This window comes from uncultured Tissierella sp. (assembly GCF_902479755.1).
In the GTDB taxonomy this organism is placed as follows: Bacteria; Bacillota; Clostridia; order Tissierellales; family Tissierellaceae; genus Tissierella; species Tissierella carlieri.
The window spans coordinates 1-57,671 of the sequence record NZ_CABSQO010000017.1; the positions used below are offsets into that span (position 1 = coordinate 1).

Consider the following 57,671-nt stretch of genomic DNA (forward strand, 5'->3'; position numbering starts at 1 on the left):
TAGAGCAATTCTATGAAGATATTGTACTATTTTTTCATATTTAGTTTACAGAGCCTTGTTTATATTTAATTGCCATGTATATACAATGCAATTAATATGCCATAACTATAACCTTGATTTTTAGATATCTTTGAACCTACATTTCCTATTTCTAGGAAACAAGTTTGTATTTTTACAATAATTCGACATTTTTCTCATGTTATAAGTGTTTTTAATTTATATTTAAATAAAATTTTATCAGTACGATAAACAGAACTATAATCCGAAAATATGGAATTTTAAATCTTTAGATGACTCTTTCTATTATAACAAAATCCTTTAAATTTGTAACAAATAAAAAAGCTTCTTAAATTTAAGAAGCTTTTTTGAAAATTATTAAGAAAGCTATAACTAAAAGGCTAAGATTTCTATGGTTTTTAAAAAATTGTGCCTATATCTGTTATGGTTTTTGCCAAATCCTCTTTATAATCCATATCACTAGAATTTAGGCTATTAATATTAACGCCATTCAAACTTGAGCTTGAATGTATATATCTGTCATTTCCTATATACATTGCTACGTGACCTGGAAAAAATAAAAGATCTCCAGGTTTTATTTCATCTAAAGTTATTTTTCTCATATATTCATCTTTTCTTTCAGCATCCCTATATATTATGATTCCATTTAACATATAAGATATAGAGCATAATCCCGAGCAATCTAACCCCAGAGGACTTTTGCCACCCCATCTATATTGTGTACCTAAGTATAGCATAGCTGTTTTGACTAATTTATCTCTTAACTGATTTTCATCATCTTTATTATAAGAAATTATTCTATCTCCTACGAAACTTGTCCTAACCCATCCAGTCCTATGATCGGCTAATTTAATCTCTGTCCAGCCATCTTTTTCATTTCCAGTAACTATAACTATGGCACCTCTAGTTAAAAATTCTTTTACATAACCCTTATAGCTTGCCTCAGGCATTACATCAACTACTGAATGAGTGATTATACTTTTCGCCTCATTCATCCATTCTTTTGACCGAATATCATCTATAATTATATTTGATTGGTGAACATAGCCACAATAATTATAGTGAGTTTCAATATAATACCAACCCTCTCCCATATCTTCTAAAACTTTTATAACCATTCCATATAAACCTTCATCAGCCATTTCACTATCAAATTTCGGATGTAGATTAATAGGGACTACGGTTTTGTTTAAAATCCCTAACCTTTGCAAATTTATCACCTCATAATATATTTTTTTACTTAACCTTTGATAAGTTATCATATACCAATTTAGAGATTTTTCCTATAGTCCTTTTTCCCACTAAATCATCTTTTCCATCTGTTGTAAAAATCCCTATTAGATAATGTATATTTTCTAAATAAAATATTCCTATATCGTGATTTAATCCACTTAATTCCCCAGTCTTATGAGCTATAACTACCTCATCTAAAATATATCTTGGCAGCATATTTCTATGTTTTTGTCTGCTTAAAATATGTATCATAAGTTCACACATTTCAGGACTAATAATAGATTTATTATATATCTTTTCCATAAGTATTGCTATGTCCATAGGACTAGTCATATTTTCTCTACCCTCTTTTGCTGCTTCAAAGTCCATCATCTTTCTTCTTAGAATTGTATCATTACAACCTATTTTTTTTGCCATTTCATTGATTCTTTCATATCCTAATAATTCTATTAAAATATTAGTAGCTGTATTGTCACTAAGGATTATCATCAAAGTAATTAAATCTATTAATGGATATTCTTCTAATTTTAATTCAGATACGAGGCTATATTCAACTCTATCACATTCTCTAACCTTTATTTTTTGTTCTAGGTCAAATTCTCCTTTCTCAACACGCTCTAGTGCTTCTGCCATTATAAGAATTTTTATTATACTAGCAGATGGAAAAGTTCTATTTTCATCATATTTTAATATCCATTGATCATTAGTTAAGTCTTTTATTATAATTGAAACCTTTTCTTCTGCTAACTTTAGCTCTTCCATAACAATTTCTTTTATCATTTTCGTCACCTCTTGTTTATAATAACGGGGGAAAAGCCTCTAAGTCTATTACTTAAAAGCAATTCAACTTTTGAGGCTTTGATGATTTTTTCAATTTAATTCCGGACTTAAAATATATACTATTTTATTCCATGCCTTCTCAAATCCTGATACTTTGTATTCCCTGCGTACGGTATCTACCTCTGGGGCTGCTGGATCATTTACGATAACGTATTCTTCTCCATCTTTTACCGTAAATCCCCTTACTACTAATAAGTGTCCACTTGGATAAGTTTGAGGAGCCCCAATTAATGTATTTTCTGATTTTGTTTTTATAGAAGCTATAACGGGAATACCTTTTGATATTTTCTCTTTTATATCATTAATTGATGTAAAACGAGCTACATATGAGTATTTACACTTTGTTCCTCCGTAGGCAGCATTAAAGGACCAATTCCCATAGATATTTTCTTTTTTATCTAAAACATTTTCTGCTACTTCTTCAGCGTCTATATCGTATCCATAGTATTCCAATACCATAGATACAGATGTAGGGCTGCATATTACATTGCCTATTTCTGGAACTACCATTTGAGATCTTTCTGGCACATTTAATTCTATTAAATAATCCTTATCTAAAGCAGAGACTTTTTCTACTTCATCCCTAGGCTTTAAAGCTAAAAATATATTTCTTATTTTTGGACTAGGCACGCTAGAATCCTTACGTGTTAATTCTACGCTATATCTAATAGCATCTGCATCTTTGCCCCAAAGTATCTCTAATGTATCGATTGACATCTTTGCCGTTTTATCAATTTGATCTTCAATACTTCCCCTAGTTCCTTCTTGAGACCATTTCCCATAGGAAAACCACATGGTCCACTGATCTTCTATCTTTGCTTTAACAAATAGTTCTATTTCAGTTTCTTCTGGTGTATCTACATTCCAAGAAGCTACTAATTCATTAAATTTTTCTGTGGCCATTATAGGTGAAATATATTTTCCTTGAAGAGATGAATCTTCTAAAATGATTTCACCTTCGTCATTTATTTTAGTATTTTCGTTTTCTCCTTCTCTAAAATCGTCTACTCTATTGACAATCAAGTTTCCATCATAAGATATTTCTTTTGTTTTAGTCGAATCGCTGCATCCACACATTAGTAATATAACCCCCATCAATACAAAAATTTTTTTCCTAAACATATGGATTCCCCCTGTAATAAAATCATCTGCTTTAATTAAAGCTTTAAGATTCTATTTATTTAATGCTTTCATGTATTCTTCTATCTCTCTTTCATTTCCCAGAACAAAATGTTCAGGTTCTATCTCAACCCACTTTGGAGGCATATTTTCATAATCATGACAACTAGGGTCATAAATTTCTAATACTTTTGATCTTTGTCGTCTTGGATCAGGCAATGGAATTGCTGAAAATAAAGATCTAGTATAAGGGTGAAGAGGATTTTTATAAAGTTTTTCAGTTTCAGCCATTTCTACTATTTGCCCTTTATAAATTACAGCTACTCTATCTGTTATAAATCTTACTACAGACAAATCATGGGCAATGAATAGATACGTTAATCCTTTACTCCTTTGTAATTCTGACATTAAATTTAATACTTGAGCACGAATAGAAACATCCAAGGCAGATATAGGCTCATCTGCAATTATTAGCTCTGGCTCAATTACTACAGCCCTTGCAACCCCTATTCTCTGTCTTTGTCCCCCTGAAAACTCGTGAGGGAACCGGCTTAAAAACTCAGGTAATAATCCAACATCAAGAAGTGCCTTTTCTACTTTTTCTTTTCTTTCTTCCTCATTTTTATAATTTTTTAAATTATATAGACCCTCTGATACTATATAATCTACTTTGGCTCTCTCGTTTAGTGATGCCATTGGATCTTGAAATATCATTTGAATTTTTTTAGTTATTTCTCTATCTAGTTCTTTATCTATTTTTCCATTGATCTTTTTTCCCTTAAATATAATTTCTCCACCTGCTGTTTCATTCAGGCGAATAATAGCTCTCCCTATTGTAGTTTTTCCTGAACCAGACTCTCCAACTAATCCAAAGGTCTCTCCCCTATAGATATTGAAGTTTACATCCTTTACAGCTACAAATTTATTCTTCTTTCTCCTTCCAAATTCTACCCTTAAGTTTTTTACTTCTAGTAAGACTTCCTTTTGGTTATTAGGCATTGTTCATGACCCCCCATTGTTGTCTTAGTATTTTTATGGACTCAGGCGGATTAACTTCTGGTGCACGAGGATCTAGCAGCCATGTCTTTGCCTTATGTGTAGGACTTACATCAAAATACGGTGGCTTTTCAACGAAATCTATCTTCAGTGCTCTAGGATTCCTAGGTGCAAAAGCATCACCTTTTATCTCATAGAATAAGTTTGGCGGAGTTCCTTTTATGGAGAATAAATCCTCTCCTTTTACTCCAAGTTGTGGAAGTGAAGATAATAGCGCCCATGTATATGGATGCTGCCCATTGTAGAACACTTCTTCACATTGACCTATCTCAACTATATCACCAGCATACATAACTGCTACTCTATCTGCAACATCAGCTACAACCCCCAAATCATGGGTAATATATATTGTAGTTAATTGATATTTTTCTTTAAGGTTTTTTAACAGATTTAAAATTTGAGCTTGTATTGTTACATCTAGGGCTGTAGTTGGTTCATCACATATTAAAACCTTTGGATTACAAGCTATAGCTATGGCTATAACTACTCTCTGTCTCATACCTCCTGAAAACTCATGGGGGTATTGTTTATATCTTTTTTCAGGTTCAGTAATGCCAACATCAGATAATAATTCAATTACTTTCTTTCTTGCTTCTTCTTTTTTTAAACCTTGATGTAATTCAACAGCCTCCTGCACTTGTTTGCCAACAGTTTTTAAAGGATTTAAGGAAGTCATAGGATCTTGAAAGACCATAGCAATTTTTTTCCCTCTAATTTTAATCCAATCATTTTCTGTTTTATAATTTGATATTTCCTCTCCTTCAAAGGTTATGCTTCCAGAATCTATCCAACCATTACCATCTAGTAATCCCATAAAACTCTTAGTGAAAACTGATTTTCCCGATCCCGATTCCCCTACTATGGCTAAACTTTCTCCTTCATACAAGTCTAAAGAGGCTTCTCTTATAGCTGTTAATACGTCTCCCCTTAGTCTAAATTTAATTACTAAATCTTTTACAGATAATATGACTTTTTTATTTTCCATAGTACACCTCCTATACGTGGTTTTTAGGGTCTGCTGCATCAGAAAAAACATTTCCCATCATGTAAAATGAGATGGTTATTATAGAAATAACTATTGAAGGAAATATTAATTGATACCTTTGTGATGCATTCATTATAAGAAGTCTTCCCTCATTAATAAGATTACCTAGTGATGGAATACTAACAGGTAATCCTAGCCCTATATAAGTCAAAAATACTTCATAGCCTATAGTCTGTGGGATAGACAATGCGACCGTCAGCATAATTACTGAAACTAAGTAAGGAAGTAAATTTCTAGCTATTATTCTTCTTGTAGGAGTCCCTAAACATTTTGATGCTAGATTATACTCCCTGTCTCTAATAATAACTGTCAGATTCCTTACAAATCTTGCCATATCTATCCATGATGTCAGCCCCATGGCAATAATCATAGTATATAGACTAGGTTTCATTATATAAGTCATTAGAACCAGTATTATAGTTTTAGGAATATTGTTGATCACATTATATATCTCAGTCATTGGTCTATCTAGCCATCTTATATAACCCCACATTGCACCTATGGTAATTCCTATAACGGCCTCCCAAAGCCCAACTATTATACCTATAAGCAATGAGGTTCTTGAACCACTCCATATACGTGACCAAAGATCCTGACCAATTGAATTAGTTCCAAACCAAAATTCTGAATCAGGAGGATTGTTTTTAAGCGGAAGCTTTGTTTCAGGATTTATATGAATTTCGGTAGGTGATTTCTGATTAGGCAAATAAGGCTGAATTAATGTAAATGCTAATAATACAGACATCAAAATTAATAGAAAGACCGCTGTTTTATTCTTTATGAAAACCTGCCAAGTAGAGCGCCAATATGAATAGTTTGAATATCCTCCGCGTTTAGCATCTTCTTCATTATATTCCACAAATTGAAATAAATCTTCATTTATAGCATTTGTTAATTTATCTACTGTACCTTTACTCATTATCTAGCGCCCCCTTTTCTCTGTAAATTTATACGAGGATCAAATAAGGCCATGAGTAAATCTCCTAAAAATAGCCCTACTATACCTATTGATGAATATATGATTACAAGAGCCTGAACTAAGGTGTTATCTTGCCTTTTAATGACCTCTACCAAAAGTCCTCCCATTCCTGGAATTGAATATAAAGATTCTATATAGATTGAGCCTGCTATTGTAAACAATATGGAAGCCGGTAAATATTGTGCCATGGGAACAAAGGCGTTGCGAAATATGTGTTTTACCATTATGGGCTTGCTTTTTAATCCTTTAGCTCTAGCTAATTTGACATAATCTTTGTTAAGCTCATCTACCATATATCTTCTCATCCACATTGCATAACTGGCTATTCCTCCTAGGGACATAGATATAGCAGGTAATATCCATGTTTTAGGTTTATCTACATCAAATAACATTGGGATCTTAAAAACTCCCGTTACATATAATTGTAAGAAAAGAAAATATACAGCAGCAGGCACTGCTCTTATAAATACTACATAGCCTGTTCCTAACTTATCCCAAAATTTATTTTTGTTTCTGGCCATAGCTATTCCCAGCGTGACTCCAACAAGCAAAGATATTCCTATAGCTGCCAATCCAAAGTATAAGGAATACGGCACCTTATCCTTTATTATGTCTGCAACGGGTACCTTAGGTCTAAAGGTAATAGATTGCCCTAGATTACCAGTTAATATATTCTTATAAAAATTAATTAATTGTTTATGTATAGGGTCCCTAAGTCCCATACTGGTTAATATAGCTTCTCTTTGTTGTTCATCTAGCTTTTCATAGGAAGTTCCGAAATATCCTTCCTCAGGCAATAACCGCATAAGAAGAAATACTATGGTAACTATGATAAATAGGGTAAGCAAAGATTGTAATAGCCTCTTAATAGAATACTTTAGCATTTTTTTCCCTCTCTTCTCTGTAAGTCAACTATATTAAATCTCAAGAAAAGTCAATTAATCTCTTACTTTTCATTAAGCTATAGTATATTAATTTTCAGACCTAAGGATTATCAGTTAATAACCCTTAGGTCTTTGAATTCTTATTTACTGTTCTTTAATGCCTCGGCACGTTCTTTCTCCCAAGTTTCAAGTGCTGCCTTATATTCTTCTGTATTCATAGGTTTCTCCATGATATGCTGTCCCTTATATCTGTTTGATGATACTCCAAATGGTGAATACTGAGATTCGAACGGATTTAATCTACCAGCTGCATATCCTCCCCCACCAAGTGCATAAGGAATAACAAAGGCTTCTTTGATTAAAAATGCTTCTGCTTCAGCAAATAATTCATAGCGCTTTTTAATGTCCATAACCTCTGCCTTGGCTTTATTTGTTAAGTTAGTATAGGTCTTCTCTCCATTGTCATCATTATAACCTTCAACAAATTCTGGGAAGTTATAATTTGCACCAGGAGTAAATGGATCTGTGTATGTTTCAGGATCTGCATAGTCAGGTCCCCAGTTACACTCTAAAAATGCATATTTTCCTGAACGTCTTACTTCTGATAAGAAGTTTGTAGGTGGTTTTGGATCTATTTGGATATCAATATAATCCTTTCCTAGTAGATTCTCCATTTGCTGTTCTATAACCTGTACTCTATTTGCCAATTCAGTTCCCCCTGAGTTATATGGCATATATACTATTATTGGAAATTTTGCTTTTCCCTTTAATTCTTCCATAGCTTTATCTCTATATTGCTTTGCCAATTCTTCATTGAATGAATCAGTATTTGCAAACTCTTTTAGACCTTCTAGCTCAGTATAATCTACTCCATCTAAGTCAACAAAACTCTTTGGCGTAATAGTATTTGATAACCTTTGCTCTGGATTATAAGGTTCTGATGTTATCATGGCAGATTTCCTATCTAATCCATGGAATAATGATTTACGGAAGTTTACATTGTTTACAGCAATTTTCCAGTTATCTGGTTCATACTCTGCATCGAATTTAGGATCAAAATTTAACGCATAAAAATAAGTATAGAATCCTGTTCTATTTGGTCTAACTGAATCTTTTTTAGCTGGATCTTTCATCCATTCTTCTACCAAAGAAGCAGGTATATCAGCATAATCAACTTCTCCACGTAAAAATAGCTCTGGTGCTAATGTTGCAGATTCTTGGTTATAGGTCTCCTTTATTTTATCTATGAATATGTTGTCCTTATCCCAGTATTGCTGATTTTTTACAAGAATTCTTCTAGTCTGCGGCTCAAAGGTTTCCATTACATAGGCCCCATTATATAGAATATTAGTATTATCTGTTCCAAATCTATCTCCTACCTCTGCTAGGAAATCTCCATTAACAGGCAAGAAACAAATATAGTTAAGCATCGATAAGAAATATGGTGTATTTTGTTTAAGAGTATATTCTAATGTGTAATCATCTACTGCTTTTACTCCTACTTGTTCAAAATCATCTATTTCACCATTGTAATACTCTTCTGCATTTTTAATTACACTATAGAATATATTTGCTGTTAGAGATTCATTATTTGGGTCTAGTAGGTACTTTGCAGCATCTACAAAGTCCTTAGCTTTAACTTCTGCATACTCCTTCCCCTCATGAGTAACCCATTTCACTCCTTGGCGAATCTTTAGAGTCCAAATTATTCCATCTTCTGAACTCTCCCATTCAGTTGCTAGACCAGGTATTGGAACCCCATATCTGTCATAGTCAATTAAGTTATCTACAAAATTAGCCGCTAAAGCGAATTCATTCTGATTTGCGGTCACTAAGTAATTTAATGTAGTGATTTCTCCTGAATAAACCGTTGAGTATTCTTGAGGCTTTGCTGCTTTATCAGGTGTTTTGGACGGATCATCTGACGAAGTATCCTTTGTATTTGGTTTTGAACATCCTGCCAAAATCATCATTATTGCCAACATTAAAGCTATTAACCTTTTCATCTTACTCCCCCTCTAATTTTTAAAAATTTATGTAGCCTTTAGTAAAACTTTCCTCCTTCCTATTAAGCTATGAAATTATCGATTAAGTAATAGTTTTTACATTGAGATAAATCAATTTCTTACTAACTACATATTAAGATAATGCAAATATTATACCACTTAAATTAGCAGATATCTGAAAGCAAGCAAACTGAGATATTAGTATATTCGCAAGATTTAGATAAGATTTTCTTATATGAATTATCAGATTATTTTAGCTACAATTCATTTGCTTTTCCGCATTTACGTAATATCAGTTAAAAGGGCAGAATTATACGTAATAGTAAATTAGTCTCACTAAGGTCAATTAGTTGCAATTACGACTTCGACTGCCACCTTTTCCCGAAATATGAATTTTTTCCGTTTTTAAGGACTTCTTAAAACCAAAATCTAAAAGCTTAAGTTTCCAATATTTTTAAAACCTAATCCCCACTCATCATTTAATGTAATTTTATAATCTTGGAATTGAGGTCCTCCATCAACTGGATCTTCTTTACATAATCCTGGTCCATCTAAATCAATTTTAGTAATTATACTTTTAGATGCTGCCAAATGGACTGCCGCACTAACACTTAGCTTGCTTTCCAGCATACATCCTATCATACATTCAACACCATATATCTCTGCAACAGAGCATATCTTTAATGCATTATGAATACCACCAGTTTTCATCAATTTAATATTTATTAAATCCGCTGCTCTATTTTGAATTATCTTTACTGCATCAAATGGAGAAAATACAGATTCATCGGCTAATATAGGTGTGTTCACATTTTGAGTAACATATTTTAATCCTTCTAAATCATTAGCAGAAACAGGTTGTTCAACAAGTTCTATATTAAATCCCTTATCTTCCATTTTTCTAAGAAGCATAACTGCTTCTTTTGGTTTCCATCCTTGATTTGCATCTAATCTCAAATCTACGTTATATCCAACAGCATCTCTTATGGCTTGTATCCTTTTTATATCCATTTGTGAATCAAGTCCGACCTTTATCTTTAATGTCTTATATCCTCTCCTTACAGCTTCAATACTATCTTGTGCCATTTCCTCCGGATCATTTACACTTATTGTCAAATCCGAAATTATTTCTTTCTTATATCCCCCTAAAAGCTTATATAGAGGTGATTTATGAAGTTGACCAAAAAGATCATATATAGCTATATCGACAGCAGCTTTGGCAGATGTATTCTTAATTAGAGACCTATCTATCCTGTTCATTATCTCTTCTATATTCTCAATTTCTAATCCTATTATTTGTGGTGCTATATAATCTTCTATAGCACATTTTATAGATCCTTTTGTATCACCTGTAATTACTGCTGTAGGTGCAGCCTCTCCGTATCCGATATGACCTGTATCAGTAATTATCTTAACTACAACATCTTCAATTTTATCAACTGTTCTAAGGGCTGTTTTAAAAGGCTTTTTAAGGGGTACTGATATTTGACCTACTTGTATCTCTTTTATTTTCATTTAAAAACCTCCTTTATAGCTTTTATAATGTAAATATCTCTAGAGGGATATCTAAATAAGGAGTGGGTTCTTCTACTCCATCGACGAAATGCCACCATTCATTCTCATATGTTCTAAATCCAACACTTGACATAACTTCATGGAGATAATTTACATTTTTTCGTGCTTCTTCCGTCATATTGTTTGAAGCAACCTTAGCGTTTTCTGTAAAATCATCGAAATCACTAGGCATTTCAAGCTCTTTTCCATTTCCATCTACTAAGGTTATATCTACTGCCATTCCATTATTGTGTCGTGGCCTAAATCCAGATGTAATTGGACTTTCAGGCGGTTTAGCCACATAAGGAGAATCTGGACAGGCTTCATAAAATTCTCTTTGCACATGCATCGGTCTATAAGCATCCCATACCTTAATGGTATATCCCCTTTCTTTGAATATCTTATTGGCTTTTACAAGCTTTTCCCCAGTTTCTATTCTTATGGCACATACTGGAACTGGATACATCACTTTCTTTAGAAAGTTATCTTTTGTAGCATATTTTAATTCAATAATAAAACTATTGTCTAAATCTTTTAATAAAACTAGCCCTTCAATTTGTTTTATATTATTTTGTGCTATATCTTTCTTTGTCATATTAACTCCTTCCATATGGCAAATTTATTCTATATTATATTTCTTTATTTTTTCATAGAAAGTAGTTTTACTTATTTTTAAGGCTTCCATGGCCCTTTTTTTATCTCCTCTATAAAATGATAATGTTCTCTCAATAATTGATTTCTCATATTCTTCTAGGTACTCTTTCAATGGAACTATATCAACGCTTTTATTCTCTTTTTTATTTAACTTTAAGGCTATATGTTTTGAAAGTATGTTATTTCCTTCAGCTAAATTGACAGCTCTTTCTAAAATATTTTCTAACTCCCTTACATTTCCAGGCCAATCATAGTTTAATATCAGATTAATAGCTTCAGAAGAAATTCTTTTAGATTTACAGCCTATCTCATTGCAGATTTTTGGAAGCACTAGTTCAATCAATGCATTCATGTCTTGCTTTCTTTCCCTCAATGGCGGTATCCAAATAGGGAATACATTTATTCTATAATATAGATCCTCCCTAAAACTTCCCTTTATCATTTCATCTTCTAGGTTTTTATTAGTAGCAGCAATGATACGTATATTTACCGTAATTTTTTCTGTACCACCAACTCTGTAGAAAGATTTTTCTTGAATAACTTGCAGTAATTTTACTTGTAAATTTGTAGATATGTCTCCGATTTCGTCTAAAAATATGGTTCCTCCATTCGCTATTTCAAAAAAACCTTTTTTTCCTTCAGATCGTGCACCTGTGAATGCTCCTTTTTCATATCCAAAAAGCTCAGATTCCAACAATGTTTCAGGTATTGCACCACAATTCACATGAATAAAAGGCTTGTCTTTAAGCTTGCTATTCTGATGAATAGCCTGTGCAAGAATTGTTTTTCCCGTTCCGCTTTCTCCTAATATCAATACATTCGAATTAGTCTTAGAAGCCTTTAGTGCCATTCTCTTTACGTATTCAATTTGCTCACTATCTCCCACAAAATTAGGAAATGCTTTGTTTAGAGCTTTCTCCTCTTTTAGTTGAGATTCAGCCTTTTCTAGTTGATTAATTGCATTATCTCTTTCCATTATAATCTTTTTTATTTCTGAAATATCTTCTACCTTTAATGCTGCTCCTATCCTCTGCTTTTTGTCCTCCACAGGTAAAAGTGTACACATAGTAGGATATCCGTTGATTTCTTCAAATTTATCTATATAACTAATATCTTCTCCTTTAGCTACATTAAAAAATTGTTGGATTATAGAATCTGATTTGTGTATTTCAAAAATATTTTTTCCGATTACATCTAATGTTTCAGTATTCTTTCCTTTTGCCCTGTATTCTCTTCCTTTTAATATGTCATTGATACTTTCTCCCCTGGCAGTATATCCATGGGATTGGTAGAATTTCATCTGTTTCGTGACTCCATCTAAAACCACCATATGTCCTATTGCATTGATGTAGTTCAAGGTGAATTCTTCATCTCTAACCTTAATAGATATTATCTTATTTACAAAATCTATTTCAACTTCTATATCTACTTCTAAATAACTTGTTTTTAATTTTAAAACATCTTCCTTATGACCATTTTTTAAGGTCTTAAATACTGGATTAGCCATTCCATCTTTGCCAAATACTCCAATGGCAATAATCGAATCTCCCATATCTATGTTATTATCCTTTACCCCCAAGGACTTTAATGAATCTGAATCCATTTTTCCATCATCCTGTCCTATGGAGTTATCTCCAATAATAACTATATCTCCAATATTAATTTTCCCTTTATCATGGTTAATTTGTCCATCATAACTTATTCCAAATATTTCCTTAGCCTTATTATTATAGATTTGTATTTTGCCCTCATTATCTATTACTATAAAACCTTCAGACATCATATCCGTAAACATTTTAACATAAGATTCTGAATTTAAAGACATTTGATCACCCTTTAGATATATATTGTTACTTAATTATATCATCATAGGCTGATTTCTTGTAGCATTGTTATATTTAAAATTATAATATAAACATTCTAGCTGTCATCAGTTCTTGAATATCCTTTGCTATATATTCCACTGTATGGTCGTCTATAAGTCTAGCTCCTGGATAATATCTTGCTTTATTAGCATCTTGATGCTCTGTAAATCTTATTTCCAACTTCAGCTCTTTTGGAGATTCTATTTTACATTCTTTAACATTTTTAATTCCTTCCTTTACTCCACTTTTTATAGATTCACATGCACAATTTGGATGCATGTTGAAGGTAGCACCACCTTCTCCACTTTTCACAGCCACAGTCTCTATATTTGGAACTAATTTTTTTGAGTTTTCACATAGTCTTTTATCTCCTGATAAAAATACTACTGGAACTCCATAATACGCAGATATCAATGAATTCATCGTAAATTCTGACGCTAATTCTCCATTGATTTTTACATATGTAGCCTTCTTAGAATTCATTGTATGAGCCAATGGGTTTCCGTTTTCTCCAGCAGCTGAATGATACCCGATAAAAATTGTAGCATCAAAACTTTCATTTATACCTGCCATCATTGATTCAGGCGAAGAAGTCCATCCTCTTATTACTCTTGCCTCTTTAGGAAGCTTAGATATGTCTATATTTCTTCCAGAGTCGTGAGCATCCTTTACCACTATTTCTTTTGCACCCATTTCTATTGCCGCTTCACATGCCGCTATAGTTTCTTTAGTCATCTGACCAACTGCCCATGCATATTCTCCATGACCTAATTCAGTTTCATTCCAATTAGTCACTCCAGTTATACCTTCAATATCTACGCTAATATAAATCTTCATCCTCCCACTCCTTTATTGTATATTTTCAATGCTAATCATATTTATAACCTTTAGACAGATTTTAATCTATCTATTAAGATACTTCTTTTTTCTGGTAATACATAAAAAATAATCTAAAATAAATTTAACAGATATAATATACATAGGTCATTTAATTATATATGAATATATGCAAACTATATGCCATTAGATAAATATGTTAATTTTCAACATTTTATAAACATCGGATTTACTTTAGGGCGAATTTCCCCCCCATTGCAAAACCCATTACCCCATAAGTTTAGATTCATTGTCTCTAGTAATATATGGTCTTTCTATTTAATATTACTTATTTAAAACATATCCAACAGTTCAAGCAAGGCCTTGGTTTGTAAAAGGACACCTATTCTAATACACTTTTCATCTGCCATAAAACATTCACTATGAATCGATGCTGTCCAGCCTTTATCCTTATTTCCACATCCCAAATTATAATATGCCCCTTTAGTGTCTTGTAAAAAGAAGGAAAAATCATCTGCACCCATACTTGGAAACTCTTTAAATTTCACTTTATCCTTGCTCAATATACTTTCTGCCGTTTGCCTCAAAACATCAACTACTTCATCATTATTTATAAGAGCTGGATAGCCCTCTTCAAATTCTACTATTGCTGCTGCTCCATATGCTTTTGCTGTATTCTCTGTTATTTCTCTAATCCTATTTTTTGCAAATACTCTTGTATCTGGATCAATTGTCCTAAGAGTACCTGACATAATGACTTCTCCAGGTATTATATTATTTTTTATACCGCCATTAATTTGGCCCAATGTTAAAACAACAGAATTTAAAGGCGATATGTTCCTGCTTACTAAGGATTGTAAGGCTGTAATTATATATCCAGCTGTTACTATAGGATCTACGGATTGATCAGGATAAGCTGCATGGCTTGATTTACCAGTTATTTTTATAGAGAATTCGTTAGTAGCTGCATTCACTTTCCCATATTTAAATTCAACTTCTCCTGCATCTAAATAAGGCATTACATGTAATGATAACATATACTCAACATCTGGATTCTTTAAATACCCTTCCTCAATCATCTTTTTTGCTCCGCCTATGGTCTCTTCTGCTGGTTGAAAAAATATTTTTACATTTCCACAGATTTCATCCTCTATTTCTTTCAATATCTTTGCCACTCCCAGATGTATGGCTGTATGAATATCATGTCCACAGGCATGCATAACTCCCTCATTCACTGATTTAAATGGAATATCAGTTAGTTCTGTTATTGGTAATGCATCAATGTCTGCTCTAGCACCTACAGTCTTACCATCTTTCTTTCCTCTTATTATTGCTACAACACCTGTTTCAGCAACTCCCTTTACATGCTCGATCCCCCACTCATTTAGATACTCGCAAATTCTATCACAGGTTCTATACTCCTGCTCACTTAACTCAGGGTGCATATGAAAGTCTCTTCTTATGTCTATTAATTGGGAAAAAATATCATCAACCCTTTTTTCTATATCCATATTACTCTCCTTATTATATATAATTAATTATATTTACTATTTTTTCATCCTTAATATAGACCCGTGGTACTCGCATACCAATTCTACTCATTATCTCATTTTTATTTGTACTTCCTAGTAAAGAAGCATTGTGGATATCAAGAGTATTATTTATTCCGTCACCATATATAATGGCCTCATCGCCTTCACATACTTCTTCTATATCAGTTAAATCAACCATACATTGATCCATGCAGATTATTCCAATTATTGGTGCTTTTTGATTACGAATTGTAACAAAGCCCTTGCCTGTTAAATTCCGAGGATATCCATCAGCATATCCAAAGGGAACAGTCCCAATAATACTATCCCTTTCTGCTTTCCATACATAACTGTAGCTTACACCTTCACCTTTAGAAACTTTTCTGACATTATATACTTTTGTTTTTAATGTTAGTGCTTGTTTTAAATCTAAAGTTCCATAGTGAAATCCCTTTATACCATATATAATTGCCCCAGGCCTTATCATATTCATCCTGAACTCTGGATAATCAACTGCTGATATACTATCTTCAATATGATTATATTTAAATTTTACACCTCTTTCTTGGAGGTTCTCTATGACCTTTAGGAGCTTTCTATATTGTTTCTCATCTTCTTCTTTATTTGCTAGGGCCAAATGAGAAAATATTCCTTCTACATTTAGGTTTGGCAATTTAGAAATTTTTTCGATTTCATCTATGTTTTCTTTTGAATCTCTAAATCCCAGTCTATTAAATCCTGTATCATATTTTATATGAACAACAGGTATTTTATTATATCTATTGCCATAATCATTTAAAATTTCAGCTTGCCTATATGAAAATATGGTTTGAGTTATATCATTTTTAACTACATGTTCCAAATATTTATCTGGAGTAAATCCCATAATAAATATCTTGTAATCTGAAAAATGTCGTCTAAGGTCTAATGCCTCCGTAAGAGTTGCTACAGCTAAATAATCCGCTCCATTTTCCATCAATTCTTGGGCCACTCCAACTGCACCATGACCATAGCCATTAGCTTTAACTACTGCCGCTATAGCTACTTCTTCTCCAACCATTTCCTTTATATTTTTCATATTATATATTATATTATCTAGATTAACCTCAAGAAAGGTATCACGTAGCAGAAGTTCCATAGTTTATTCCTCCAAATATATTCAATATATAATAACAATTATATATCATTTCTCAATATGTCATCATAGTTTTCTCTTTTAACTATTAACCTGTCTTTTCCTTCACTTAACATGACTACAGCAGGTCTTGGGATTCTATTATAGTTACTCGACATAGAATAATTATATGCTCCTGTTGATAGAACTGCTAGCATATCTCCTGTTTCTACTTTAGGTACTTTCAAATCCCAAATCAAAATATCCCCAGATTCACAACACTTTCCTGCTACAGTCACTACATCTGTTAATTCCTCTCCCGCCTTATTTATGACGATAGCCTCGTATTTAGCTTCATACAAGCTGGGTCTTGGATTATCGGGCATACCACCATCAATTGAAACATAAGTCCGTATTCCCGGAATTTCCTTAATAGCTCCTACTGTATAGATTGTAATCCCTGCTTCTCCTACTACCCATCTACCTGGTTCTATTATTACTAAAGGTCTTTCTAGCTCATATTCTTTACATCTATCTTCAATCTCTTCTATTATAGAATCTGTAAAATAGGCTAAAGGTTTTCTTTCCTCACCTTCAGAATAATGAATACCATATCCTCCCCCAGTGTTTAACTCCTTGACGATAAATCCATATTCATCTTTTACTTTTTTCATTAACTGCATCATTATCTGAATAGCTTTAATATGATTTCCATTATCTGAAATCTGTGACCCAATATGAAAATGGAATCCAAGCAATTCAGTGAATTCCAATTTCAAAACCTTTTCCATTGCTGCCTTTATGGTTTTTTCATCTAGAGGTATTCCAAATTTAGAATCCACTTGCCCAGTTTGAATATACTTATGGGTATGGCTGTCGATACCCGGACTTATTCTAAATAGTATATGAACCTTTTTATTATATTTCTTTGCTATCTCTTCAATAATATCCATTTCTTCTAAGTGATCTACAACTATTCTTCCTACATTATTTTCTATTGCCAATTCTAGTTCATCTATAGTTTTATTATTTCCATGGAATATTATTTTTTCCATAGGAAACTCAACTTGAATTGCAGTGTAAAGCTCACCACCAGACACTACATCCATTCCTATAGCTGATTTTTTAATAATCCTGGCCATTTCCTTAGTTAGAAATGCTTTACTAGCATATACCGCCATTGTCTTGGGATGCTTATCCAGAAAATCTTCTCTAATCTCCCTCAGTCTATCTTTAATATAATCCTCAGACATTACATAAAGAGGTGTTTTATATTTTTCAGCTAATTTAACTGTATCACATCCAGCAAATATATAATTATTCATTTAATAACAACTCCTCCGCAAAATAGTTTCCAATATTAATTACAAGCAAAAAATATGCCAAGTAAATAAATAGCCTATTGCTAATATTTAACCTGGCATATTTGAAATTTTAGTAATATTTCTTCCTATTTCTCGTTTTTTTTCCGTCTTTTCGGAACTGTTCTTCGGAAAACTTCTTATTATTCTTTTCTATAGTTTTTCCGCAAAATTCTTTCCAAATTCTATACACCTTGATATAGCTCCTGCATCTGGATTCCAAAGTTCTTTTATTCCTTCTTGCACTATCTCAAGTTTTGCATCCTTTAGCTTCTGCTCTATTACGGCTACGGACTCACCAGACCAACCATAGGAACCAAAAGCTGCTGACTTTTTATTCTTAAATCCTATTCCTTTTATCATCTCAAGAATCCCTGCTGTTGCATGCATTATACTCTTATTAACTGTAGAAGAACCAAATAATATTGCTTTAGATTTAAATAATTCAGTTATTACATCATTTTTATCTGAATTTGCTGCATTATATAGTTTTACAGTTACATCTTTATTCACTGATTTTATACCCTCTGAAATTGACTCTGCCATTCTTTTTGTGCCATTCCACATAGTATCATATACTATTGTAATTTGATTTTCTTGATATGCATCTGCCCACTCTAAATATTTTTCAACTATTTGTGCCGGATTATCTCTCCAGATAATTCCATGAGATGTAGCTATCATATTAAGTGGCAGGTTAAACCCTAAAACCTCTTTAATTTTATTAGTGACTAATACACTAAATGGGGTTAATATATTTGCGTAGTATTTAACAGCCTCTTGATATAATTCTCCCTGATCTACTAAATCATTATACATTAAATCCGATGCATAATGTTGTCCAAAGGCATCATTACTAAATAATATATTTTCTCCACTCATATAAGTCATCATACTATCTGGCCAATGAAGCATTCTTGCTTCTACGAATGTTAGAGTTGATTCTCCTATATCTAATGTATCTCCTGTCTTTACTTCTACAAAGTTCCAATCTTCATGGAAATGGCCTTTTAATATTTTTGCCCCGTTTGATGTACAATAGATTGGAGTATTTGGTATCTCCTTCATTAACAATGGTAAAGCTCCGCTATGGTCTATCTCTGAATGTTGCGCTATTATATAGTCTATTTCATTTAGGTCTATTTCCTTCTTTAATTTCTCAACATACTCTTCAGCAAATGGTTCCCAAACTGTATCAATAAGTACTGTCTTCTTGTCTCTAATTAAGTATGAATTATAGGAAGACCCCCTATGTGTCGAGTATTCATCTCCATGGAAAGTTCTTAATTCCCAATCTATCTTCCCTACCCATGTTACCTTATCAGTCATCTTAAAGCTCATTGCACTACCCCCTTATAATTAATTATTTAATCCCATAATATATGTACCCATTTTATTGTAAAATATTATTATTTTGTTATTTATTATGAAATTAAGGGTAAAATCATAAAGAAAATATTTTGTGAGGTGAATATCTTGGAATCCATAAGAATAATGGTTGAAGAACATACCAATATTAGGAAAATGCTTAAAGTAATCAGGAAAATTTCCTATAGAGTTATGACTAACTCTGAATACGATATAGATGATTTACCAAGAATAATTGATTTTGTAAGAACCTATGCAGATAAACATCATCATGGGAAAGAAGAGGATATACTATTTCAGACAATGAATAAGGAAATTGAAAAATTAGCAAAATCAGGTGCTATTACTGGAATGTATATAGAGCATGATATGGGAAGACTTTACATGGCCAATCTTGAAAAGTCATTGGAAGAATTTAAGAATGGCAATGATGAAGCAAGACTTGATATTATAGCAAATGCCATTTCCTATACAGATTTATTGGATAGACATATAGAGAAAGAAAATACCGCCATGTATAAATTTGCTGAAAATATGTTAAATGATAGCAGTAAAGCTTTTATTGAGGATGAATGTAGAAAAGTAGAAAACTCCGCAACTGAGGCACGAATTCAAGAAAAATATATTACTTTAATAGAAGAATTGGAAAGTAAATATAAATAGAATAAACATAAAAAAATGACATAGGTAATACAATGCAATTACCTAGGTCATTTTTTTAATCAAACTATCTTTTACTTAACAAATTAGTTGACAAATGGTAAATTATAGTGTACTATTCAATTAATACACTAGTACAAATAAATTATAATACAAAAGGGGGATATCTGTGAAAGGATTTAGTGTAAAACAAAAACCAATTGCTTTAATTTTGCTAGCAGTTTTATTATCAACATTTTTATTCTCTAACATGTCTTATGCTGAAACAAAAAATTTAAGAGTTGGAGAAACTTATTTTGGATTCAAACTAATTGAACAAAAGCATCTAAAAGAATTAGATTCCGTTGGTAGGATTTTTCAACATGAAAAAAGTGGTGCTAGGTTACTTCAAATAGAAAATGATGATGAAAACAAAGCGTTTTCTATTTCTTTCAGAACACCAGTTGAAAACAACAAGGGAATTCCCCATATTTTAGAGCATGTGCTCTTAAATGGAGGCTCAGAAAAATTTCCCGTAAGAAATCTATTTTTCGAGATTGTAAAGGGAACTTTGACCAAGAATCTAAATGGACTTACCTACCCAGACAGGACTACTTATCCATTTTCTAGTATGAACGATAAAGAATTCAATGACTTACTGGATGTTTATCTCAGTGTAGTTTTTAAACCTGCCTTTTATAAGGATGAAAAGTTCTTTAAAGTTGACGGGTGGCATTATAGCATTGAGGATAAAAATGCACCTCTTCAATATAATGGTGTTGTATATAACGAAATGAAAGGAGCTTTGTCATCTCCTGATTCACAGCTACATTATTCAATAATGCAAAACTTATATCCAGACACTAATTATACTTACTTATCTGGAGGAAATCCTCCCGATATACCAAGCTTAACTTTTCAAGAAGTAAAAGATTTTTATGATAAATATTATCATCCTTCAAATAGTTATATTTATCTCTATGGAAAAATCGATATATTGGAGAAACTTAAATTTATAAATGATAATTATTTAAAGGATTTCGATAAAGAGGAAATAGATTCTAAACCTATTGTTCAAAAACCCTTTGACAAGAGAAAAGATATAATAGTTGAGTATCCTATTTCAACGGAGGACTCTGAAGAAGGAAAATCATCTGTTGCTCTAAGCTTTTCTATTAAAGATGATTCTAGAATCGATACGATGACTTCCTTCAATGTACTAACTTACATGCTATTCAAAAACCAAGCTTCTCCAGTGGTGCAAGAACTAAATAAAGCTGGTTTTTACAATATTAGTGCCCAAATGTCTCCTAACTTCTTGCAACCTTATGTAACAATAACTGCACAAAATATCAATCCTGATATGAAGGATAGTTTTGTAAATATTGTGTTTTCTTCCTTAAAGGATGTAGCAGAAAAAGGTATAAATAAAGATCTTATTAAATCAACACTAAACGTAGTAGAGCTAGATTTAAGACAGCAATACTCAAGAGATATTAATACAGGGCTCATGTATGGTGACTTAGCAATGTTTAGCTGGCTATATGACGAAGACCCATTTGAAGGCCTAAATATGGCAGATAGCTTCAGAAAATTAAAGATTGCATTAGATAAGCCTTATTTTGAGGAACTAATCAAAAAACATATTCTAAATAATAAACATAGTTCTTTAATACTTCTTCAGCCAAAGAAAGGCTTAATGGAAGAAAAAGATGCTGCTGCAACACAAAAACTCAGAGAATATAAGGCATCTCTTTCGGATAAGGAAATAGAAGATATTATAAGAGAATATAAAGAACTTCAAGAATGGAATAACACTCCTAATTCTAAAGAAGCCTTAGATACCATGCCTGCATTATCTTTAAAAGACTTAAAACCTACTATAGAGGAAATCCCTACTATAGAAAGTAAAGATGAAGATATTATTATTTTGCATCATCCATTATTCACCAATGGTATTGGAAGCATAAATTTATATTTTGATGCTTCTTATGTGAAACAAGAACAAATTCCTTATATAAATCTCTTATCAGAGATATTAGGGAAAATGAGTACCGAAAATTATAATTATACTGAACTGCCAGTGCAGGAAGCTATGTATACAGGAGGTATCAACTATTATCCTAGTGTACTAACTAAAAAAGGAAATAACACAGATTATGATCCTAAATTAGTCGTGTCATCTATTGCCACTGATGAAAACATAGGTCAAATGTTTAACTTGATTTCAGAAGAAATAGAAAAGACTAAATTCGACGATAAAGAAAGGCTAAAACAGCTTATTTCAATGTCAAAGTTTACTATTGAAAATCAATTGAATAGCATGCCTTTGAATACGGCCGCAATAAGAAATCTCTCTTATTTCTCACCTGTTTTCAAATATAACGATATTTTAAATGGCTTTGATTATTATGATTTTATATCAGAACTTAATTTGAATTATGATTCTAAGTATGAAGAAATAGTCGCAAATCTTGAAGAAGTTAAAAATACTATTTTTAATAGAAATAATTTAGTAATAAGTATCACTGGAGAAAATACAGAATATAAGGCTTTTAAGGAAAATCTTCCTACATTACTTGAAATCTTGGAAGATAAAGATTATCCTTCACAAAAATATGAATTTAAGATTGGAGATACTAACGAAGCCTTTACATCTCCAATAGATATTTTATATAACTTCGCAGCTTTTGACTTTACAAAGGGCGGATATAAATATAGCGGTAGCATGAAGGTTTTAAACAATGTTATATCTGACTATTTATTTAATGAAATTCGTGTCAAAGGCGGAGCATATGGTGCTATGTTTAATATAGTCAACGAATCTAATATTATCTTTATGAGTTATAGAGATCCAAAATTAAAGGAAACTTATAATGCCTATAACAGCACCGTAAGCTTTCTCAGAAACTTTGATTTAGATGAGAAAGCATTTGAGAAATTTATTATTTCTTCTTTGGCAGAATACTATGTTCCAGTATCTAGCATACAAAAAGGAAATGAGGCCGATTATTATTATCTTATGGGAATTAAGACTGAGGATTTAAATAGAGAGCTTAAAGAAATATTAAACACGAAGCCTCAGGATATGAAAAAATTTGCTGAAATGATTGAAAAGGGGTTAAAAGATAATAATATTGTAACAGTTGGAAATGAGAAAGTAATAAAAGATAATAAAGGTTTCTTTAATAGTATAAAAAATTTAATAAAATAAATATCCAAATAGAGTAACCTCTAATTTAAATTAGAGGTTACTCTATCTTTTCTAAAGCTTCTATATCCAGTAAAATTATTCTTCTATGACCAATTAATTTTATAATTTCCATATCCTGAAAAACTGTTAGCTTTCTACTTAAAGTCTCTTGACTCATTCCTAAATGAGATGCAAAGTCTCTTTTACTCATCTTTAAAGATACTTCCCCTTTTTCATTTGACATATTAATTAGGGTAAGAGCCAGCCTTCTTTCTACTCCATGAAGGCTTATATTTTCTATCAAATGTTCTGCTTTTTCTAATCTTTGACTTAGCTCCTCCATTACTTTAAATGCTATGGCAGGATATTTTTTCATTAACTCTTTTAATTTTTTCCCATCTATCATACATGCAACTGTCTGTGACAGTGCTTCTCCGTTATCAGTTAATGGCAAGGGACTAAAGATAGATAGTTCTCCCATAAAATCTCCAGGTCCCAATACTCTAATTACCTGTTCTTTGCCCGAATCTGTAAATCTAGTTATTTTTACTTTTCCAGAATGTATTACGTAAAGTTTATCTCCTTTATCCCCAGCCGTATATATCATTTCACCTTTTTCAAAGTTTTTTTCTCTTGTTATCCTAGCTACTTCCATCATTTCTTCATAAGTTAGATTGCTAAAGATTGGAACTATCTCTATACAATTTTTCCCTTCTCTTTTAAAGCAGTTACAATCCATTTAAACATCTCCTTAAATCTCTAACATTTTCTTCGATTTGCCCCTATCTCCATATCCTAAAAGTCTAACTGCATTAATTACAACTAGCAAGACAGACAATTCATGGACTAACATTCCAAAGGATAAATTAACCGTTTTAATCAATACTCCTGCTAATAATAATGCTGCTACAGCTATAGCAAAGTAAATATTCTGTCTCATATTATTTACTGTAGCACGGCTTAATCCTATGGCATGGGATAGTTTTTTTATTTCGTCAGACATCAACACTACATCTGCTGTTTCCATGGCCACATCTGTTCCTGCACCACCTATGGCAATTCCTAAATCAGCTGAAGCCAATGCTGGCGCATCATTTACTCCATCCCCTACCATGGCTGCTACGCCATATTTTTCTTGCAATTCTTTTAATACCCTAACCTTATCTTCTGGTAAAAGTTCTGCATAAAAATCGTCTAAGCCTATTTCTTCGGCAATTGCTTTAGCAGCTCTTCTATTATCTCCAGTAAGCATTACTATTTTTTCTACACCCAATTTCTTTAGATTAGATACTAATTTCTTAGCATCTTCCCTTACAACATCAGCAATGGATATAATCCCTAATATTTGCATCGTATCTCCAACTATTACAGCAGTCTGTCCTTTTTGTTCTTCAGATTGTAGATATTTTTCTACATTCTCTCCAATACTTACCTTATTCTCTAAGAATAATTTTCTATTTCCTATTAAAATTGTTCTACCTTCTATCTTAACTTTAAGACCTTGACCAGTTATTATCTCTGACTCCTCTGGCATTTCATCAATTTTTCCTAGATCATTTTCTGCCCGAGCCAGTATTGCACGAGCTAGAGGATGTTCTGAATATCCTTCTCCTATTGCAGTTATTCTTAGTAACTCTCTTTCTTCTATATCATAGGATTTTATATGGGTTACCATTGGTTTCCCAACAGTCAATGTTCCCGTCTTGTCAAAGGCTAAAACTTTTATCTTCCCTAAGTTTTCCATTATCTCTCCTCCTTTGACTAACACACCATGCTTTGCCCCATTTCCTATACCTGCTACAATAGATACAGGGGTTGATATAACCAAAGCTCCCGGACAGGCTATAACTAATAATGTAAGAGCTAATACCAAATCCTGAGTCACTAGATATAATCCTATTGCTAATACTATTATAGCAGGAGTATAATATCTTGAAAACTTCTCAAGAAATTTTTGAGTTTTTGCTTTCTTATCTTGAGCTTCTTCTACCATTTGAAGTATCCTTGCAAACGTAGTATCCTCTCCTACTCTCGTTGCCTCAATTACTAGATATCCAGACTCAATTATTGTTCCTGAGAAGACACTATCATCTATATTTCTATTAACAGGGATTGACTCTCCTGTAATAGCTGACTGATTTACATATGCTGAGCCTTCTACAACATTGCCATCTACAGAAATCTTTTCTCCTGGTTTTACTACTACCTGATCTCCCTTAACTACTTCATCAGGAGAGATTATTATTTCAACTCCATCTCTCATTACTCTAGCCGTATCTGGAGCTAAATCCAGCAAAGCTTTAATTGAAGACCTAGTTTTTTCTATAGTTCTAGATTCTAGGTAATCGCCTAGCATAAATAGAAATGTTACAGCTGCTGCTTCCCAGTATTCCCCTATAAACATTGCACCTATGACTGCTATGGATACTAGAGCATCTATTCCTATTATCCAGTATCTTGCAGCAGATATTGCATTTCTGAGTATTGGAGTACCTGCAATTATGGCTGCGAGAATCATGACCACAGATGTTATTATTTGCTCTCCTATTGTATTCTTTAATATAAAAGCTATTGCTACTAATATCCCTGATATCCAAACTCTTTGGGCCTTGGTTAATTTCATTATACTCTCCCCTCTTAAACTTTACTTATTATTTTTCACTTAAAACGTCAAATCCTAATTTTTCAATTTTTGCTACTATATCTTCTGAGCTTAATATTGATTCATCGAAAGTTGCTTTAACTCTAGATGTATTAAATAAAACTTCTCCTGTAGAAATACCTGTTGTCTTCTTTAACATTCCTTCAATTTTAGCCACGCAGTTTGGGCAAGTCAATGTTTCTAATTGATAAGTTTTTGTTATCATATATATTACCTCCTGTTTTTATTGTTTGTAGCTTTATTATAAGCTAGAATAGAATAATTTACTTTGACCTAGGTCAAAATTTCGTAATTATTTTGGAGAGTTTCTTTAATAATTACCCTATTTTTATATTATTAATTAGATCAGATAGATTTATTATATTTTATCATTGTAATCAATTCGTAATTCTATGTTCCTTGTAAAGAATATAAAATTATGTTACCCTATACTATAAAGGATGGTGATGATATGAAAAATTTAATTAGAAAAATCTCTTTAATGTTAGTAGCATTAATGGTACTAGTCATTTCCTTTGGTTGTACTCCTAAGAGCAATCCTGCAGCAGAAGAAAAGATATCTACAAATCTAGGTTTCTTAAGTGAAATAAATACAGAGAATGGAAAAAATTACATTACTATTTCTACAAATGAAACAACTCTAAAATTAGAGGTAACAGATAAAAGCCTTGTAGATAATCTGGCTGTAAATGAATATTATATGGTAGCCTTTAATCAGGACAATATAGTGAAATCAATAGAACCAAATTCATTTATAAAAGATTTAGTTGAAAAATATGGAAAACCAAATGGAGAATCTGGAGATCTAATTATTAAGGCTACAGACAAAGTTGATTATAATGACTTAACTTTGCTTGATTCCGTGAATATAGACTTTAATAAAGATGGAACAGAAGAAACTATAGAGTTGTACACAGTTGCTCAAAGATACAATGGTGAGATTGCTTGGGATGATGGTCAAAATTGGGTACTAGTTGCAAGAGATGCTGATAACGATTATATTCTCTTTAATGATTATGTTCAATTAGGCGGCATAAGTTTTTATGCATATTTTGAAGGTGAAGATTTTGTAGTAACTACAGTTCAATCAGGTACGGCAAATTTAAAACTTACAGAATATAGATTTGATAAAGAATCCAATAGTTTTATTAGTAAAGTAAACTTTACTACTCATGGTGATGTAAATATGTTCCACCAAGCACCTTTAGGATACAAATAATAAAAGCCCTTATACAGGGCTTTTTTCATTTATCATCTCATCTATCTTTTCCTTTGATACTGGCTTACTAAAATGGTAACCCTGAGCTATATCACATTTCATTTCCTTTAATATCTCTAACTGTTCCATATTTTCTACCCCTTCAGCAGTTACCTTTAAACCCAATTGTTTTGCTAAAACAATTATCGTATTTGAAATCATCTTATTTTTATCATTTTTCTCAATATCCCATATAAAAGATCTATCTATTTTAAGCTCAGATACACTCATTTCATTTAAATAATTTAAACTGGAATATCCTGTCCCAAAATCATCTATAGCTACTGCTATCCCAAGGTTTTCTAACATATTTAAAATATTTAATGTATAATCTATGTCTGATATAGCCGTGGTCTCTGTAATCTCCAAGGTAAGATTCCTTGGATTAAGTTTTGACTCATTTAAGGCATTTATTACTTCATTTATAAATCTTCTATCTTGGAACTGCCTAGCTGAAATATTCACAGACATAATAATATCATGTCCTAAATCAATCCATTTTTTTGCTTGAACTGCAGCCTCCTTTAATATCCATTCTCCCATTTGGATTATCAATCCTGTTTCTTCAGCTAAAAAAATAAACTTATCCGGGTATAGGAGTCCTTGTTCTGGATGATTCCATCTTACCAAAGCCTCTACCCCTCTGATTTTTCCTGTTAATATATCTATTTGAGGTTGGTAATGTAATACCAACTGATTATTTTCTACAGCTTGTCTCAATTGATTTAAAAGCATCATCTTCTCAAGACCTTTAGACTGTATCTCTTTTCCATAAAGATAGTAAGCATTTCCTCCAAAATCCTTCGCTTTATACAATGCAAGATCAGCATTTTTAATTATGGACTGAGAATCCAGTCCTCCTTCTGGATATAATGCTATACCAATACTAGTAGTTAAATATAATTCATAATCCTTAACATAATATGGTTTTTTAAAATCTTCTATGATAATCCTTGCTAATTCCATTGCATCATCACTATGCTGAATACCTTTAAGTAGTATATAGTACTCATCCCCTCCAATTCTCGCTACGATATCTTCTTCTTTTACTAACTTCTTAAGTCTCATACCTAAAATCTTTAATACATAATCTCCTACATAGTGACCTAATGTATCATTTATATGTTTAAATCTGTCTAAATCTAAAAGTAACACTGCAAATAAATCATCGTTTTTCTCTAAATTTTCAAATATACTATTTAATTCTTCTATAAAATAAACTCTATTGGGAAGTGACGTGACTGGATCATAATACGCTAAATTATATATCTCTTTTTGATGTTTTATTAAACCTTCATTGGCTACTTCAAGTTCATTAGTTCTCTTTAATACTTCTTTTTGAAGTCTTTTATTATAGAAGTACAAAAATAAGAAAATTAAAGATATTATCGTCACTACAGATATAATTTGTTTTCTATAGGCATTATATGTCATCTTAATGTAGGACATATCTTCCCCGAACCATTTTTTATAAATATTATCATAAACCTTATTTCTTTTAATAGTTTCTAAGCCCCTCTCCAATGTTTGGAAAAGCTCTTCGTTATCTTTTCTAACAGCTGGTCCATACTTTGCAGTAGAGATAGGTTCTCCTACAACTTTAACTAATTCTGTCATTTTATTTCTCTGCAGATGATATAGTCCAACTATTTTATTTCCTAAAGCTGCATCTACTTCTTTATTTCCTACTGCAATCAAGGCTTCCTCTTGACCATTTTTAGGATAACCAATTACTCGAGGTATTTCTAAAATTAGAGATTCGTTATAATCATTTTTTTGATAAGCTACCTTTAGTCCTTCTAGGTCTTCTAATTCGTTTATATGTACAGTGTCCTTCGCTGCAAAAATCACTTGCTCATTGACAACTGTAGGTAGAGTGAATTTATATTTTTCTAGCCTTTCCTCATTTTGGGACATACCTATAATGCCCTCGACTTCATTTCTGTCCAAAGCTAGTATTGCGTCATTCCATTCCATTGGTATAATCTCGATTTGTAAATCCATCTCATTGGCAATTGCATTTATTATATCAACATTATATCCTTTATAGTTACCGTTTTCATCAATGTATTCATAAGGCGGATGATTATGATCTCCTGCAAATCTAATAGTTTTTGAACTATTGTCAGAATAAACATTTTTACTATCTATAAATAGGCTTTGGATGGAAATCAAAGTTAGTACTATTAATAATACTATTATATTTTTCTTCGTCTTGGATCTCATAATCATCCCCCTTTTAATCATATTTCCCCATTAATCTCCCTATATAATTCCCTTTATCTCTTTAGCAAATTTAATAAATTTATCTATATCTTCCTTATTAGTATCGAAGGATGTAACTAGTCTAACTAAATTTGTTTCTTCATCTATTACATAAAAATCAAATTTTTCTTGCAGAGATTTAATTAAGTCCCTTTCCATATATGCAAATATCATATTAGTCTCTGGTTCAGATTTTAAGGTGATTCCTGAGATTCCAGATAAGCTGCTTGCAAAGTATTTACCCATATTATTTGCATTTAATGCATTTTCTCTCCATAAGTCGTCACTTAAATATGCGACAAATTGTGCAGATACAAACCTCATTTTAGACAATAATTGCATTCCTTGCTTTCTATAAAATTTAAAAGCTTTACTTAGATCTTTATTTAATGAAACTATAGCCTCTCCTATCATCATGCCATTTTTTGTTCCACCAAAGGATAGAAGATCCACTCCTGTATCTGTTATCATCTCTTTAAAAGTGGTATTGAGTGCCACTACTGCATTAGCTATCCTTGCGCCATCTATATGTAATAGCATATTATTTTCATGAGCAAATTCAGCTAATTTTTTAATTTCTTCTACTGAATATAGTGTTCCAGTCTCAGTAGTTTGAGATATGGAAATTATCATAGGCTGGGATTGATGTTCGTCTCCTAAAGAATGAAGAAAACTCTTTACCCCTTCCCTACATATCTTTCCGTTTTCAGTTGGTATCTGTAATATTTTTGCTCCACTAAATTTTTCTAATGCTCCACATTCATCTACATTTATATGAGCTGTATTTGCACATACTACTGCCTCATATGGCATCAATAATCCACTAAGCCCAATAACATTTGCAGCTGTACCTGTAGTTACAAAATATACATCTACATCAGCTCCTAATTGTTCTTTTATTTTGTTTATGGCTTCTTTAGTTGTATTATCGTTACCATAAGAATAATCATGACCGCTGTTAACATTTAACATAGCTTCCATTACCTTGGGATGAACTCCAGAGTTATTGTCACTCATAAACATTTTCATATTTTATCCTCCTTAAATCAAACTTATCTATCTGTCAATGCTACGAAATTACCAATTATAGACATTATTATACTATATGCGACAGTTAAACTAAATAGGTACATTGGCATATTATAGGAGATATTATTATAATACATTTTATGATATAATATACTGTATTGACGGAGGTGATACGTTGAAATCTTATTTACTCGTTATTATTATAGGGTATTTATTCGGCTGTCTACAGTGGTCCTATATACTTAGTAAAACTTTTTTAAATGTGGATATCAGGACACTTGGTGCTGGAAATGCTGGTGCATCAAATACTGTAATATCCCTAGGATGGAAATGGGGTGTCCTAGTTGCCGTCTTAGATATATTAAAAGCAATTATTTCTATTTTAGTTATCAGATATTTATTTAAAATTTCTCATCTAAGTGAAAGTGTTTTTCTTCTGTATTTAAATGGTCTTTTTGTAATCCTTGGTCATGATTTCCCATTCTTTATGGGTTTTAGAGGTGGAAAGGGTGCTGCATCTCTTTTAGGTATGTTAATAGGTGTAGATTATAGATTTGGCTTATTGGGCTTCCTCATAATTTTGCTTATAACTGTTTTTACTGACTATATAGCCTTAGGTACTATAGCCATGAACTTATTTCTATTATTAGCAACTATTTATTTTAATCTTGGACTTGGTCCAATAATCATATCTGCCCTTCTTGTGATTATAGCTATTTATCTTCATATACCAAATATTAAACGTATAAGAGATAAAGAAGAAAAAGGGCTGAGGGGAACCTTAAAGAAAAAAATCAAAAATATATAGGGAACGGTTATTCAACCGTTCCGCCCCTAAAAAAATTTATTCATGCCTTTTAAATCGCCCCTTTTAGCATAAACAAATTTTATTCTTTCCATTCCTTTTTAATAACTCTTCAATTTTATATGCTTCAACTGGTTTACTAAACAAGTACCCCTGTACAAATGTGCATCTATTTGCATTTAAAAACTTTAATTCTTCTTCTCTTTCTACCCCTTCAGCAGTTAAAGTAATATTCAGGCTTTCAGCTAGAGATATGATTCCCTTTACAATTTTAGATTTATTAATATTTCCATCTACTCCATCGATAAACATTCTATCAATTTTAATATTATTAATATTCAACTCACATAGTTGTCCTAGGGAAGAATATCCAGTACCAAAGTCATCTATGGCTATTTTTATTCCTAATTTCCTTAACTCCTTTATTGTATCCTGAATCAATTCATAGTTTTGGGTAAAAAAAGTCTCAGTTATTTCCAACTGAAGATATTGAGGTTTCAGCATAGATTTCTCCAATATCTTTTTTATCCTTTTAGTAAAATCAGGTTTTTCTAATTGCAAAACAGATACATTTACAGATATGTATATAGGATCATATCCTAATTCTTGCCATTCTTTATTCTGACTACATGCTTTTAGCAATACCCACTCTCCTATAGGATGTATCATACCTATCTTTTCTGCTATTGATATAAATCTAGCAGGTGGAATTATACCTTTTTCTCCATGATTCCATCTGATTAAAGCTTCTGCTCCAACTAATCTATTCGTATCAATACTATATATTGGTTGATAATCTAAATACAATTCTTCTTTTAATCCTAATTTTAATAAATCATTTTTCATCCAAAAATATTCTTGAATTTCTTTATCCAAAGATTTTTCAAATCTAGTGGTATTATTATTGTTTTGTATCTTGCATTTATTCATAGCAATATCTGCTTTCCTAATTAAAGTAGTAGAATCCATTCCGTCATCAGGATATACTGCTATTCCAATACAAGTTGTTATTTGAAATTCACCATTACCTACAGAAAAATAATCTTCAAGGTTTTTTATAATATTATTAGATAATCTCTCGACTTCATACAAGGTATCTATTCTAGGCATTAAAATAGCAAATTCATCTTCGCTAAATCTTGCAACAGTATCTTCTATTCCTACGCTAGCTCTTAATCTTAGTGCAAATTCTTTCAATACCTGTTCCCCAGCAAAATGCCCTAAAGCATTCTTTATCTCTTTAAACTCATTAACCTTTAATATAAGTATTACTAACTTTTCCTTAGTATTTTCATTAGAATTATTCTTAAATACTTCATAATCTAAATTATCCAAGAAAAACTTCATATTAAATAGTCCAGTTAAACTGTCATTATAAGTAAGCATCTTTATCTTATTTTCTTTTTCTTTAGTCTCTGATATATCAGAATAGATGAAATAAGCTCCAATAAAATTTCCATTCACTACTATAGGACATATGAGCAACAGTAAATCTAGGGTACTATCATCTCTCCTTTTTATTCTAACTTCTCTCCGTATACATTTACCCTCTATTATTGATTCTCTGAAATCACAAAAAGGATCATATATGGTTTGTTCACATAATATTTTTGTAATATCTTTATTTACTATTTCTAATAAATCATATTGAAAAGCCCTCTTAAATTTATCATTAATATTCAATATTCTAAATTCAGCATTAACCATTGCAATAGCTTCAGGAGAATTATTAAAGAGATTATCAAAATAGATTTGATTGATCATATAGTCTTTTTCTAACTTACTCTTTTCTTTAATATCATGAATAACTGAGAATAATAAATTCTTATCTCCAGCTTCTATAAAACTACTAAATACTTCTACATCTCTTATTTCACCGTTAAATAATTTATGTCTAAATCTAAAAAACTTTCTATTTTCTAGTTCTGCCTTCTCTATTTCTTTAGATATCTCTTTTTGAGTTAAGATATTTATATCTGAAATATTCATAGAAAGTAATTCTTTTTTTGAGTATAAATAATAATCACATGCTGCTAAATTAGCATCATCAATATTTCCTGTTTCAGCATCTATAATTATCATGGGTGTGAGACTATTATTAAAGGCTTCTTTATATTTACAATTGTGTTCTACAAATTGTTCCTTCAAAATTTCTCACCTCTGCTTTTTACATACTACAAATTGCTTAAATTATCTCTTTAAATTTACCATTAATCAATCTAATATTATATATCTAAAACCGAATAGTCAGCTAATATATCACTTAGATAGATACTGAATTTTCCTAATACCCTACTTCTAAGCTTTATTTGAAAATTAAATATTTAAACTCAGGATTAATAATTATATATTAGCATAAAATATTATCATTGACAACAAATGTTGACATTTTATTGCATTTAGACCCTTTTTGAAGACAGCCTATAGATTTGATTGTTTTTATGCTAGGATATTTATGAGGTGATGCCATGACTTTTGGAGAGCGTTTAAAACTGCTTAGAGAAGAGAATTCTTTAACTCAAAGTGAGTTAGCTAAAAAATTAAATATTAGTAGACAATCTGTTAGTAATTATGAAAATGGTTCGCGTTTTCCTAATGATGTGCAACTCCTTGTGAAGATTTCTGCACTTTTTTGTGTCTCACTAGACTACCTTATAGGTTTATCTAATATTAGACTTTCTCTCCCAAACCAAGATATGGAAAAGAATCCTCAATTTATGGAAAATAATGAAAGCCCTTATTCTACTAAAAGAAATGTACTAGAAGAACTTTTTTTAGAAATTGATAATATGCCTCTGGAAGATATTAAAAAGGTTATTAAATTTATAAAAGTAATCAATGGGAAATTATAACTTATAAATTTAAATAAATAATTATTTTCCCCATACTCCTCTAGGAAAGTTAGTATAAAAACATTTTTGTAGCTTTAATTCTATTTTGATTTGATTGGAAAAGAGTACTTATTTTTCCTAATTGAAGAATATTTTATTCTAATTCAAAAAAAGCTTAAAAAATCTAAAGACTCTGATTCTATGTCTCTTTAGTATAGACATTTTTTCAGTCCTATGATTCTTCTAAGCTTTTTCCATTCTAATAATATCTCATATATTTAATTTTGTTCTATAATTTATTCTCTATTAATACTATTTCCTCTTAGGATTCGCTATTTCAGCTTTAACCTTTGTTCCTTTTATTCTTACTCCATTTAATATTTCTAAGACATCCTCCGTATAATCTCCTGGTATCTCTACAAATGTAAATTTATCATATACATCTATATTTCCTACTAGGTTTTTAGTTATACCTGTCTCCTGAACTATAGCCGCTAATATATGCCTTGGACTTATGCCTTTTTTCTTCCCTATATTTATGTGAATTCTTGTTGAAGAACCTGATGATTTAAATCCTGTAGGTTTACCTCCTGTAGGTTTGCCTCCTTTAAGCTTCCCTCCAAAATCCACCATATCTAACTCTTCGTGACCATCTAGTCTGTTTTCAGCCATGTAGAATTTCAATAGTGCAGCTGCTATATCAAAAGAGGTATAATCTTCTTCAAGTAAGGTCTCGATAATCTTTTCATATTTACTTAAATCTTCTTTGTCAATCTCTTCTTTTATTTTTCCAAGCATTATTGTAGTATAGTTTGCTTCTATATCCTTAAGAGTTGGTAAATCCATTCTTGTAATTTTTGTTTTAGTATATCTTTGTATGTCTCTTAATTTATAGATATCTCTTCCTGCTACAAAGCTAAAGGCCTTTCCTTCTCTTCCTGCTCTGGCAGTTCTACCTATTCTATGGACATAATATTCCTCATCCTGCGGCATATCATAGTTAATAACTAAGTCCACGTCATCTACATCTATTCCTCTTGCTGCTACATCTGTAGCTATTAAAATATCTATGGTACCTTTTCTGAACTTACCCATTACAGTATCCCTTTGGTTTTGCTTCAAATCTCCATGAAGTCCATCTGCAAAATATCCTCTTCCTTGCAATTCTTCAGTTAATTCATCTACCTTTTTCTTTGTATTGCAAAATACTACAGTTAACTTTGGATTGTACATATCAACAAGTCTAGATAAAATCTCAGTTTTCATATGCTGTTTTAGCTCAAAATAAACTTGCTCTACCTTTGGTACTGTAAGTTCTTTATGAACCACCTTAATGATCTCAGGATTTGCCTGATAACTTGCAGCAAACTTCATAATTTCTGGGGGCATAGTTGCTGAGAAAAATATGGTTTGTCTTTCTTCCTTTAAATCATTCATTACAAGGGCAATATCATCTCTAAAACCCATATCAAACATCTCATCCGCTTCATCTAGTACCATCATGCTTACATTATCTATTTTTAGAGTTCTTCTTCTTATATGATCTAGAACTCTTCCCGGTGTACCAATTACAATATTAACACCCTTTTTTAGAGCTTTAATCTGCCTATCTATTGGTTGCCCACCATATATAGGAACTACAGATATACCTTTTTTATATTTTGCAAGTTTTCCGATCTCTTCAGCTACCTGTATTGAAAGTTCTCTAGTTGGACATAGAACTAATGCTTGAACATAATTTCCATTTGGATCACATCTTTCAATAATAGGGATACCAAATGCAGCTGTTTTACCTGTTCCTGTCTGCGCTTGCCCAATAATATCTCTGCCCTCTAATATTACTGGTATAGCCTGGGATTGAATAGGAGACATTTCCTCAAATCCCATATCACAAATTCCCTTTTGTACTTCTTTCGATAAATTCATATCCTCAAATCTTAATTTTTCCATGTATATAAAATCGTCCTCCTTAATCTATAACCTATTAAGTATACATATAATGTTAACTAATTGCAAGAAAAATATTAGTTTATATCTGATTGGTCAATATAATTGTTTCCTTTATAGTATACCCTTAATTATGAAACTTCTCTTATTATCTTTATTTAGTTTCCACTAATATTTAATAGGGTATATATGGAAAAATTAGGTCTTATGATCCATTCTAGGGGATGATTTTATGTTTACCATAGAAGATTTTCAAATGATGCTTGATAGTACTCCTGTAGGATATGTATATCATGAGCTAATTTATGATGATAAGTATATACCTATAGACTTGAAAATATTAGATTTCAATCCTTCTTATCTAGAAATTATTGGAATCAAAAATATAGAAATACAAGATAAATATATATTGGAATTGTTCCCAAGCATTAGAAATGAAATTCCACAGCTATTTGAATTAGTAACTGATGCTATTTTGCACAATAGACATACCTTAAATTCTGTATATATACCTAGTTTTAACAAATGGCTAAAAATACATCTATTTTCTCCTAAGAAAAACTTCTTTATTGCCCAATTCATTGACCTAACTAAAGAAAAAAAACTAGAAGCTAGTCTAATACAAAAATCCAATGAACTGGAGGAATTAATAAATTCCATTTCTGATTTAGTCATAGCAATTAACTTTAATGGAAGTATTATCAAAGTAAATCAAGCTTGGGAAAGAGTCTTAGGCTATAATATTAATGAATTAATATCACATCAATTTATGTCCTTTCTTCATCCAGAAGATCTAGAGTTTATATATGAATCATTTAATAATGGTATAATTTTTGATCCTAATTATATTTTGAGAACTAGAGTATTAAAGAAAAGTGGAGAATGGTTATATCTTGAATGGAAACTAAGTTTTTATGAGGATATTGCTTATGCTGTTGGAAGAAATGTTACAGAAATCATTGAAAAAGAGGAACAGATTATATATCTATCTTACCATGATAAATTAACTGGCCTTTACAATAGAGCTTTCTTTGAAGAAGAGTTAAAAAGGTTAGATAATAATCGTCACTTACCTCTATCAATTATTATGGGTGATGTAAATGGTCTTAAAATAATTAATGATGTATTTGGTCATTTAGCTGGAGATAGAATGCTACAATCCATTGCTGAAATACTTAAAGTTTCCTGTAGAAGAGGAGATATTATAGCTAGATGGGGCGGAGATGAATTTATCATTTTACTCCCTAACACTTCCAGTTCAATAACTGAAGAAATAACTGATAGAATATACAGCAATTGCAAGGATAGAGAATTAGATATGCAATATGCTAATATTTCTTTAGGATATGCTGTTAAGGACCACAATGATATGGATATAATGAAGGTTTTAGTTGAAGCTGAAAATAATATGTACAAAAATAAGATAATAGATGGAAAAAAAGTTAGAGATATAATAATCTCATCTATGATACAGTATCTTTTTGATGGAAATTATGAAATCAAATATCATATTGATAGAGTCAAAAATTATTCTCTTGCATTAGCTAATAGATTAAATCTATCAAATAGTGATAGAAACAAACTAATTCTTCTTGCAGAGGTCCATGATATTGGTAAGATTTCTATTTCTAAAGAAATATTAGAAAAACCTAGAGAACTAGATGAATTAGAATGGAATGAAATAAGAAAGCATCCCGAAATAGGATATAGGATTGCTAAGTCAATACCAGAATTAGCTGACATTGCAGAACTAATCTTATATCATCATGAACGTTGGGATGGTAAAGGCTATCCCCATGAACTAAAAGGAGAAGAAATTCCATTACTGTCTAGAATATTTTCTGTTGTAGATGTTTATGATGCTATAACTCAAAATAAGCCCCATAGAAAGGCAATGTGTTTAGACGAAGCTATAGATTTCCTATTAGAAAATAAAGGCATTCAATTTGATCCTTATATAGTAGATTCCTTTATAAAGATTTTGCTTCAATATTAAAATTTCTAATGTTATACTAATTTATAGTAAAAATTTATGGAGGTCTATAGGGTTTGGTTGAGGTATGGGAATTGAATCTGTATGTGGCGCACTTACTCTGCTGGAGTTATGGTATTATCATATAAATATGTGAATAATGTTGCCCATGAAAGTGATAAAGTTAAAGAAGTGAGTCAAAGACTTTTTAGAGAGTTTATGGAAAAAATGAATAGTATACAATACGGATATCTCAAAAAGGGCATGTAGAAAAGGGGATATAGGCTGTTCTAATATTATCATAAAAACTGCTGAAATATCGGATAAATTAATGATAGAATAAAAAACTAGACTAGGGTCTAGTTTTTTTGTATAATCTTTAGAGATGATTTTATCCGATGGCTTACAATTCCACGACTTCCACTTCTATAAGTAAAAGTCGGGAATTGCATAGCCTCTGGATAACACGGCTCTGCGTTCAGAGGGAGTTAAAACTCCCCCTGAACTGAGTCTTAGTTTATCAATGAGAGGAGATACTAATGAGTATTTTAACTGTAACAAATCTAAGTCATGGCTTTGGTGATAGAGAAATTTTAAAGAATGTATCCTTTAGGCTACTGAATGGCGAGCACGTAGGTCTAATAGGCGCTAATGGAGAAGGTAAATCTTCTTTTATGAATATAATTACTGGAAAACTAGAACCTGATGAAGGTCAAATAGAATGGGCTAAAAGAGTTAGAGTTGGATATTTAGATCAGCACACATCACTAGAAAAGGGTCAAAGTATTCGTGATGTGCTAAAATCAGCATTTAAGTATCTATTCGATTTAGAGCAGGAAATGCAAGATATGTATTTAAAAATGGGTGATGTATCTGAAGATGAACTTACTGCTCTACTTGAAGAGGTAGGTACTATACAGGATATATTAGATCATAATGATTTTTATATAATAGATGCAAAGGTAGAAGACATTGCAAGGGGCCTTGGTCTTGATGATATTGGTCTTGATAAGGATGTAAATGATTTATCTGGAGGGCAGAGAACCAAAATACTTCTTGCTAAATTATTGTTAGAAAAACCAGATATTCTATTACTTGATGAGCCTACTAACTATTTAGATGAACCACATATAATATGGCTAAAAAGATATCTTCAAGAATATGAAAATGCTTTTATTCTTATATCCCATGATATTCCTTTCCTAAATTCTGTTATAAACTTAATCTATCATATGGAAGATAAGGAATTGACCAGATATGTAGGAGATTATGATAATTTTATAAAAGTATATGAAGCTAAAAAGGCTCAATTAGAAGCAGCATATAAAAAGCAGCAGCAAGAGATTGCAGAGCTGGAAGACTTCGTAGCTAGGAATAAGGCCAGAGTTGCAACTAGAAATATGGCAATGTCCAGACAGAAAAAACTAGATAAAATGGAAATAATAGAGTTGGCTCGTGAAAAACCAAAGCCAGAATTCAATTTTAAGGAAGGCAGAACTGCCGGAAGACTTATATTTGAAACTAAGGATTTAGTTATAGGCTATGATGACCCTTTATCTAAGCCATTGAATCTAACAATGGAAAGAGGTCAGAAAATAGCATTAATTGGAGCTAATGGTCTAGGTAAAACTACTTTATTGAAAAGTATCCTTGGTGAGATTAAATCTGTATCCGGTGGAGTAGAGCTTGGTGATAATCTTCAAATAGGATATTTTGAGCAGGAAATCAAGGATAAAAACAATAATTCCTGTATTGATGAAATTTGGCAAGAGTTTCCCGGATATACTCAATATGAAGTTAGAGCTGCTTTGGCAAAGTGCGGGTTGACTACTAAGCATATTGAATCTAAAGTAATGGTTCTAAGTGGTGGAGAACAGGCTAAAGTAAGACTTTGTAAACTCATTAATAAGGAAACCAATGTACTCATACTAGATGAGCCTACTAACCATTTAGATATAGATGCTAAAGAAGAGCTAAAAAGAGCCTTAAAAGCTTATAAAGGGAGTATTCTTCTTATATCCCACGAACCTGACTTTTATAAGGATGTAGCTACTGATATTTGGAACTGTGAAAATTGGACGACAAAGATATTTTAATGTAAAAAGGAATCTTCTTGAAGAAGGTTCCTTTTGTATTTAAAGTTGAGAAACACTTTATTTAGAGCCTCAAAATAATTCTTTCTCATTTGCCAATATATGCTATAATATAGTTAACTAAATATTTTGAAAGGTGGGATAATATGCGTTGGAGTTTAAATGAATTATATACTTCTTTCGATTCTAAGGAATACATCTCTGATCTAGAAAAACTTGACAGCTTAATATCAGAATTTAGTAAATGGGCTAATGATAATTTGAATTCTACTGACAATGCCATAGAAAAAATAGAAGTATATGTACAATATTCTAGTACCATAAACACGTTATTTTCAAAACTTTTCTCCTTTGCATCTCTTACAAATGCAGTAGAGGCTAAAAATGAGAAAGCTCTTCAATATCTTGATAAATTGAGAGTGAAAAGTTCGGATCTAACTAAACCTGATGTTCAGTTTCAAAGCTTTATGAAAAATATAGATAACTTAGATGAAATAGCAAATTCATCAGAAGTATTAAAGGAGCATAAATTCTATTTAGAGCAAATTAAAGAACGAACTAAATATATGCTTAGTGAGAAAGAAGAAATACTTATATCAAAAATGTCAAATACTGGCTCTTCTGCATGGTCAAATCTTCAAAATATGGTATCATCTACCTTATTGGTAGATATAAATATAGATAGAGAAGATAAACAGCTTCCACTTCCAGCAGCTAGAAACCTTGCATATGATAAAGATCCAGTAAAGAGAAAAGCAGGTTATGAAGCTGAACTAAAAGCATATAAGAAGATAGAGGAATCTTCAGCTGCTGCATTAAACGGAATCAAAGGTGAAGTAATCACTACTTCTGAATTAAGAGGATATCATTCTCCCTTAGATGAAACCTTAGTAAAATCTAGAATGGATGAAAAAACTCTATATGCAATGATTATAGCTATGAGAGAGTTCTTACCAGTATTCCATAAATATTATAGAAAAAAAGCAGAATTATTAGGATATGAAAATGGACTTCCATTCTATGAAATGTTTACGCCTATGGGAGAAGTAAATAGAACCTTTACTTATGATGAAGCAATGAAATATATAATAGATAATTTTAGGACCTTCTCTAATAGACTAGCTGATTTCGTACAAAATGCCTACGATAATAATTGGCTAGATGTAGAACCTAGGGAGGGTAAAAGAGGAGGAGCATTCTGCTCAAATTTGCATCCTATAAAGGAAAGTAGAATATTATCTAATTTCAATGGAAGTTTTTCAAATATGACTACATTAGCTCATGAATTAGGACATGCATATCATGGACTTAATTTAAGAAATGAATCTATATTAAATAGTAGATATCCTATGCCAATAGCAGAAACAGCTTCTATCTTCTGTGAAACAATAGTGGTTAATGCAGCTCTAAGAGAGGCCAGTGATGAAGAAGCTCTAAGCATACTAGAAGCTTCCATATCTGATGCAGGTCAAGTTATAGTAGATATCTATAGTAGATTTTTATTTGAATCAGAGTTATTTGAGAGAAGAAAGACACATGCCCTTTCAGTAAATGAACTGAAAGAAATAATGATGGATGCTCAAAAACAAGCTTATGGAGATGGATTAGACCATAATGTCCTTCATCCATATATGTGGTTAAATAAACCTCATTATTACTCCGCAGGACTTAACTTCTATAACTTCCCGTATGCCTTCGGATTATTATTCTCTAAGGGATTGTATGCAGAATATCTAAAACGAGGAGAAGAGTTTGTAAAAGAGTATGATGAACTATTAAACGCTACAGGTAAAAATAATATAAGAGACGTAGCTCTAAGAATGGGCATAGATGTTCACGACCCAGAGTTCTTCAGAAATTCATTGAGATTAATTGAAAAGGATATAGAAAAGTTTATAGAATTAGCAAGTAAATAATTTCTTAAAACAAATTCCCCCTTTGGTTTTTTATACCAAAAGGGGAATTTAATTATTCATTAAGTAAATAATCATTAAATATGTTTTTAATCAACTTTTCAGTTTCTATTTCATCATAGAGGTAATAGGATGTTGAGCCAATATATTCTCCTTCTCCCGGAATTATATCTGTCTTAATATTTTCCATATCAATCTTTTTTGCATTTGTTGCAGCCTTTAATATAATATTAAGAGGAATATTAGTCTCTACATTCTTATAATATGTTTTTATTAAATTCTGTAGCTTAAATAAATTTTTAAACTTTAAAGTTTGCTTTATTAGCTCCTTCATAAACATCTGCTGAGCTTTAATTCTTCCAACATCTCCCTCGGGATATTCTACTTTACTGCCATCATTATTTTTTCTCCACCTTAAAAAATCATGGGCATTCTTTCCATCTAATGTTTGTAATCCCTTCCTTATATTTATATTAAGGGGAGTAATCTCAGGGTTAGTATCCTTATATTTCATATCAAAGGGTACATCTATTTCCACCCCACCTATAGCATCCACTACTTCCATTACAACGTTATAATCTACCTTTACATAGTAATCTACATCAATACCCAGAAAATCTCTTACAGTTCGCATCGTAAGCTCTGGTCCTCCATAGGAATGGGCATGATTTATTTTATCCTTCTTCCCTTTTACTAAAACTCTCGTATCTCTTGGTATAGATAGTATATTTGTTTCCCCAGTATCAAAATTAACTTTAAATAGCATCATAGTGTCTGTACGGATACCCTTATAATTCTTAACTCCATTAGCATCTACACCCATCATTAAAAAGAGAATTTCATTTTTTATCTTTTGTTCTATTTTATTGTCCTCACCTAGATCAATCTCTGGTTTATTATTATCTTCTATAGTTGGTATATATCCATTATCTAAAAAAACATCTTTCCCAAAAACCATAAATACTAACCCAAAACATATAAATGATAAAATAAATGATAACAAAAATTTCTTTTTCATTTAAACACCCCAATTTTAGTTGGAATTTGAAACAATTTATTATATATTATCAATATATGATATTTCTGTCAATATTTTGGTGATGTAATTACAGTATCTCCAAGAAAGCATTTATTCTAGTATTTATTTGTCCCATGTCCAGCTTTGAGTAATCTGTTTCAATATATAAATATGGCTTATTCTTTTTCTCTGTCACAAATCTCTTTACATTGTAAGATTCCACACTAAATGTATGACAAGCTTGAAGAACCACTTCTATTACTCCATCTATCTCATATTCATCTATCATCTCATCCAATGCCTGAAATCTTCTTGGGTTTGGCGTCATAACAGAACAACTAACATTTAAATATTTTTCTGTTAAGGCATCTATTGGATCTATTGTTTCATTTACTAATACCATCTTTTCTCTAACTCCACTACAATTTTCAAAAGCCACTATATCTGCTCCTGAATCCTCTATGGTCTTTAGTACCTTTTCTCTAACTCCTCCTACTGGACATCCAGTAATAAGTATCCTTGGTCTATTTGTCTTAGTCCCCTTTAATTCATTTTCATATTTATCCTTTAGTTCTCTAGTTCTTTCTTCTATAAAATTACATTGAGATCTCCTATCGAATTGAAAGCCCAAAGCTTCCATTGTTTCATTTACTTCACGTCCTGATATTGGGGAAGGATTTAATTTACCTAACTCATAAAAATCCAAAAGCACTTTTCTTTCATGATTTCTTTCCTTTATTTCTTCTCTCAAAATTTCTTCTGTAATTTCTATATTAAATTTTTCTTCTAATACTTCCTTTAGTCTAACTAGTTCTTCTCTCCAATATCTAAATGCATGGTCTTTATCTTGTCCTTGCGGTAAATGCATAACATGAGTTGGCCTTAATTCTCCTAATAATTCGTACATCTTTTTCTTACCATCACAAGTAGTTTCTCCTACTATTAAATCTGAAAAATAAAAATATGGGCATGTTTCTGATACCGCAAAACCATAACTAGATTTTATAAGAGGGCAAAGATTTTTAGGCAAGTGTTTTTCAGCATGTGGTATTGGTACATCAGATGTGCCGCATAAACTCACTGCTACTGCCCCTGCTGCATGTATAAGTTCAATAGGTGTATATGTACAAAAAATTCCTACAACTGGAGTTCCTCTCTCTTTTAAAGCTTTTACTTTTAGGAAGCCTTCTCGTCTAGCTTCTTCATAGCTCTCAAAATTCTCTGGTAATTTTAACATATATGTCACTCCTTTAACAATCATTCATATCATTATATAAAATTTAATAAAAGATAATCAAATAAGGATTTTCTATAGTTAAGTTTTCAATATAGATATAAATGATATTGTCAAAACAAACGAAAACCACTCCAATTTTCAGTGTTTTCACTAAAATTGGAGTGGTTTATTCTATATAAAATTTATTAAGTTTATTTCTTTATGCCATCATAGCAAAGACCATATGGTTTTCCTGGAACGAACTCTCCTTGTCCTTTTTCACCTATATATTTTCCTTCATCTACTACTAATTGACCTCTTAAGAATACCTTTTCCGGTCTTCCTATTTGTTCAAATCCTTCATAAGAGTTGTAGTCAACTCCTTGTAAGCTTGTTTCATTTGATATTATTGACTTAACCTTTGGATTATATATTACGATATCAGCATCATATCCTATACCAAGATGTCCTTTTTTATCTCCAAGACCATTGATTTTAGCTGGTTTAGTTGCAAACAAATCAACTAATTGTGATCTTGTTATTTTTCCTGTTTCAACTCCAGCAGTCCACAATACTCCTAATCTATTTTCAAGACCTGGTGCTCCATTTGGAATATTTCTAAAATCGTCTTTACCCATATGTTTTTGCTCTGCCCAGTTAAATCCGCAGTGATCAGAACTTATTGCATTTAACCATCCATTTTTGATTGAAGCCCATAAGTAATCTATATCATCTTGCTCTCTAAGTGCAGGTGAACATACATATTTAGCACCTTGGAAATTAGGTTTTGCAAGATTTTCTTTATCGAGTGTTAAATAATGAGTACATGTTTCTCCGTAAACTGGAAGCCCTTCATCTTGAGCACGCTTTATTGCATCAACTGCACCTTTTGTAGATACATGAACTACATATAAAGGAGCATCCATAAGCCTAGCGATGTTAATTGCTCTTTCAGTTGCCTCAGTTTCTACCATTGGTGGTCTAGATACTGCATGATAGTAGGGTTCAACATTTCCTTGTTCAACACATTCTTTTTGTAGAACGTCTATTAAGTCAGCATTTTCTGCGTGTACCATTATAGTAACTCCTGCATCCTTTGCTTTTTGCATTGACTTAGCAATAACATCGTCATCACAATGGAAGAACATACCCTTGTATGCCATAAATAATTTTACTGTTGGATATCCAGCTTCAGGAAGCTTCGCAATTTCATCGTATACTCCAGTTGAAGGATCTATTATTATACCATGGAAAGAATAATCTACCATAGCTATTCCTTCAGCGTTTTCTTTTCTATATTCATCTATTGTATCAATTAGGCCTTTTCCTTTTATTTGATTAACAAATTCAATTACTGTAGTTGTTCCACCTACTGCTGCTGCATTTGAAGTTTCAAATCCTCTAACCTTTGAACCGTTAAATTCAAATGAAAAATGAACGTGTTGATCAACTCCTCCTGGCAATACATACATTCCTTTAGCATCTATTACTTCATCAGCCTTAGAATCTAAATTATTTCCAATTGCTATTATTTTTCCTTCATCTGCTAGAATATCACCTTGATACTCATCCATTGCAGTAACTATAACACCATTTTTAATTAACAAACTCATTTTTAATTTCCTCCTTTAATTTTATGACTTCACTACAACACTTATTTTTAGTAACAGTTTAATAATACTGTTAAATAAAATAATCCTAATTATTCTCTCTTAAGACCATCTTATCCTTTAATATGATGGAATCAAGAAAGGCACCAAATTTTACTGATATTATACCAATGATTAAACCTATTGATGTAACTACTATTGAATGAAACAGGCTTCCTGATGCAAAGTAAATATTACAACTTACAAATGTGACTGAACATACTGCAAATAATGGAAAGCTTTGAGCGATTGTCATGGTAAATCCAAGAGCTACTACTACTAAAGCTGAAGTTATTCCTGAAGTATTTAATGCCATCTGAGTATAAACAGTTAAATATGCCAGAATAGGCCCTAATACTATACACGGAAAACTTTTTTTACAAGCTTCTAGATTACCTCCTGTAAAAAAGAATAAAGACCAACCAATAAATCCAGGCCATGCAGGCACTCCAAGCTTTTCAGCAATTAAAACCCAAATTCCAGATAGTAACCCAACTGATATAGAAATTCCTAAGTTTTTCTTAATTTTAGCCACCTCCCTTACTACATATTTTGATGCATGATATTATATTTTAAAACAATCCACCTTTCATACATTAAAAGGTTTTTTATTTACTCATTAGCTAGTTTAATTACTGTTTTTAATAATAAATCACAGCCTAACTTAATATCTTCAAATTTAGTAAGTTCTTGTGGACAGTGACTAAGTCCTTTAATACTCGGTACAAATATCATACCTACATCTGTTATTCCTGGCAACATAGCTGAATCATGAACTGCCCCGCTATTCATTTTTATAAAGTTATATTTATTTTCTAATGCAGTATCTTCGATTATATTGATAATCTTTGATGAAAGTTTGACACATTCTGATTCACCAATTAAGTCAACCTTATATTCAAGTCCACGTTTTTCTGCTACTTCTTTTGTTTTACTTATTAGCTCTCTAGCTACTATTTCCATTCCTTCAGTTTCTACATCTCTGATATCTACATTAAATTCTATTTGCCCTGGAATAACATTTGATCCATTAGGCTGACAATGAATTTTTCCTACAGTTGCAACTGTATCCTTTAGAGCTTTTTCTTTTGCTGCCTTTTCCATATGAATAATGATTTCAGCAGCACCTACCATAGGATCTTTTCTTAAATACATTGGAGTAGAACCAGCATGATTAGAAACTCCTTTCAATTTTACCTTATAGGTTTTCATACCTACTATGGCCTGTACTATACCTATAGAAATTTGTTCTGAGTCAAGTATTCCTCCTTGTTCAACATGAAGTTCAACCATTGCTTTCACTTCTTCTTTCTTTAATATTTCATTTTCTACATTATCTACATCTAATCCAAAATCCTTCATGACTTGGTAAGCACTGATACCATCATCATTTTTAATTTTCTTTAAATCCTCCAATTTATATGCACCAGTTAAAATCTTACTGCCAACCATAGTGCTTCCAAAGTTTGAGCCTTCTTCCTCTGCAAAGGCAATCAATTCTATTGGATTGTTAATCTTTACATTATTTTCTTTTATTACTCTTATGACTTCCAATGCTGTTACAACTCCAGTAAGTCCGTCAAACTTTCCACCATTGGCAACAGTATCAATATGAGACCCCATCATTATAGAAGGTTTGTCTTCATTATTATCTATATACTTAGCCCTAATGTTGCCAACACCATCTACTTTAATAGATAAGCCAAGGTCTTTCATTTCCTTAATTAAATATTCCCTAACTTCACTATCTTCTTTACTATAAGAAAATCTTGTGCATCCCATATTTGGAGTGGCTGTAATTCTTGTTACATTTTCTATATCATTTTTTATTCTTTCAATACAGGATTCCAACTTTGTCCCTCCTTCGTTTTTATGTTTGCTTATATTAATTGCAAGACCCATGCCAATTGTTAATAAATATTTAAATGTGGATTTTAGGGCTTTTTCTCATCAACACCTTAAATAAAAAAAGAACTTGATGAAAATAATCATCAAGTCTTTTGAAATATTTCATCATTATTGAAATATAACTTGATTTTACAAATCCCTCCCATTTCATTTTGGATGAAATAAATCAAAAGAGAGCTGAATCATAGGTATTTCTATGATTCAGCTCTCTTTTATTATAAATATGAGGTTCTGCTTCAATAGAAGCTTTTCTTATAATTTAAATCTTCCAACCAATCCATTTAGTTTTTCTATTACACCTGCTAATTTTTCTGTATTATTTAATATAGTCTCCATTGTTGCCGCCTGTTCCTCCATTGAAGCTGATAACTCTTCTGTAGATGCTGCTGTTTCTTCTGTTACAGAAGATATACTTTGAATAGTTAGTATTACATTTTCTTTCTCATTATCTATTATTTCCAGCTTTCCATCTAGCTGATTTATAGCTTCTATAGATATTAATATTGCTTTATATATTTCATCAAAACCTTTTTTAACTTGTTCTAGAGTATTGTTTGCATCATTTAATGATTCTTCTGATTCATCCATACTTACCTTTGTAGTTTCAACTTCAAATTGAATTGCATTTAATATATCTTCTATACTCTTTGTAGCATGTCCTGTTTGCTCTGATAATTTTCTTATTTCATCTGCAACTACGGCAAATCCTCTGCCTGCATCACCTGCTCTAGCCGCTTCTATTGCAGCATTTAGAGCTAATAGGTTGGTTTGTTCAGAAATACTCATTATGGTATTTAATATACTTCCAATGGATTGAGATTTTTCTGATAGAGAATTGATGTTCTCTGCAACTAGTTGGGTAGATTTATTTGCTATATTGAATTTTTCAACCATGCTATCCATTGCCTGTGAACCTTCTTCATTTATCCCTTGTGCTCTAGTAGAACTTTCTACTACTATTTGTCCATTTTCTACTGCTGCCTTTATTTCATTAGCTAATATATATAATTTCTCTGAACCAGTTTCTGCATCTTCTGCTTGCCCCATAGAGGCCTGTGCTAGTTCCTCCACAGTTTTTGATATATCATTTACAGACTGAGTGGTCTCATGAGTAGCTGTAGTTAAGCTATTGGTATTTTCAACTATATTTGTTGTTGTATCTTCTATTGCTTTTATAATACTTCTCATTTCCCCTTTTAAAACTCCAGTGGCCTTAAATATTGCTCCTACCTCATCTTTTCTATTAAGAAAAACTTTCATTTTCTTGGTTTCTTCTATGTCAGTTAAATCTAATTTAGATATCTTATTCAATATATCTGTTGCAAATACTATAGGATCAGATATCTTCTTTCCTAAAATAAAAGATAAGAATATTGAAATCATAGATGCTACTATAATTACCATGGCTATAAAATTAGTAGTAGTATATACCTTGGCTAGTATTTCTTTTTTAGGAATGGATAAGATTACGACTTTGCCGTCATATAGTTTTGAAAACGCTATAATTTGAGTTTGTCCATCAAACTCATCTTCAATTATTCCGTTTTCTTTATTCTTTATTTCTTCTACAATATAAGCATATTTTCCATTTTCTATAGTCTCTAAATTTGTATTCTTATCTAAATTAGGATGAACTAGAAAGTCATAATCTTTATTAAGCAAAAAAGCATAACCAGTGTCATATAACTTTACATCTTCAACTTCTCTTATTAAATCCTTTACGCGTAAATCCACCCCTATTACCCCTACGGTTTGCTTATCAACTATAATAGGTGCTGAATAGGTCATTACATTTAAGTTTGCATTATTAAAATAAGGGTCACTCCATGTTCCTTTACCTGCTCTTATGGCATTATAATAGAATGATACCGAAGGATCATCTGGACTCTTTCCAGCTATATCTGTAGGTAAAGATTGTGTTAATGTCCCATTGTCATCTATTCCCGCCCAAGATCCTTCAGTCCTGCCAGTATATTTAGGATCTATTGCTATGTAAATCCCTGCACATTTTCTAGTCTCTTGGGTTATTCCCCTAACCATAGGACTTAGAATGGTATCACTGTAATTAACTAGATATCCTTCTTCATCTAGCCTTGACATATCCATGGTTCCTTTTAAGACTTGGTATAAATCGTTATGAGTGCCTTCATATAGAACTAAATCTTCATTAAAATATCCAGAATATATTTGTGCTGTACTAAGAAGATTTTCTTTAGTATTTTCCTCTATAACCCTTATACTTCTGAATATACTTGTACCTCTCACCACTAAAGACATTGCTATGGCACAGCTTAGAACTGTTAGTATGATTCTTGTACTGATTTTTTTCAACTATCTCCCCTCTTTCTTAATAATTGTCAGTTACTTTCCTAAATATTATTAATATTCGCCTATATCAATTGCAATACCTATGCCAGTTATATATGTATGCTAAAATACATATTTAGGAAGTTATTTCCATTAATAGTTTCAATTAAAAAAGGATTTGATGATAATTATCATCAAATCCTCAGAAATATTTCATCAGCAATATTTTATTTTTAATCTTTTTGCCTTTTTCACCACAGTAGATTGATCTATGTCTAAAGCTTCAGCAACCTTTCTAGTGGTTTTGTATTTTTCAAAAGCTGAGATTAATATTCTCCGTTCTAGCTCCTCTACAGACTGTTTGAGAGGAACTATTTCATCACTATTATAATTTATTTCTTTTGTTGGTTCTATTATTTCTGCCACTTGTATATCTTCAACTATGTCACCCAGAGTAGTTATTACAAGTCTTTCAATTATATTTTCTAGCTCCCTAATATTCCCCGGATAATTATAATCTATTAATATATTATAACCTCCCTCTGATATAGTCTTATGAGTCCCATGTTCATTGTTATAGTTATCAAGAAACATTTTTACTAAGGATGGTACATCTTCTTTTCGTTCTCTTAAGGATGGTATATTTATAGGAACCACATTTAACCTATAATATAAATCTTCTCTAAATTTACCTTCTTGAATAAGCTTTTTTAAATCTTTATTAGTAGCAGCAATTAGCCTGCCCTCAACTTTTATAGGCTTTTCTCCTCCTAATCGGAGTACCTTTTTATCATCTAAAACATGAAGTAGCTTTACTTGAAGATTCATAGGCATATCACCTATTTCATCTAAAAATATGGTACCCTTCCCTGCAATTTCAAATAATCCTTTTTTGCCTCCTTTTGTAGCTCCAGTAAAAGCTCCGCTTTCATAACCAAATAATTCTGATTCCAAAAGATTTTCTGGTATTGCACCACAGTTTATAGGAACAAAAGGCTCATTTTTTCTAATGCTACTTTCATGTATAACTTTAGCAATATATCCTTTACCTACTCCTGTTTCTCCTAATAACAGCACTGTTGCATCTAAATCACATATATGAAGAATTAATTCCATTATTTTATTCATTGACACACTTTTATAATTTACCTTCGAATCATATATAGCTTGCCTTTTATTTAACTCCTTTTGAAACCATTGTAATTGACTTTGTATATCCTTAAGCTCCTGACCCAGCATTTGATTTTCAGTTATATCCCTTGAGATATTTATTATTTTAGTTATTTTTCCTTCTTCGTCAAACATTGGTATTCCAGTTACCATTAACGTCCTATTGGCACCTGTTTTCTGTATCAATGTTGCTTTTTCACCTTTTCTTATCACTTCTGCTGTAACTGAAGTATCAAATACTCCGTTTTTTTCTAATTCAAAGGCATTACATCCAATTAGTCCATTTTCTGAAACTCCAAAATATGGTTCGCAGGATTTACTGACCTTTGTAAATACACCATTTCCATCTGCTATAGTTATTTGATCGAAACTCACATCCAATATTAATTTTAATTCCTCATAGGCTTGCTTATAATAATCCAATATATCCTCACTATACATTAATATCGCTCCCATCTAAAATGTCTAGCAAATATAAGTTATTTCTATAACAATCATTATACTATAAGTAAAAATAAATATCGAGTTACTACTTTATCCCAATATTAGAATATTATATACTCTCCTATGAATAATTTAGACTTATTTTCTATATATTTAAGTAATTATAGCACTAATATAATTGTAATTGAATTGTAAGATAAAATTAAATTATTTAAAAGGATATTATGATATAATCTATTTAGTAAACTAATGTCTCAAATAGGAGGTCTAGTATGAAAACAAATATTTATGTATTATGTGGTGGAAAATCAGTTGAACATGATATATCTTTAAGAAGCGCTTCAGCAATAATGAATGCAATAGATAGAGAAAAATATAATGTTTATCCAATTTATATTACTAATGAAGGTGTATGGTGCAATTTAGGTTTATTAGAAGAAAAAATTAATGCTCCCGATGAATTAAGGCGTGCAACCTCTTCTACAGTATCTTTTTCAATAGGGGAATTTCTGACTAAAGTTCTTAATAATAATGAAAAGAATTTGGTTATCCCTGCCCTTCATGGACCTAATGGCGAAGATGGAACTATTCAAGGCTTTTTAGAATTACTTGATATCCCTTATCTAGGAAATGAAGTTTTATCATCTGCTGTAGCAATGGACAAAGTAATGACTAAGGATTTATTTTCAAAATATAATATTCCGCAGGTTAAGTATCTTTCATTTAGGCTATATAGTTGGCAAGAAAACGAAGAAGATGCTTACAACCTAGTTGAAAATGAAATAGGTTATCCATGTTATGTAAAACCTTCTAACGGAGGTTCTAGTGTTGGTATCAGTAGAGCTGAAAACCGAGAAGAACTAAAGTCCTCTTTCAAGGAAGCCTTCCTTTATGATCGAAAAATAATTATTGAAAAAGAAATAGTGGCTAGAGAGATGCAAATTTCAGTAATTGGTAATAATCATCCAAAAGCTTCTGTTCCCGGAGAATTTATTATGGAAAGACCATTTTTTGACTATAATGCTAAATATATAGATGGTAAATTAATACCTGTAATACCGGCAAGATTAGAGCCAGAGATCAGTGACAAAGTACGTGAAACTGCTGTAAAGGCCTTTAAAATACTTAATTGTCATGGTCTCGCTAGAGTAGATATATTTGTTACAGATGAAAATGAGATATTTGTTAATGAAGTAAATACTATGCCTGGTTTTACAGCTGTAAGTATGACTCCCGTTTTATGGGGAGCCACTGATGGTACCACCTATGCTGAATTGATAGAAAGGTTAATTCAGTTAGCCTTAGAGAGATATAATGAAAAGAAAGTTATAGTAAATACGAGGTGAAAATTTTGATAACAAGAAATTTAAAAGAAGTTCAAAAAATGTGTGGTGGTTCAGGATTACAAGAACAATATGAAGCTCTTATGATACAAGGTGTTTCTACAGATTCCAGAAACGTAAATGCTGGTCAATTGTTTATTCCACTAGTAGGAGAAAATTTTAATGGCCATGATTTTATTACCATGGCAATAGGTAAAGGGGCAGCTGCCAGTCTATGGAACCATAATGAGCCAAAGCCTGACCTTGATTTTCCCTTTATAATAGTAGAAGATACAGTATCAGCCCTACAACAATTAGCCAGATCCTATCGGGAAGAGCTAAATACAAAGGTAATAGGTATTACAGGAAGTAATGGCAAAACTTCAACCAAAGATATATTGGCAAGTATTTTAAAAACTCAGTATAAAACTCATAAAACCTTAGGTAATTTTAATAATTATATTGGATTGCCTTTAACTATTCTTTCCATGGATGAAGATACAGAAATGGCCGTACTAGAAATGGGTATGGATAATTTTGGACAAATTGAGCTATTGACTTCTATTGCTAAACCAGACGCTGCTGTAATTACCAACATAGGCGAAGCTCACTTAGAAGGTTTAAAAACTAAAGAAAATATTGCAAAGGCAAAACTAGAAATATTGAAGGGCTTAAAGCCTAATGATCTATTCCTTTATTATGGAGATGACTCCTTGCTGAAAAATGAAGTAGAACATATTTCAATGAATTATCAAGTTATGACTTATGGCACTAAGGATTATAATAATTATCAGCCTGAAATAGTTTTTGTAAATGAAACTGGAGATTCTTTCTTCTTAAGGGAACCTTCTTCACCACAATTCTTTTTACCTATGTTAGGAGAACATCAGGTACTTAACGCTACCGCAGCCATTGCAGTAGCTAGATATTTTGGTGTATCTTATGAAAACATTGAGAAAGGTCTTCTTAATGTAGAAAAAACTGGAATGAGAAATGAATTAATTAAAGGAAACGGGTTTACTATTCTTAATGATTCTTATAAATCTAATCCTTCCTCTGTTTTGGCAGCATTGGATACTATGTATTCTATGTTGGGATGCAGCCAAAAAATAGTTGTTCTTGGTGATATGCTAGGCATAGGAGATGATGAAATAAATATGCATAAAGATATAGGCATGAAAATCAACTCTGATAAAATAGATTATGTATTTACCTTTGGTGACCTAGCAAAATATATTGCCGAAACTGCAAAGCTACGATTTGGTAAAGATCGAGTTCTATCTTTTGACAGCAAATCTGATTTGATTAAAAAAGTTAAAGAAATCGTAAAACCCGATGCTTTAGTTCTAGTAAAGGCTTCAAGACCTTTAGCAATGGAAGAGGTAGTAGAGGGTTTAATCAATTAAAAAAACTTCCGCTTTTATATAACCCATAAAAGCGGAAGTTATCTTATTTTTTTAAAGCATCCTTCATATGCATAAGGGCTCCATCGTTTCTTACTAGCTGAATTTCAGATAATATACTTAACGCTATAGTTTCTGGACTTCCATCAGATATTTTAATACCTATAGGAGCATATACTCTATTTAATTTTTCTTCAGATATTCCCTTTTCCTTCAAATTTCTCATCATGGTCATTACTTTTTTCTTAGAACCCATAGCACCAATATATCTAGCATCACTATTGACTACAGCCTCTAAAGCTTCCTCATCATAAGCATGACCCCTTGTAACTATTACTATGTAAGTATCTCTATCTATAGGATATTGCTGTAATTTCTCCTTTATATTACCCAAAACCAATTCATGAGCCAATGAAAATCCTTCTGCCGATAAAAATTCTTCTCGGTCTTCAAAAATTACTATATCGAAGTTTAATAAACCAGCAAATTGATATATAGAATACCCTACATGACCTCCTCCGACTATTAAAAGTTTTGGTTTTCTTTTATAGACATCTATAAAAATATCCACTTCTCCTCCGCATATCATATTTAAACCTTCTGTATGCAAAGGAAGATTTATACTATAGCTAGTTCCTTCTTTTATAGCTTCAAGGGATAATTCTATAACTCTTTTTTCTAGAGCTCCTCCACCAATGGTTCCATGGATACTGCCATCCTCTAAAACGGCCATTATAGCTCCTTCCCTTCTAGGTGCAGACCCTTCAGCCCTAGTAATGGTGGCTATAGCTAACTCTTCTCCATTCTCTATATTCACTAAGGCTTTTCTCATTACAGATAAATCTGCCATAATTAGCCCTCCTTTCCATCTGTAAATATTGTATTCCTTCTAAAACTCCACCACCAATAGCTCTAGCCTTATCAGAAATAGTAAAAGCATAATCTCTTATCCCTCTAGGATCAATATCCCCTATCTTCAATCCCTTATAAACAGACATTCCCTCTTTTATCATTCCTCTAAGTATACCTGATATCTGAGCCTTTACATCTATATTTCCTACTCTACAAACTACATCTCCATCTCTTACCATATCTCCAATGTTAAAAAAAGACCTTATTATTCCATTATCTGATGCTCTAATTATCCTTTCTTCCCTATACCCCATTGTTTCTCCCGGAATACCTGTATTTTTTTCTGCACTTCCACTATATATAACCCTGCCTAAATTATGTCCTCTGTTGCTTTCAATCACTAAATTCACATCTACACCTGCCTCAAATCCCGGACCTACTCCAATGGTTATAGGTGCCATATCCATCTTAGTTCCAAGATTTTTCTTAGCTATAATAGCATCAACTACAGCCAAAGGCTTTAACTCTCCTATTACATCTCCTTCTTTATCTATATATACTGGAATATTACCATCCCTAAGAACTTGCTTAATATCATCTATACATCTAGAAAAAACGGCTTTAACTCCTTCGACTATTATTTCTCCGCTATATACAGCTTCACAAAATGCAACGGTTCTCCTAATTGCCAAAGGTTGCTCTACTTCTATAATTACAACTTTATAGCCTACTCTAAATAATCTATGGGCTATTCCTGTAGCTAAATCTCCGCCGCCTCTTATGACTATTAGATTTTTCATATCAATCACCTTCTAATATTCTAAGTATGCTACCATCTGCTATTCAAGCAGAACCTATTTCTCCTCTGATATTTACCAATTGGTTTAGATACTATGAGTTTCTCATCCCTTACCAACATTTTTCCTCTTAAAAAAATATATTCGAATTTTCCATATTGGGTGAAGCCCTCATATAAATTATAATCAACATTTTGAACTTGATTTTCTGCTTCTATTAGGGAAACATGTTCTGGATTAAATATTACAATATCAGCATCACTTCCCTCTTTTATAATTCCCTTCTTAGGATATAATCCAAATACCCTTGCAGGATTTTCGGAAATAATTTCAACTAACTTTTCCATTCCTATTCTATTTTCCTTCACTCCATAGGTGTATATAAGTTTAAATCTATTCTCTACACCGGGACCTCCGTTTGGAATCTTAGTGAAGTCCTCTAATCCTAATTCTTTTTGTCCCTTATAGTTAAAGGCACAATGATCCGTTGCCACTATTTGGATTTCTCCCTCTCTTAATCCATTCCATAATGTTTTGCTGCTTTCTATATCTCTAAGAGGAGGAGACAATACATATTTTGCTCCTTCAAACTTATCCTCCCCTTTAGGTATATAACAGTCCTTATTTAATAGAAGATACTGAGTACAAGTCTCAGCTATTATCTTATTCCCCCTATCTCTCCCCCTCTTTATTTCATCATAGCCTTCTTTAGAACTTAAATGGACTATATAGACAGGTATATCTATTATTTCCGCTATAGTAATCAATCTTGATACGGCTTCTTTTTCAAGAGATGGAGGTCTTGTCAGCATATGATAAATTGGCTCTATATTTTCTTCGAGTATGGCTTCTTCTCTAAGCTTTTCTATTAAATCACCATTTTCACAATGAAATCCCATTATTACTCCCAGTTCCTTAGCTCTTTTCAATGCTAAATATATGGAACCATCGTCTACTTGCAAATCTTTATATGCAAAAAACATCTTGAAGGAGGTTATGCCTTCACCGACCATTTCGGCCATCTCTTGGCTTGTCCTATCATTCCAATCTGATATAGTCATATGGTAGCTGTAATCTGTATAGGTCTTATTCCTCGCTTTTTTATTCCAAGTATCTAAAGCATGTCTTAAAGTACCGCCTTTAATTTGTTCAGCAAAATCTATAATAGTAGTAGTTCCGCCCATAATAGCTGCCTTAGTTCCAGTTCTAAAATCATCTGCAACTATTCCTCCTGCTTCACAATCAAAATGAGTATGAACATCTATAGCCCCAGGCATTATATAATATCCTTTAGCATCAATTATTTCATCTTCATCCTTAGCTATATTTAATCCTATTTCTACTATTTTTTCCTTGACTATACGAACATCTTTTTCTAATATCCCCCTTGAGCTCACTATTTTTCCATTAGTTATTACAATTCCCATAACTTCAACCCCTTAATATACTTCCAGCTAAAATCCTATTATACTTCCCTTCCTCTATAACTATATTGCCATTGATTATAACGTAG

45 protein-coding genes (1 of these 45 running past the window's edge) are annotated in these 57,671 nt (G+C 31.8%); 11 read left to right on the plus strand and 34 right to left on the minus strand.

Features of this window, described 5'->3' with window-relative positions:
* Positions 1 to 416: 416 nt before the first annotated feature.
* From RDK80_RS10260 to RDK80_RS10335, 16 genes are all read right to left on the minus strand, one after another.
* Positions 417 to 1,229, minus strand: coding sequence for an SH3 domain-containing C40 family peptidase (locus RDK80_RS10260; RefSeq protein WP_158220182.1), 813 nt, complete (start codon positions 1,227 to 1,229; stop codon positions 417 to 419).
* A gap of 25 nt (positions 1,230 to 1,254) precedes the next feature.
* A complete protein-coding gene (locus tag RDK80_RS10265; RefSeq protein WP_308524218.1) occupies positions 1,255 to 2,031 on the minus strand; it encodes a serine hydrolase in 777 nt (258 codons plus the stop codon).
* A 90-nt stretch (positions 2,032 to 2,121) separates the two neighbouring features.
* Positions 2,122 to 3,213: a peptidase C39 family protein gene (locus tag RDK80_RS10270; RefSeq protein ID WP_308524219.1), complete on the minus strand. Its 1,092-nt coding sequence runs from the start codon at positions 3,211 to 3,213 to the stop codon at positions 2,122 to 2,124.
* A 51-nt stretch (positions 3,214 to 3,264) separates the two neighbouring features.
* A complete protein-coding gene (locus RDK80_RS10275; protein ID WP_094904100.1) occupies positions 3,265 to 4,209 on the minus strand; it encodes an ATP-binding cassette domain-containing protein in 945 nt (314 codons plus the stop codon).
* Complete coding sequence (locus RDK80_RS10280; RefSeq protein ID WP_094904101.1) at positions 4,202 to 5,251, minus strand: ABC transporter ATP-binding protein; 1,050 nt, start codon at positions 5,249 to 5,251, stop codon at positions 4,202 to 4,204. The genes RDK80_RS10275 and RDK80_RS10280 overlap by 8 nt, the downstream gene beginning before the upstream one ends.
* 10 nt (positions 5,252 to 5,261) lie before the next feature.
* On the minus strand, positions 5,262 to 6,230 hold the full coding sequence (locus RDK80_RS10285; RefSeq protein ID WP_094904102.1) for an ABC transporter permease: 969 nt from the start codon (positions 6,228 to 6,230) through the stop codon (positions 5,262 to 5,264).
* Positions 6,230 to 7,174, minus strand: a complete 945-nt coding sequence (locus tag RDK80_RS10290; protein WP_094904103.1) for an ABC transporter permease — start codon at positions 7,172 to 7,174, stop codon at positions 6,230 to 6,232. Before RDK80_RS10290 ends, RDK80_RS10285 begins: the two co-directional genes overlap by 1 nt.
* A 140-nt stretch (positions 7,175 to 7,314) precedes the next feature.
* Entirely contained in the window at positions 7,315 to 9,180 is a 1,866-nt protein-coding gene (locus RDK80_RS10295; protein ID WP_094904104.1) for a peptide ABC transporter substrate-binding protein, read from the minus strand.
* A 429-nt stretch (positions 9,181 to 9,609) separates the two neighbouring features.
* On the minus strand, positions 9,610 to 10,695 hold the full coding sequence (locus RDK80_RS10300) for a dipeptide epimerase (RefSeq protein WP_308524220.1): 1,086 nt from the start codon (positions 10,693 to 10,695) through the stop codon (positions 9,610 to 9,612).
* A gap of 22 nt (positions 10,696 to 10,717) precedes the next feature.
* Positions 10,718 to 11,329: a M15 family metallopeptidase gene (locus RDK80_RS10305; RefSeq protein WP_308524221.1), complete on the minus strand. Its 612-nt coding sequence runs from the start codon at positions 11,327 to 11,329 to the stop codon at positions 10,718 to 10,720.
* Between the two features lie 24 nt (positions 11,330 to 11,353).
* On the minus strand, positions 11,354 to 13,213 hold the full coding sequence (locus RDK80_RS10310; protein WP_308524222.1) for a sigma 54-interacting transcriptional regulator: 1,860 nt from the start codon (positions 13,211 to 13,213) through the stop codon (positions 11,354 to 11,356).
* 79 nt (positions 13,214 to 13,292) lie between these two features.
* Positions 13,293 to 14,090 carry a M55 family metallopeptidase gene (locus RDK80_RS10315; protein ID WP_308524223.1) on the minus strand — a complete coding sequence of 266 codons (798 nt, stop codon included), beginning with the start codon at positions 14,088 to 14,090 and terminating at the stop codon, positions 13,293 to 13,295.
* 332 nt (positions 14,091 to 14,422) lie between these two features.
* Positions 14,423 to 15,601 (minus strand): M20 family metallopeptidase, encoded by a 1,179-nt coding sequence (locus RDK80_RS10320; protein WP_308524224.1) that lies wholly within the window; start codon positions 15,599 to 15,601, stop codon positions 14,423 to 14,425.
* Positions 15,602 to 15,614: 13 nt separating this feature from the next.
* Entirely contained in the window at positions 15,615 to 16,760 is a 1,146-nt protein-coding gene (gene alr, locus RDK80_RS10325; RefSeq protein WP_308524225.1) for an alanine racemase, read from the minus strand.
* A gap of 38 nt (positions 16,761 to 16,798) precedes the next feature.
* Entirely contained in the window at positions 16,799 to 18,061 is a 1,263-nt protein-coding gene (gene lysA / locus RDK80_RS10330) for a diaminopimelate decarboxylase (RefSeq protein ID WP_308524226.1), read from the minus strand.
* A 189-nt stretch (positions 18,062 to 18,250) separates the two neighbouring features.
* Entirely contained in the window at positions 18,251 to 19,438 is a 1,188-nt protein-coding gene (locus RDK80_RS10335) for an anaerobic nitric oxide reductase flavorubredoxin (RefSeq protein WP_308524227.1), read from the minus strand.
* Between the two features lie 135 nt (positions 19,439 to 19,573).
* On the opposite strand from RDK80_RS10335, the gene RDK80_RS10340 reads away from it, so the two are divergent.
* Both RDK80_RS10340 and RDK80_RS10345 read left to right on the plus strand, forming a co-directional pair.
* Complete coding sequence (locus RDK80_RS10340) at positions 19,574 to 20,128, plus strand: hemerythrin domain-containing protein (RefSeq protein ID WP_308524228.1); 555 nt, start codon at positions 19,574 to 19,576, stop codon at positions 20,126 to 20,128.
* A 166-nt stretch (positions 20,129 to 20,294) separates the two neighbouring features.
* Positions 20,295 to 23,318, plus strand: a complete 3,024-nt coding sequence (locus RDK80_RS10345; RefSeq protein ID WP_308524229.1) for an insulinase family protein — start codon at positions 20,295 to 20,297, stop codon at positions 23,316 to 23,318.
* Positions 23,319 to 23,355: 37 nt separating this feature from the next.
* On the opposite strand, the gene RDK80_RS10350 is transcribed toward RDK80_RS10345, so the two are convergent.
* The 3 genes from RDK80_RS10350 to RDK80_RS10360 are packed head-to-tail and all read right to left on the minus strand — an operon-like array spanning position 23,356 to position 26,164.
* On the minus strand, positions 23,356 to 24,036 hold the full coding sequence (locus RDK80_RS10350) for a Crp/Fnr family transcriptional regulator (protein ID WP_308524230.1): 681 nt from the start codon (positions 24,034 to 24,036) through the stop codon (positions 23,356 to 23,358).
* A gap of 12 nt (positions 24,037 to 24,048) precedes the next feature.
* The gene (locus tag RDK80_RS10355; RefSeq protein ID WP_308524231.1) at positions 24,049 to 25,920 is read right to left on the minus strand and encodes a cation-translocating P-type ATPase; all 1,872 of its coding nucleotides are present in this window, start codon (positions 25,918 to 25,920) and stop codon (positions 24,049 to 24,051) included.
* A 28-nt stretch (positions 25,921 to 25,948) separates the two neighbouring features.
* Entirely contained in the window at positions 25,949 to 26,164 is a 216-nt protein-coding gene (locus RDK80_RS10360; protein ID WP_308524232.1) for a heavy-metal-associated domain-containing protein, read from the minus strand.
* A 246-nt stretch (positions 26,165 to 26,410) separates the two neighbouring features.
* Here RDK80_RS10360 and RDK80_RS10365 point away from each other — a divergent pair, with 246 nt between their 5' ends.
* On the plus strand, positions 26,411 to 27,178 hold the full coding sequence (locus RDK80_RS10365; RefSeq protein ID WP_308524233.1) for a hypothetical protein: 768 nt from the start codon (positions 26,411 to 26,413) through the stop codon (positions 27,176 to 27,178).
* A 9-nt stretch (positions 27,179 to 27,187) separates the two neighbouring features.
* Here RDK80_RS10365 and RDK80_RS10370 read toward each other — a convergent pair whose 3' ends face one another.
* Positions 27,188 to 29,443, minus strand: coding sequence for an EAL domain-containing protein (locus RDK80_RS10370; RefSeq protein WP_308524234.1), 2,256 nt, complete (start codon positions 29,441 to 29,443; stop codon positions 27,188 to 27,190).
* A gap of 39 nt (positions 29,444 to 29,482) precedes the next feature.
* Positions 29,483 to 30,511, minus strand: a complete 1,029-nt coding sequence (locus RDK80_RS10375) for a low specificity L-threonine aldolase (RefSeq protein ID WP_308524235.1) — start codon at positions 30,509 to 30,511, stop codon at positions 29,483 to 29,485.
* 175 nt (positions 30,512 to 30,686) lie between these two features.
* On the opposite strand from RDK80_RS10375, the gene RDK80_RS10380 reads away from it, so the two are divergent.
* Positions 30,687 to 31,319, plus strand: coding sequence for a glycerol-3-phosphate acyltransferase (locus RDK80_RS10380; RefSeq protein WP_158220154.1), 633 nt, complete (start codon positions 30,687 to 30,689; stop codon positions 31,317 to 31,319).
* Positions 31,320 to 31,382: 63 nt separating this feature from the next.
* Here RDK80_RS10380 and RDK80_RS10385 read toward each other — a convergent pair whose 3' ends face one another.
* Positions 31,383 to 33,464 (minus strand): EAL domain-containing protein, encoded by a 2,082-nt coding sequence (locus RDK80_RS10385; RefSeq protein WP_308524236.1) that lies wholly within the window; start codon positions 33,462 to 33,464, stop codon positions 31,383 to 31,385.
* Positions 33,465 to 33,784: 320 nt separating this feature from the next.
* On the opposite strand from RDK80_RS10385, the gene RDK80_RS10390 reads away from it, so the two are divergent.
* On the plus strand, positions 33,785 to 34,168 hold the full coding sequence (locus RDK80_RS10390; protein WP_094903246.1) for a helix-turn-helix domain-containing protein: 384 nt from the start codon (positions 33,785 to 33,787) through the stop codon (positions 34,166 to 34,168).
* A 291-nt stretch (positions 34,169 to 34,459) separates the two neighbouring features.
* On the opposite strand, the gene RDK80_RS10395 is transcribed toward RDK80_RS10390, so the two are convergent.
* Complete coding sequence (locus tag RDK80_RS10395; RefSeq protein ID WP_094903244.1) at positions 34,460 to 36,097, minus strand: DEAD/DEAH box helicase; 1,638 nt, start codon at positions 36,095 to 36,097, stop codon at positions 34,460 to 34,462.
* Between the two features lie 229 nt (positions 36,098 to 36,326).
* Between RDK80_RS10395 and RDK80_RS10400 the strand changes: the two genes are divergently transcribed.
* From RDK80_RS10400 to RDK80_RS10415, 4 genes are all read left to right on the plus strand, one after another.
* Positions 36,327 to 38,090: a diguanylate cyclase domain-containing protein gene (locus RDK80_RS10400; protein WP_308524237.1), complete on the plus strand. Its 1,764-nt coding sequence runs from the start codon at positions 36,327 to 36,329 to the stop codon at positions 38,088 to 38,090.
* 81 nt (positions 38,091 to 38,171) lie between these two features.
* Positions 38,172 to 38,336, plus strand: coding sequence for a C_GCAxxG_C_C family protein (locus RDK80_RS10405; RefSeq protein WP_143598578.1), 165 nt, complete (start codon positions 38,172 to 38,174; stop codon positions 38,334 to 38,336).
* A gap of 269 nt (positions 38,337 to 38,605) precedes the next feature.
* Positions 38,606 to 40,162, plus strand: coding sequence for an ABC-F family ATP-binding cassette domain-containing protein (locus RDK80_RS10410; RefSeq protein ID WP_308524238.1), 1,557 nt, complete (start codon positions 38,606 to 38,608; stop codon positions 40,160 to 40,162).
* Between the two features lie 143 nt (positions 40,163 to 40,305).
* The gene (locus RDK80_RS10415) at positions 40,306 to 42,075 is read left to right on the plus strand and encodes a M3 family oligoendopeptidase (RefSeq protein WP_308524239.1); all 1,770 of its coding nucleotides are present in this window, start codon (positions 40,306 to 40,308) and stop codon (positions 42,073 to 42,075) included.
* Positions 42,076 to 42,127: 52 nt separating this feature from the next.
* Here RDK80_RS10415 and RDK80_RS10420 read toward each other — a convergent pair whose 3' ends face one another.
* From RDK80_RS10420 to RDK80_RS10450, 7 genes are all read right to left on the minus strand, one after another.
* Positions 42,128 to 43,090: an LCP family protein gene (locus RDK80_RS10420; RefSeq protein WP_308524240.1), complete on the minus strand. Its 963-nt coding sequence runs from the start codon at positions 43,088 to 43,090 to the stop codon at positions 42,128 to 42,130.
* Between the two features lie 88 nt (positions 43,091 to 43,178).
* Positions 43,179 to 44,327 (minus strand): double-cubane-cluster-containing anaerobic reductase, encoded by a 1,149-nt coding sequence (locus tag RDK80_RS10425; RefSeq protein WP_308524241.1) that lies wholly within the window; start codon positions 44,325 to 44,327, stop codon positions 43,179 to 43,181.
* Positions 44,328 to 44,518: 191 nt separating this feature from the next.
* Entirely contained in the window at positions 44,519 to 45,919 is a 1,401-nt protein-coding gene (hydA, locus tag RDK80_RS10430) for a dihydropyrimidinase (RefSeq protein ID WP_308524242.1), read from the minus strand.
* 85 nt (positions 45,920 to 46,004) lie between these two features.
* Positions 46,005 to 46,490 carry a DUF1097 domain-containing protein gene (locus RDK80_RS10435; RefSeq protein WP_308524243.1) on the minus strand — a complete coding sequence of 162 codons (486 nt, stop codon included), beginning with the start codon at positions 46,488 to 46,490 and terminating at the stop codon, positions 46,005 to 46,007.
* 77 nt (positions 46,491 to 46,567) lie between these two features.
* Entirely contained in the window at positions 46,568 to 47,806 is a 1,239-nt protein-coding gene (locus RDK80_RS10440; protein ID WP_308524244.1) for a M20 family metallo-hydrolase, read from the minus strand.
* 309 nt (positions 47,807 to 48,115) lie between these two features.
* Complete coding sequence (locus tag RDK80_RS10445) at positions 48,116 to 50,194, minus strand: methyl-accepting chemotaxis protein (protein ID WP_308524245.1); 2,079 nt, start codon at positions 50,192 to 50,194, stop codon at positions 48,116 to 48,118.
* Positions 50,195 to 50,386: 192 nt separating this feature from the next.
* Positions 50,387 to 51,781 (minus strand): sigma 54-interacting transcriptional regulator, encoded by a 1,395-nt coding sequence (locus RDK80_RS10450; protein ID WP_308524246.1) that lies wholly within the window; start codon positions 51,779 to 51,781, stop codon positions 50,387 to 50,389.
* 275 nt (positions 51,782 to 52,056) lie between these two features.
* Here RDK80_RS10450 and RDK80_RS10455 point away from each other — a divergent pair, with 275 nt between their 5' ends.
* Positions 52,057 to 53,130 (plus strand): D-alanine--D-alanine ligase, encoded by a 1,074-nt coding sequence (locus tag RDK80_RS10455; protein WP_094903224.1) that lies wholly within the window; start codon positions 52,057 to 52,059, stop codon positions 53,128 to 53,130.
* Positions 53,131 to 53,135: 5 nt separating this feature from the next.
* On the plus strand, positions 53,136 to 54,512 hold the full coding sequence (murF, locus tag RDK80_RS10460) for a UDP-N-acetylmuramoyl-tripeptide--D-alanyl-D-alanine ligase (RefSeq protein ID WP_308524247.1): 1,377 nt from the start codon (positions 53,136 to 53,138) through the stop codon (positions 54,510 to 54,512).
* A 43-nt stretch (positions 54,513 to 54,555) separates the two neighbouring features.
* Here the strand turns inward: murF and RDK80_RS10465 are convergent, their stop codons facing one another.
* The 4 genes in view from RDK80_RS10465 to RDK80_RS10480 are tightly spaced (at most 29 nt apart) and all read right to left on the minus strand, a layout consistent with a single transcriptional unit that may run on beyond the window.
* On the minus strand, positions 54,556 to 55,359 hold the full coding sequence (locus RDK80_RS10465; protein ID WP_308524248.1) for an XdhC/CoxI family protein: 804 nt from the start codon (positions 55,357 to 55,359) through the stop codon (positions 54,556 to 54,558).
* On the minus strand, positions 55,280 to 56,161 hold the full coding sequence (gene yqeB, locus RDK80_RS10470) for a selenium-dependent molybdenum cofactor biosynthesis protein YqeB (RefSeq protein WP_308524249.1): 882 nt from the start codon (positions 56,159 to 56,161) through the stop codon (positions 55,280 to 55,282). Before yqeB ends, RDK80_RS10465 begins: the two co-directional genes overlap by 80 nt.
* 29 nt (positions 56,162 to 56,190) lie before the next feature.
* Positions 56,191 to 57,585: a dihydropyrimidinase gene (hydA, locus tag RDK80_RS10475; protein ID WP_308524250.1), complete on the minus strand. Its 1,395-nt coding sequence runs from the start codon at positions 57,583 to 57,585 to the stop codon at positions 56,191 to 56,193.
* 4 nt (positions 57,586 to 57,589) lie between these two features.
* Positions 57,590 to 57,671: the 3' portion of a D-aminoacylase gene (locus RDK80_RS10480; RefSeq protein ID WP_308524251.1), read on the minus strand. Its footprint extends 1,499 nt past the window's final position; the window shows 82 of its 1,581 coding nt (coding positions 1,500–1,581); the start codon falls outside the window, past its right edge; its stop codon occupies positions 57,590 to 57,592.

Bases quoted from the DNA above. Each gene is read 5' to 3' on its own strand.
- RDK80_RS10265 (WP_308524218.1), bottom strand. From the start codon at position 2,031: ATGATAAAAGAAATTGTTATGGAAGAGCTAAAGTTAGCAGAAGAAAAG.
- RDK80_RS10270 (WP_308524219.1), bottom strand. From the start codon at position 3,213: ATGTTTAGGAAAAAAATTTTTGTATTGATGGGGGTTATATTACTAATG.
- RDK80_RS10275 (WP_094904100.1), bottom strand. From the start codon at position 4,209: ATGCCTAATAACCAAAAGGAAGTCTTACTAGAAGTAAAAAACTTAAGG.
- RDK80_RS10280 (WP_094904101.1), bottom strand. From the start codon at position 5,251: ATGGAAAATAAAAAAGTCATATTATCTGTAAAAGATTTAGTAATTAAA.
- RDK80_RS10285 (WP_094904102.1), bottom strand. From the start codon at position 6,230: ATGAGTAAAGGTACAGTAGATAAATTAACAAATGCTATAAATGAAGAT.
- RDK80_RS10290 (WP_094904103.1), bottom strand. From the start codon at position 7,174: ATGCTAAAGTATTCTATTAAGAGGCTATTACAATCTTTGCTTACCCTA.
- RDK80_RS10295 (WP_094904104.1), bottom strand. From the start codon at position 9,180: ATGAAAAGGTTAATAGCTTTAATGTTGGCAATAATGATGATTTTGGCA.
- RDK80_RS10300 (WP_308524220.1), bottom strand. From the start codon at position 10,695: ATGAAAATAAAAGAGATACAAGTAGGTCAAATATCAGTACCCCTTAAA.
- RDK80_RS10305 (WP_308524221.1), bottom strand. From the start codon at position 11,329: ATGACAAAGAAAGATATAGCACAAAATAATATAAAACAAATTGAAGGG.
- RDK80_RS10310 (WP_308524222.1), bottom strand. From the start codon at position 13,213: ATGTCTTTAAATTCAGAATCTTATGTTAAAATGTTTACGGATATGATG.
- RDK80_RS10315 (WP_308524223.1), bottom strand. From the start codon at position 14,090: ATGAAGATTTATATTAGCGTAGATATTGAAGGTATAACTGGAGTGACT.
- RDK80_RS10320 (WP_308524224.1), bottom strand. From the start codon at position 15,601: ATGGATATAGAAAAAAGGGTTGATGATATTTTTTCCCAATTAATAGAC.
- alr (WP_308524225.1), bottom strand. From the start codon at position 16,760: ATGGAACTTCTGCTACGTGATACCTTTCTTGAGGTTAATCTAGATAAT.
- lysA (WP_308524226.1), bottom strand. From the start codon at position 18,061: ATGAATAATTATATATTTGCTGGATGTGATACAGTTAAATTAGCTGAA.
- RDK80_RS10335 (WP_308524227.1), bottom strand. From the start codon at position 19,438: ATGAGCTTTAAGATGACTGATAAGGTAACATGGGTAGGGAAGATAGAT.
- RDK80_RS10350 (WP_308524230.1), bottom strand. From the start codon at position 24,036: ATGGATTGTAACTGCTTTAAAAGAGAAGGGAAAAATTGTATAGAGATA.
- RDK80_RS10355 (WP_308524231.1), bottom strand. From the start codon at position 25,920: ATGAAATTAACCAAGGCCCAAAGAGTTTGGATATCAGGGATATTAGTA.
- RDK80_RS10360 (WP_308524232.1), bottom strand. From the start codon at position 26,164: ATGATAACAAAAACTTATCAATTAGAAACATTGACTTGCCCAAACTGC.
- RDK80_RS10365 (WP_308524233.1), top strand. From the start codon at position 26,411: ATGAAAAATTTAATTAGAAAAATCTCTTTAATGTTAGTAGCATTAATG.
- RDK80_RS10370 (WP_308524234.1), bottom strand. From the start codon at position 29,443: ATGAGATCCAAGACGAAGAAAAATATAATAGTATTATTAATAGTACTA.
- RDK80_RS10375 (WP_308524235.1), bottom strand. From the start codon at position 30,511: ATGAAAATGTTTATGAGTGACAATAACTCTGGAGTTCATCCCAAGGTA.
- RDK80_RS10390 (WP_094903246.1), top strand. From the start codon at position 33,785: ATGACTTTTGGAGAGCGTTTAAAACTGCTTAGAGAAGAGAATTCTTTA.
- RDK80_RS10395 (WP_094903244.1), bottom strand. From the start codon at position 36,097: ATGGAAAAATTAAGATTTGAGGATATGAATTTATCGAAAGAAGTACAA.
- RDK80_RS10400 (WP_308524237.1), top strand. From the start codon at position 36,327: ATGTTTACCATAGAAGATTTTCAAATGATGCTTGATAGTACTCCTGTA.
- RDK80_RS10405 (WP_143598578.1), top strand. From the start codon at position 38,172: ATGTGGCGCACTTACTCTGCTGGAGTTATGGTATTATCATATAAATAT.
- RDK80_RS10410 (WP_308524238.1), top strand. From the start codon at position 38,606: ATGAGTATTTTAACTGTAACAAATCTAAGTCATGGCTTTGGTGATAGA.
- RDK80_RS10415 (WP_308524239.1), top strand. From the start codon at position 40,306: ATGCGTTGGAGTTTAAATGAATTATATACTTCTTTCGATTCTAAGGAA.
- RDK80_RS10420 (WP_308524240.1), bottom strand. From the start codon at position 43,090: ATGAAAAAGAAATTTTTGTTATCATTTATTTTATCATTTATATGTTTT.
- RDK80_RS10425 (WP_308524241.1), bottom strand. From the start codon at position 44,327: ATGTTAAAATTACCAGAGAATTTTGAGAGCTATGAAGAAGCTAGACGA.
- hydA (WP_308524242.1), bottom strand. From the start codon at position 45,919: ATGAGTTTGTTAATTAAAAATGGTGTTATAGTTACTGCAATGGATGAG.
- RDK80_RS10450 (WP_308524246.1), bottom strand. From the start codon at position 51,781: ATGTATAGTGAGGATATATTGGATTATTATAAGCAAGCCTATGAGGAA.
- RDK80_RS10455 (WP_094903224.1), top strand. From the start codon at position 52,057: ATGAAAACAAATATTTATGTATTATGTGGTGGAAAATCAGTTGAACAT.
- RDK80_RS10465 (WP_308524248.1), bottom strand. From the start codon at position 55,359: ATGGCAGATTTATCTGTAATGAGAAAAGCCTTAGTGAATATAGAGAAT.
- yqeB (WP_308524249.1), bottom strand. From the start codon at position 56,161: ATGAAAAATCTAATAGTCATAAGAGGCGGCGGAGATTTAGCTACAGGA.
- hydA (WP_308524250.1), bottom strand. From the start codon at position 57,585: ATGGGAATTGTAATAACTAATGGAAAAATAGTGAGCTCAAGGGGGATA.